Source organism: Halostella salina, assembly GCF_003675855.1.
GTDB classification, from domain to species: domain Archaea; phylum Halobacteriota; class Halobacteria; order Halobacteriales; family Natronoarchaeaceae; genus Halostella; species Halostella salina.
Map to the genome: position 1 here is coordinate 508,099 of NZ_RCIH01000002.1, position 51,162 is coordinate 559,260.

Consider the following 51,162-nt stretch of genomic DNA (forward strand, 5'->3'; position numbering starts at 1 on the left):
CGTCGGGCTGGTGCTCATCGGCGTGGCGAGCTTCTCCTACTCGCTGGCGACGACGTACTGGCATCTGCTCGGTCTGCGCGCCGTGCAGGGCGTCGCCGGCGCGCTGATCATCCCGACGACGGTCGCCCTGGTCAACGACCTCGCGTCGTCGGCCAACCGCGGCGGGAACATGGGGACGTACAACACGTTCCGGCTGGCGGGCTTCGGCGCGGGACCGATCGCCGCCGGCGCGATGGTCGCGGGCGGGCCGTACGCGTTCTCGCTCGGGAGCCTCGACGTGGCGATAAGCGGGTTCGACGCCGCGTTCTACTTCGCCACGACGACGGCCACGGTGAGTTTCGTCCTCGTGTCGGCGCTGATCCGCGACCCGGACACCGTGGAGGCCGACGACGAGGGGTTCGGCGGCATCGCGGTGTTCGACCGGTCCGGCCGGGGCGTGCTCGACCCCGTGTTCACGCTCGGCGTCGCCTCCTTCTTCATGGCCGTCGGCATCGCCCTGTTCGCGACGCTCGGGGACATCATCAACGCGCGGCTCGACCAGGGGCCGACCCTGTTCGGCCTGGAGTTCGCGGCGTTCATCCTCGCCCAGATCTTCCTGCAGGCGCCGATCGGACGGGCGACCGACCTGTACGGCCGCAAGCAGTTCATCGTGCTCGGGCTGGTCCTGCTCGTGCCGACGACGTTCGTCCAGGGGGTCATCCTCGACCCGTGGCTGATGATCGTCGCCCGGTTCGCGCAGGGCGTCGCCGGCGCGCTCGTGTTCGCGCCCGCGCTCGCGCTGGCCGGCGACCTCGCCCCGGACGGGCGCTCCGGCTCGACGCTGTCGGTGCTGACGATGGCCTTCGGCTTCGGCGTCGCCTTCGGCCCGCTCGCGTCGGGCTTTCTCGTCCAGCTCGGCTTCGTCGTCCCCTTCGCCTTCGGCGCGGCGCTGGCGGCGGTCGGCGTCGTCCTCGTGTGGACGCAGGTCGAGGAGACGGTCACGACGACCCGGTCGATCCTGCCGACGGACTGACGCCGACCGCGCCAGCCCGGTCGCCGTCGCGGGCGGTCACTGCACGATCCCCGCCAGCCACAGCGCCACGGCGTTTGCCGTGACGATCCGGTAGGCGGCGAACGCGAGGCCCGGCACCCACGCGGACCGCGTGCGCTCGTAGCCGACGGCGGCCGCGGCGGCGGTGACCGCCAGCGCGACCCCGTAGACCGCGAACAGGTCCGTCGTCGCCCGGACCGCGGTCGCGACGGCCAGCGGGAGCGCGACGACGAGCACGCCGACCGTCGCTGCACCGGCCGTCGGGAGGTCGCCGTCGAGCGCGGCTGCGAGCACGCGGGAGCCGTTGGCGGCGAGCAGCGCGCCGAGCAGCGCCAGCAGGACGACGGTCGCAGTGCTCGCTGCCGTCGGGACTGGCCCGGCGGCCGCCCCGACCCGGAGTTCGACGACGCTGATCCCGACCAGCGCCGTCGCCGCCGCGACTGCGCCCGCCGGGCCGACGTGTTCGCGCAGCCCCTCCTGGACCGCGCCGTTGTACAGGACTCCCATGCCGACCCCGACGAGCGCTCCCGGGACCGCGGCGTCCCACAGGAGCACCCCGGCCGACCGGCCCGGCCCGAACGTCACGCCGACCGGGCTGACGAACAGCGGGTTCCCGAGCGCCGCGAGCGCGACGACCCACCCCGTTCCGGCGAGCGCGGCCACCAGGGCCGTCAGGGCGGCGACCGGGAGCGCGTCGCGGTCCGGCGGCGCGAACCGCACGTCGACCCCCCGCGCTCTCGCGTACGCGACCGGCAACAGCCCCATCGCCACGCCGCCGACCAGCAGCGCGGGGACGACGCTGCCGGGGAACGCGGGGAGGGCCGCGACGCCGTGCAACTGGTACGTGACGGCGAACAGGACCAGCCCCGCGCCGCCGCCGGCCGAGACGACCCCGTCCGAGCCGAGTCCGTCCCACGACGTTCCCCGCCGGACGACCGCGTAGCCGGCGGCCAGCGCCGCGAGGCCGAGCGCCGTGTACACCGCCGCGCCGACGAGCTGTCCGCCGAGGGCGTCCGTGCTCCAGACCGACACCGCGTCGACGCCCCACCGCAGGACGCGCTGGAGGATCAGGGAGGCGAGCAGTAGCAGGCCGACCGCCACGAACTCGCGGCCCGCGGGACCGTCGCGGACCGGAAACAGCCGCCGGAGGGCACCGGTAACCATGGTTGCTTCCCGGTTCGAACGCCTCACAAATATCCCTTGTGCGCTCCGGCCTCCGATCGCACTCGTAACGCTTTTTCGGGAGCGAAGCCTATCTCTCGCCGATGAGAGCCGCTCCCGCGACCCGCCGCTGGCGCTGGCACCCCCCGGGAGCGGACAGTGTCGGCGGCGCGGTCGGCGCGGCGTAACCCGTCGCCCGGGCGGCCGACGCTCACTCGCTTTCTCGCGCGAACCGCCTCCGACCAGCCGCGACACCAGCCACACGATGCCAGAGGACACGACCACGACCGACGACGCACAGCCAGCCGACCAGCCGGCCGACGACTCGCCGAGCGAGAACGCCCCGCCGGCCGTCGCCGGGGTACGGCCCCGCGCGGTCGGCGACGAGGACTACGACCGCGTGATCGACGAGTTCGGGGCGACACCGCTCGCCCGCGAGCAGGTCGCCCGCTTCCCCGACCACCCGCTGGTTCGGCGGGGGGTGTTCTACGCGGGGCGGGACCTCGACCCGTTCCTGACGGCGGCCGAGCGGGGCGACCCCCACTCGATAGTGACGGGCGTCGGCCCGTCCGGGCCGCTCCACCTCGGCCACGTGTTCCCGCTCTACTTCGCGAAATCGGTTCAGGAGCGGACGGGTGCGCACGTGTACGTCCCCGTCTCGGACGACGAGAAGCTGTTCACGCGGGACCTGACCGCAGACGAGATCGAGGGGTACCTCCGCGAGAACCTGCGCGACCTGCTCGCCGTCGGCTTCGACCCCGAGCGGACGCGGATCCTGATCGACACGGCCGACGCCGACGCGCTGTACCCGCAGGCGGCCCGGTTCGCCGCCGAGATAACCCAGTCGACGGTGGCGGCGACGTACGGCGAGCCCCGGAACGCCGGCGAGTCGTTCTACCCGGCGATGCAGGCCGCGCACCTGCTGCTGCCCCAGCTCGTCCGTGGCGAGCACCCGACGCTGGTGCCGATCGCCGTCGACCAGGACCCGCACGTCCGCGTCGCCCGGGACGTCGCCGGGAAGGCGGCGCACGACGTGGACAAGCCCGGCGCGTTGCTGTCGACGTTCCTGCCCGGGCTCGACGGCCCGGGCAAGATGAGCAGCTCCGACGACGCGCCGGCGATCCGCCTGACGGACGACCGCGAGACCGTCGCCGAGAAGGTGAACGCCCACGCCTACTCCGGGGGCCGCGAGAGCGTCGCGGCGCACCGCGAGCACGGGGGCGACCCGGCGGTCGACGTGGCGTTCCGGTACCTCCACGCGTTCTTCGAGCCGGACGACGCCGAGATCGAGCGGCTGGCGCGCGAGTACCGCGCCGGCGACCTGCTGACCGGCGAACTGAAGCAGGCGGCGATCGATCGCATCGCCGACTTCCTCGACGCACACCAGCGCCGCCGCGCGGCGCTCGGCGACCTCCGCGAGGAACTCGCACCCTACCGGCTCCGCGAGGCGGAGCGCGACCGCCTGCGAGCCGACCCGCTGGGGTAAGCTTCAACTGCGGCCGCCGCGAGCCGTCACGCATGACCGACGCCGACGCCGCCCGGTCCCCCGAAGCGGCGTTCTCGCTGCTGTCGAACGAGACGCGCTTTGCGATCCTCCGGGCGCTGTACGACGCCGACGAACGGTCGCTCTCCTTCTCGGACCTCCGCGAGCGGACCGGCGTGCGAGACAGCGGCCAGTTCAACTACCACCTCGGCAAGCTCGTCGGCGTGTTCGTCCGGGAGGTCGACGACGGCTACGCGCTCCGCTACGCCGGGAAGCAGGTGATCGGCGCGGTGCTCTCGGGCGCGTACACCCGGGAGCTGACGGTCGACCCCGTCCCCGTCGACGCGAACTGCTTCGAGTGTGGCGCGTCGCTCGCGGCGACGTACCGCAACGAGCGCGCCAGGGTCGGCTGTACGGAGTGTGACCTGTCCGTGACGGAGTACGGCGTCCCGCCGGGGCTGGTCGAAGGGTACGACCGCGAGGACCTGCCCCACGTCTTCGACCGGTGGATCCGGACGCAGATGTCACAGCAGTTCGCGGGGTTCTGCGAGCGCTGTCTCGGACGGATACGGACCACGATGGACGACGACCCCGACCCGGAGCTCGGCGTGCCGGGGCTCTCCCACGAGTGCGACCGCTGTTCCTTTTCCTCGGTGTCGGTGGTCGGCGCTGCGGTCATCGACCACCCCGCGGTCGTGGCGTTTCACCACGACCACGGCGTCGACCTCCGGGAGACGCCGCTGTGGGACCTCGACTGGCTCGTCTCCGACCGCCACGAACTCCTGTCGACGGACCCGCCGCGCGTCCGGGTGGTGATCCCGCTCGGCGACGAGGAACTGCGCGTCGACGTCGACGCCGACGCGACCGTCGACGGGTACGAGCGGCGGTCGGCCTGACACCCGGACTGTGCGGTGCGCTCCGACGGCCCGACGAAGCCAGCGACGCGTCGACGCGGCGGCTCGGCCCGGTGCCGAACCCTTAAAACGGCGTACCGCCTACCACCGTTCATGCAGCACGTGAAGATTCCGCAGGACCGCATCGGCGTGCTCATCGGCGAGGGCGGTGAGACGATGCGCGAGATCGAAAACCGGGCGGAGGTGCGACTCGACATCGACTCCGAGAACGGTTCGGTCGGCATCGACAAGACCGGCGACCCCATCCGCGGCCTGAAAGGCCCCGACATCGTCAGAGCCATCGGCCGCGGCTTCAAGCCCGAGACCGCGCTGACGCTGCTCGACGACGAGATGATGATGTTCGACCTCGTCGACATCGACGCGGTCGCCCGGAACAAGAGCGACCTGAAGCGCAAGAAGGGCCGGCTCATCGGCGAGAACGGCCGGACCCGGGAGCTGATGGAGGAGCTCACCGGCGCGTCGGTCGTCATCTACGGCTCGACGCTCGGCGTCATCGGCGACCCCGAGCAGGTCGAGATCGTGCGCGAGGCCGCCGAGATGATCCTCGACGGTGCGCCTCACGGCTCCGTCTACGCGTTCCTCGAACGCAAGCACAACGAACTCAAGCGCCGCGGGATGGAGTACCACCAGTTCCCCGGGTAGCGGTCCGCGACACTGTACTTAAACCCCGTCTTTGTGACTTCCTCACACGCCGCCACGCGTCGCTCTGTGTGGCGTTTTGTCACGGGTCGTTAGCAAGTTTTATATAGAATGCCATTCAACCTGTAGCTTGATTATGGCGCAGCAGATGGGCAACCAGCCACTCATTGTACTTTCCGAGGACAGCCAGCGAACCTCCGGAAAGGACGCACAGTCGATGAACATCACGGCCGGGCAGGCCGTCTCCGAGGCCGTTCGGACCACACTCGGTCCGAAAGGGATGGACAAGATGCTCGTCGATTCGACGGGCGACGTGGTCGTCACGAACGACGGCGTCACCATCCTCAAGGAGATGGACATCGAGCACCCGGCGGCCAACATGATCGTCGAGGTCGCCGAGACCCAGGAGGACGAGGTCGGCGACGGCACCACGAGCGCCGTCGTCGTCGCCGGTGAGCTCCTGAGTCAGGCCGAGGACCTGCTGGACCAGGACATCCACGCCACCACGCTGGCCCAGGGGTACCGTCAGGCCGCCGAGGAGGCAAAGGAGATCCTCGAGGACGTCGCGATCGAGGTCGACGAGGACGACACCGAGATCCTCACCCAGATCGCCTCCACGGCGATGACCGGCAAGGGCGCGGAGAGCGCCCGCGACCTGCTGGCCGAACTCGTCGTCGACGCGGTCCGCGCGGTCGCCGACGAGGACGGCATCGACACGGACAACATCAAGGTCGAGAAGGTCGTCGGCGGCTCCATCGAGAACTCCGAGCTCGTCGAGGGCGTCATCGTCGACAAGGAGCGCGTCCACGAGAACATGCCTTACTTCGTCGAGGACGCCAACGTCGCCGTGCTCGACGACGCGCTGGAGGTCAAGGAGACCGAGATCGACGCCGAGGTCAACGTCACCGACCCCGACCAGCTCCAGCAGTTCCTCGACCAGGAGGAGGAGCAGCTCAAGGAGATGGTCGACACGCTCGCCGACGTCGGCGCGGACGTCGTGTTCGCCGAGGACGGCATCGACGACATGGCCCAGCACTACCTCGCGGAGGAGGGCATCATCGCCGCCCGCCGCGTGAAGTCCAGCGACGCCGACAAGCTCGCCCGCGCGACGGGCGCTCGCGTCGTCGGCAACCTCGACGACATCGAGGCGGACGACCTCGGCTTCGCCGGTAGCGTCGCCCAGAAGGACGTCGGCGGCGACCAGCGCCTCTTCGTCGAGGACGTCGAGGACGCCAAGTCCGTCAGCCTCATCCTGCGCGGCGGCACCGAGCACGTCGTCGACGAGGTCGAGCGCGCCATCGAGGACTCGCTCGGCGTCGTCCGCGTCACGCTCGAGGACGGGCAGGTGCTCCCCGGCGGCGGCGCGCCCGAGACGGAGCTCGCGCTCCAGCTGCGCCAGTTCGCCGACTCCGTCGGCGGCCGCGAGCAGCTCGCCGTCGAGGCGTTCGCCGACGCGCTGGAGGTCAACCCCCGTACCCTCGCCGAGAACGCGGGCCTCGACCCCATCGACTCCCTCGTCGACCTGCGGAGCCAGCACGACGGCGGCGACACCGCCGCCGGCCTCGACGCCTACTCCGGCGACATCATCGACATGGAGGAAGAGGGCGTCGTCGAGCCCCTCCGCGTGAAGACCCAGGCCATCGAGTCCGCCACCGAGGCGGCCGTGATGATCCTCCGCATCGACGACGTCATCGCGGCGGGCGACCTCTCCGGCGGACAGGTCGACCCCGACGACGGCGGCGACGACGGCGGCCCCGGTGCCGGCGGCCCCGGCGGCGGTATGGGCGGCGGCATGGGCGGCATGGGCGGTATGGGTGGCATGGGCGGCGCGATGTAAGACGACCTTTTACGCTGCACTCGGGCGCTCCGCGCCCTCGTTCGGTAAAAGGTCGATCAAAATCACGTCGTCACCCCCTCAGGGACGCCGGTGGCGTCCCTTCGAGGGTTCCTCGGACCGTCCCGAGAAGTGCGAAGCACTTCTCGTGGGCTGCGAAAATCGCTTCGCGATTTTCGAACGTTCGCTCGGGCCGAGGCCCTCGCTCACGGGTGCACCCGTTGCAGACTGCCTGCCCTTCCCCGGGTCCCGCGGCGCTCACACGTTCGCGCACGCGCTCCCGGCCACAGCAGGGTAGGTGTTCGACCTCGCTGTCCCGTACCGCTCGCCGACCGACGACTCGTTTTTTTATTGCCGAACCGATAGCGACAGCGCTGCCGGCCGGGAGTCCGCGAAACCGGCAGTTCCGGTTCAACTAAGTATTGCGCGCCTGGAGGTTCGCGCATGGAGACGCTGCTGCTGAACGGCGACGCGGTCGACGAGAACGCGCGGATGGGCGAGGTCATCCGTGCGGTGGAGTCCGCGTTCGCCGCCTACGAGCGCGGCGACGTACAGATGCCCGCGAAGTCCTACATCGAACTGCCGCGGTACAACGGCGACTTCCGGTCGATGCCGGCGTACATGGACGCGGGCGACTGGGACGCCGCCGGCGTCAAGTGGGTCAACGTCCACCCGGACAACCCCGCGGACCACGACCTGCCGACGGTGATGGGGACGATGATCTACTCCGACCCCGAGACGGCGTACCCCCTCGCGCTCATGGACGGTACCGAACTGACGATGAAGCGGACCGGCGCGGCCGCCGCCGTCGCGACCGACCACCTCGCCGTCGCGGACGCCACCACGCTCGGCATCGTCGGTGCGGGCGTCCAGTCGTACACGCAACTGGAGGCGATCGCGGAGGTTCGCCCCATCGAGGAGGTCGTCGTCGCCGACAAGGACCCCGACCGCGTCGACGCGTTCCGCGCCGAGTTCGCGGACCGCTTCACCGTCACCGAGGGATCGATCGCCGACGCCGCCGCCTGCGACGTGCTGTCGACGGTGACGCCGGTGCGGGACCCCATCGTCGCCGCCGAGGACCTCGGCGAGCACACCCACGTCAACGCGATGGGGGCCGACGCCGCGGGCAAGCAGGAACTGGAGACCGCCGTCCTCCAGTCCGCGAAAGTGGTCATCGACGACCACGAGCAGTGCACCCACTCCGGCGAGGTCAACGTCCCCTGGAGCGAGGGCGCGATCGGCGACGACGACATCTACGGCGAGATCGGCGAGATCGTCGTCGGCGACAAGGCCGGCCGCACCGCCGACGACGGCGTCACCGTCTTCGACTCGACGGGGCTGGCCATTCAGGACGTTGCGGCCGCCCACGTGGTCTATGCCGAGGCCGAGCAGGCGGGCAACGGCTACCCGTTCGAGCTGATCTGAGTCGGTCGCTCTCGCTTCTCGCCGTCCCCGCGCTACTCCTCTACCGCCCGGTCCAGCAGCTTCGTGAGGACCCACAGGATCAGGATAAAGGGCAGCAGCGGCACCAGCAGGACCACCATCCCGAGGAAGACGCTCCACCCGATGACGTTCATCTCGCGGTCCTCATGGCCGGCGTAGGGCGGCGTCGCCGTACGGAGGACCTTCCTCGGAAGCGCGGGGTCGTCGTCGGAGTCGCTCATACTCGTCCTACCACACCGAGCGGCTAAAGCGTCGACCGGCGCGTATCGGCGTCGTGGCGGGGGCCGGCGACGCGCTCGGGTCCCGGCCGCTGGCGTCGCTGTCGGATGGAAAGGTATAGGGCGACGACTCGCGGAACGATAGGTAAGCGAATGAGCGACGAGAGTTACGACCACGCGGCGGTGGAAGCCCGCTGGCAGGAGGCGTGGGACGACGCGGCGGTGTACCGGACGCCGGACGACGTCGAGGACCCCACCTACGTCCTCGGCATGTATCCCTACCCGTCCGGGAAGCTCCACATGGGGCACGTCCGGAACTACACGATCACGGACGCGTACGCCCGGTATCGACGGATGCGCGGCGACGACGTGCTCCACCCGATGGGGTGGGACGCATTCGGCCTCCCCGCCGAGAACGCCGCCAAGGAGCGTGACACGAACCCCCGCGACTGGACGTTCGACTGCATCGACACGATGAAGGGGCAGATGGAGTCGATGGGCTTCGGCTACGACTGGGACCGCGAGGTCGCCACCTGCACGCCCGACTACTACAAGTGGAACCAGTGGTTCTTCCGGCGGTTCCACGAGTCCGGGCTGGTCGACCAGCGGGACGCCGACGTGAACTGGTGTCCCTCCTGCGAGACGGTGCTGGCCGACGAGCAGGTCGAGGGCGAGGAGGAGCTGTGCTGGCGGTGTGACAACCCCGTCGAGCAGCGCGAGCTCTCCCAGTGGTTCCTGCAGATCACCGAGTACGCCGACGAGCTGGTCGACTACATCGACGAGCTGGAGGGGTGGCCCGACTCCGTCCGGCAGATGCAGCGCAACTGGATCGGCCGGCAGTACGGCACCCGCCTGCCGTTCGCGGTCGGCGACGCCGACGACCCCGAGCGACACGGCACCGTCGAGGCGTTCACGACGCGGGCCGACACCGTCTTCGGCGCGACGTTCTTCGCGCTGGCTCCCGACCACCCCATCGCCGAGGAACTCGCCGCCGAGGACGATGCCGTCCACCAGTTCGTCCACCACGAGGCCGACCCGGACGGCGACGAGCCCAACGGCGTCGAGACGGATCTGGTCGCCACCAACCCCGTGACGGGCGACGAACTGCCCGTCTTCGTCGCGGACTTCGTCCTCTCGGACGTCGGCACCGGCGCGCTGATGGGCGTGCCCGGTCACGACGACCGGGACCACGAGTTCGCGTCGAAGATGGGCGTCGACATCGACCCCGTCGTCGCGCCCGAGCCCGAGGACTGGGACGGCGAGTCGGTCCCGGACGCACCGGACGTCTCCGAGAGCGCGTTCACCGACGACGGCGTGCTCGTGAACTCCGGCAAGTATTCCGGACTGGACAGCGAGACCGCCCGCGAGCGCATCACCGCGGACACCGAGGGCGCGGAGGAAGCGACCCAGTACCGCCTGCGCGACTGGGGCATCTCCCGCCAGCGCTACTGGGGGACGCCGATCCCGGTCGTCCACTGCGACGACTGCGGCCCAGTGCTGGTCCCCGAGGACGACCTGCCGGTCGAACTGCCCGAGTTCGTCAACACGACGGGGAACCCGCTGGACGCCGCCGAGGAGTGGAAGCAGACGACCTGTCCGGACTGCGGCGGCGACGCCGTCCGCGAGACGGACACGATGGACACGTTCGTCGACTCCTCGTGGTACTTCCTGCGGTACGTCTCGCCGGATCTGGAGGACGCGCCGTTCGACCAGCCACAGGCCAACGACTGGATGCCGGTCGACCAGTACGTCGGCGGCATCGAGCACGCGGTGATGCACCTCCTGTACTCCCGCTTCTTCACGAAGGTTATCGCCGACGAGGAGGGGCTGGAGCACCGCGAGCCGTTCACGAACCTGCTGGCGCAGGGGATGGTTCAGCTGGAGGGCGAGGCGATGTCGAAGTCGAAGGGCAACACCGTCTCCCCCCAGCGCATCGTCGAGGAGTACGGCGCGGACACCGCCCGCCTGTTCATGATGCAGGCGGCCCAGCCCGAACGGGACTTCGACTGGACCGAGGAGGGCGTCCGCTCGACGTACCGCTTCCTGACGCGGCTGAAGAAGCTGGTCGAGGCGTTCGATAGCGAGGACGCCGACGGCGAGGCGCGGACCGCCTCGGAACGGTCGAGCGGCGACGAGCCGCGAGACGGCGACCGCGACGCCGTCGCCGAGTACGTCGCGAGCGAGACGGAGGCGGCCGTCGCCGTGGCGACCGAGGAGTACGACGACCTGACGTTCAACGTCGCGCTCCGCCAGGCCCAGGACCTGGTCGGCACGCTGCGGAGCTACCGCGACTACGCCGACGACGTGCACGCCGAGACGTTCGAGCGCGGGCTGAACGTCGCGGTGCGCCTGCTCGCGCCCGTCGTTCCCCACCTCGCGGAGGAACTGTACGACGAACTCGGCGGCGAGGGGTTCGTCGCGGAGGCCGACTGGCCCGGGGCCGAGGCGGACCGCGAGACGGTCCGGGAGCGCCGGAACCTCGTGGAGAACACCCGGGAGGACGTGCGCCAGATCGTCGACGTGGCGGGCATCGACGACCCCGAGCGGATCGACGTGGTCGTCACGCCCGAGTGGAAGTACGACGCCCTGTCCATCGCCGTCGAGAGCGACGCCGACAACCTGATCTCCGAACTGATGGGCGAGGCCCACATCCGCGAGCAGGGCGACGCCGCGGCGTCCTACGGGCAGGACCTGCAGGCAGAGCGCGAGGCGCTGTCGCTCACGCTCGACCCCGAGACGGAGTACGAGTCGCTCGTGGCCGCCGCGTGGCTGATCGAGCGCGAGTTCGACGCGCCGGTCCGCGTCGTCCGCGCCGCGGAGGCCGACGACGACGTGGCGACCAAGGCCGAACCCGGGCGTCCGGCCATCGACATCGTCGAGTAGCGCGGGCGGGGCGTACCGCCGTCGATTCGCTTTTGTCCCCCGCGGCCGACGGCCAGCTCGTGGGCAGCCACGCCGACCGCGTCGCCGACCGGCTCCTTGACCGCCTCGCAGCGGCGCAACCGGCGATGGACTGGACGACCGAGCGCCGCGTCGGAAGCACGCCGGTCGACGTCGGCGGCGTCGGCGACGACGCGCTCTGTCTCGTCGAACTGGAGTGGCGGCGCGCCGACCCCGCGGACAACGCCGCGAAGCTGTTCCGCCACCTCGCCGACGGCGCGCTCGACGGGAACCGCCGCGTCGTCGTCTGCCAGTTGTTCACCGCGTACTACGACCTGACGAGCGGCGGCGTCTCCTCGAAGCGGCTGAACGCCGAGTTCGTCGGCCGAACGGCCGCCGAGTCGTTCGAGCGCGTCGGCTACCGGCCGGTCGACCTGGCGATCAACCCGCCCAAGCGCGGCGGCGACCTGCCCGACGACTGGGGGGCCGCGGTCGACGAGGCGGCCGAGGCGGTCGACGCTACGCTCGCTTGAGGAGCCGGAGGGCGAGCGTCGCGCTCACCAGCGCCGCACAGCCGGCGAGCAGCGCGGTCCCGACCCGCGAGACGCCGTCGACCGGCGTCCGCAGCCACGAGGTGACCAGGACTGTCGACGCGACCGTCGCGAGCCCCGCAAGCTCCGTCGTGGTGAACTCGCGCGTGAGGTCCATGGTCCACACTCCCCCATGTCGCCGGTAAAAACTGCCGATATCAGCCGATGTCGATCCGGCGGCCGTCGGACGGTTCCTCGCGCTTCGGCAGCGTCACGGTGAGGACGCCGTTCTCGTGGGTCGCCGAGACGGCGTTCTCGTCGACCGCGTCGGGCAGTCGGACGGTTCGATTCGCCGACTGTCGGCGGCGCTCGCGGCGGTGGTAGCGCGCGCCGTCGTCCCCCTCGACCGCCCGTTCCTCGGACCGCTCCGCCGACAGGCGGAGGCGGTCGTCGGCGACGGTGAGGTCGATGTCGTCGGCCTCGTACCCCGGCAGGTCCGCGGTCACGACGAACTCGTCGTCGCGCTCGGCCACGTCGACCGCGACGCTCCGCAGGTCCGCGCCGGCCCCGCGGAGGATCCCCTCCTCGGCCTGCCGGCTCATCCGGTCGAGAAGCTCCTGAACGTCGTCGAACGGGTTGCGTTGCATGGTGTTCCCCCGGGCTTTCGCCCTCGGTAGATCCTACCACGCTTGAGGGCTTAAACGTCGCGTCGGGGGTGACCCGGTTCGCAGGCGTCGCCGGTCTCAGTCAGTACAGGACGTGTTCGCTGTCGTAGGAGCCGAGCCGGCGGACCCAGCCGTCCTCGGCGATCGCGTCGAGCACCTCAAGGGCGTCCTGGGTACGGTCCTCGTACAGCCCGGCGGCCACGTCGATGTGGAACACGTAGTCACCGAGCCGCTCGCCGCTGGGGCGGGACTCGACGCGCGTGAGGTTGATGTCGCGCTCGGCGAACGGTTCGAGCAGTTCCAGCAGCAGGCCGGGGTAGTTGGCGTTCGGGTAGACGATGACGGAGCTTTTCCCGCCCGCTTCCGACCGGTCCCCCGACGGCGCGAGGACGAAAAACCGAGTCGCGTTGGAGGTCCGGTCCTGGATGTCCTCGGCGAGCACCTGCAGGTCGCCCCCCGAGTTGTCGGGGTGGCCGATGGCGGCCACGTTCGGGTCCTCCCGGGCGCGCTGGATGCCCCGCGCCGTGCTGGCGGTCGCCTCCAGTTTCGCGGAGGGGTACTCCGCCTCCAGGTACTCCCGGCACTGGGCCAGCGCCTGCGAGTGGCTGGCGACGACGGAGAACTCCGGGCCCTGCGCGAGCAGGCCGTGCCGGATCGGCGTGACGATCTCCCGGACGACGGCGACCTCGTGGTCGGCCAGCGCGTCCAGCGTCTCGGTGACGCTCCCCTCGATGCTGTTCTCGATCGGCACGACGCCGCGGGGGAACTTCCCGCTGGCGACGGCCTCGACGATGCCCGCGACGGACTCGCGGAACTCCACCTCGTCGGCGACGGCGGTCGCCGCGCGGTGGGAGTACGTCCCCTCGGGACCGAGCGTGACTGCTTGCATTGCCCCACTTTCCCCGGCAGAACGACAAAAGCACACCGGTCGCGGCGGCCGACGCGGGCACCGTCGACGCACGGTTCGGCGACCCTTCCCGGCCGGCGGCGGGGATCGGTTTTTTGCCCGCAGCGTCCCTGCATGCGTTCGTTATGACCACCCCCGGCGGCCACGGGTCAGCATGAGCGGCGTCCGGTCGGCCCTCGGCCGGCGTCGCCGCCTGCTCGGGGCGCTTGCCGCGTCGGCGGTCGTCCCCGCCGGCGAGGCCCGGGCGCACGGGACCGCCACGGCGGGCGACGCTCCGGCGGTGGCGCTCCCCGTGGTCGTCGCCGTCGCTGCGCTTGCGGGGATCGGCGGCGGGCTGGCGGCCGTCGCGGCGAACGCGTCGATCCGGCGCGACGCGCTGGCCGTAGTCGACGGTGCCGTCGGCGCGCTGCTGGTCGTTCTGGGCGTCGCGTACGCCGCGTCCGTCGCGACCGCCGCCCCGGCGCTCGCCGCCGCCGGGGTCGCTGTGGGCCTCGTCGCCGCGTGGGGCGCGCACGGACACGACCGCGTGACCCGCGACCACGCGGCCGCGGCGGCCGTGGTGACCCACCGTACGGTCGAGGGGGCCGCGCTCGCCGCGGTGTACCTCGCCGGGTCGACGGTGGGCGTCGCCGGCGCGGTGTTACTCGCCGCACACGCGACCGTCGAGACCGTCGCTATCGGCGCGATGTACGCCTCGACCGACCGTCGCCGTGGCGTGACCGCCGTGCTCGCGGTACAGGCCGGCTTCCTCGGCGGCGCCGCGGCCGGCTACGCGCTCTCCGTCGCGGTGCCGGCGACGCCGCGGGTCGTCGTGGTCGCGGCGGGAGCCGGCGCGCTGCTCGCGGTCGGTGCCGGCGAGATCACCCACGCCCGCGGCGGGCGGTCGGCCCCGACCGGGTCGCCCTGACGCGCGCGGCGGTTCCCCGGATCCGGAGTTACAAGCCCGCTCGGCCGTACCTTCCGGTATGGGACCGGACCCCGACCCCGCCGGACTCCCCGACGGCCTCGACGCGGGGGGCTGGACCGAGCGCGACCGGACCGTCGAGTCACCGGTCGACCTGCCGACCGCGTCGGTTCGCGGCCACACCGCGGTGTACGAGGACGCCGCCCTGCGGGAGTCGGTCCGCGACGCGACCGCGGGGACGCTCGACCGGACGTGGCGGTTCTTCTTCGCCTCCCGCGTCGTCGTCTCGCCGCTGCCGCCCGGCGTCGGGACGGCAGCGCTGTTCCCGACCGTCGCCGCCGCGGCCCGGGAGTCGTTCGCCGACGACCTGCGGGACCGCGGCTTCGCGGACCTGAACCGCCGCCGAGTCGGCCGCGTCCGCGTCGGCACCGGCGACCGCGCGACGCTGACCCGGTACGACGGCGTCCTGCCGGTGGAACGGGGCGGCGACCGCCGCGACCTGCCCGTCGAAGCCCTGCTCGCGGTCTGGAGCCGCGACCGGAGCTTCCGGGTCGCCGGCGGCGGGTATCCGACCGACGGGTTCGCGTCGGTGCTCGACGGCGACGAGCGCGCGGCCGTCGACGCGCGTTCGGGCACCGAGTACCGCGAGGCGCTGCTCGACCTGGTGCGGGGCGTCGAATAGAGACGGCAGAAGGGGAGTCGCGTTACCGATTCAGCGCGTGGATCGCGTGCCCCAGCGCGTTCGCGCAGGCTTCCATCACGCCCTCGGCGAGCGTGGGGTGGGTGTGGACCGTCGACGCCACGTCCTCCAGCGTCGCGCCCATCTCGATGGCGAGGCCGAACTCGGCGATCAGCTCCGACGCCTCGGGGCCGACGACCTGCGCGCCGAGGATGAAGCCGCTGTCCTCGTCGGCGACGACGCGGACGAACCCCTCGTCCTCGCCGGTGGTCAGCGCCCGGCCGCTGGCGCGGAACGGGAACTGGCCGACGACGGGGGTGAAGCCGGCGTCCTCGGCCTCGGCCTCGGTGAGCCCGACGGTGCCGACCTCGGGGTCGGTAAAGACCGCGGCGGGGACCGCCTGATAGTCGAGCGCGGCGGGTTCGCCGGCGATCACCTCGGCGGCCACCTCGCCCTCCTTGCTACCCTTGTGGGCGAGCATCGGCTCGCCGGCCACGTCGCCGACCGCGAAGATGTGGTCCTGCTCGGTGCGGGCGCGGTCGTCCGTCTCGATGAAGCCGTCGTCGTTCGGCTCGATGCCCGCCGCTTCGAGGTTGAGCGTGTCGGTCACCGGCTGGCGGCCGACCGCGACGAGCACCTTGTCGGCGTCGAAGGTCTCGGCCGCGCCGCCGTCCGCTTCCGCAGCGGCCTCCTCGTCGACAGTCTCCGTCGACACGCGGATCCCGTCGTCGACTTCCTCCCAGCCGCTCGCGGTCCGGCCGAAGTGGAAGTCGATGCCGAGTGACTCGGCGCGGTCGCGGACGATCCGCTTGACGTCGTCCTCGTAGCCCGGCAGCACGTCGTCCAGCATCTCGACGACGGTCACGTCGGTGCCGAGCTTGGCGAACACCGTCGACAGCTCCATCCCGATGTAGCCCGCGCCGACGACGACCATGCTGTCCGGCAGCGAGTCCAGCGCGAGCGCGTCCCGCGAGGAGAGCACCGGCTCGTCCTCGTAGGAGAACCCGGGGATCTCGATGGGCCGGGAGCCGGTCGCGATGATCGCGTGCTCGAACTCGACGGTCTCGCTGCCCTGCCCCTCGCCGCCGTGGGCGACGCGGACGCTGTTCTCGTCGGCGAACTCCGCCCGCCCCTCGATGAGGTTGACGCCGTTCGCCTTGTTCAGCTTCTCGACGCCGCTCGTGAGCTGGTCGACCACGCCGTCCTTCCACTCGACCATCTTCGCCAGGTCGACCGCGGGGTCGGCGTGGACGCCCATCTCCTCGGCGTTGCCCGCCTCGTGGGCCACGTCCGCCGCCGTGATCATGGCCTTCGACGGGATGCAGCCGTGGTTCAGGCAGCTCCCGCCGTAGGCGTCTTTCTCGACGAGCGTCACGTCGAGGTCCAACTGACCGGCGCGGATGGCGGCCACGTAGCCGCCCGGTCCCGCGCCGATCACCAGTACGTCAGTTCCTGTTGCGATGTCTCCGACGACCATTACTCTAGTAGCAGTAGCTCCGGCTGTTTCAGGTATTCTTTCACGCGGTTCGTAAAGCGTGCGGCGTCAGCGCCGTCGACGATGCGGTGGTCGGCCGACAGCGACAGCGGCAGCGTGTGGCGCGCGACCACCTCGCCGTCCTCGACGACCGGGCGCTGCTCGATGGTGCCGAGCGCGAGGATCGCCACCTCGGGGTAGTTGATGATCGGCGTCGCGTACTCCCCGCCGATCCCGCCGATGTTCGTGATGGTGAACGTGCCGCCCTGCATCTCGTCGATGCTGATGGAGCGGTCCCGCGCCTTCTGGACCTTCTCGTTCATCTCGGAGGCGATCTGGAGCAGCCCCTTGCGGTCCACGTCGTCGACCACGGGCACCATCAGGCCGGCGTCGGTCGCCGTCGCCACGCCGACGTTGTAGTACTGCTTCTTGACGATCTCCTCGTTCTCCTCGTCGAGGCTGGCGTTGACCATCGGGAACTCCTTCAGCGCCGCCGTGACGGCCTTCATCACCAGCGGCATGTACGTCAGCCGGATCCCGCGGTCCTCGGCCTCGACCTTGAGGCGCTCGCGGGTCTCCACGAGGTTCGTCACGTCGACCGTGTCGTGGTGGGTGATGTGGGGTGCGGTGTACTTCGACTGCTCCATCTGGTCGCCGATGGACTTGCGGACGCCGCGGTACGGCTCGCGGACCTCGCGCTCGGCCGGCTCCTCGCGCCGGGCCAGCGCCTCGGTGTCGGCGCGCTGGGCCTCCTGCTGGGCCTGTGCGTACTCGCGCACCGCCTCGGGCGTGACGAAGGGCTCGCCGTCGCGCTCCTCGGTCGCGGGGACGGCGTTCAGGTCGACGCCCTCCTCCTCGGCGAGTTTGCGCGTCGCGGGCGCGGCCAGCGTGCGGTCGCGGTCGGCCGACTCGACCGATGCTGCGGTGCCGCCCGTCGCCCCGCCGGTTTGGGCGCTGTCGGCGGACACCGCGCCGGCGTCGGCCTCGGCGGTTGCGCCGTCGTCCGCGCCGCCCGTCGTCGTCTCGGCGGTCGCCGGCTCCGGTTCGGCCTCGTCGTCCTCGGCCGCGGCGCGCACGTCCTGTTCGGTCACGCGGCCGCTCGGGCCGCTGCCCTCGACGGCGGCGATGTCGACGCCGAGTTCGCGGGCCAGCCGTCGTGCGCTCGGCGCGGCGAACACGCGGCCCTCCGGCGTCTCGACCTCCTCGTCGGCGTCGACGGCCGTCTCGCTGCCCGCGTCGCCCGCCGGTTCGGATGCGGCGTCGTCGCCCGCCGGCTCGGCGGTCTCCTCGGCTGGTTCGTCGGCCTCGCCCTCCACGTCGAACGTGATGATCACCGTCCCGACGGGGACCATCTCGCCCTCCTCGGCGTTGATGTCGCGGACGGTGCCGTCGACCGGCGACGGCACCTCGACGATGGCCTTGTCGGTCTCGACCTCCGCGACCGGCTGGTCCTCCTCGACCGCGTCGCCCTCGTCGACGAGCCACTGGACGATCTCGCCCTCGCTGACGCCCTCGCCGACGTCGGGCAGCTTGAATTCGCGTACCATTGTTCAGAACTCCACGGCGTCGCGGATGCCCGTCTTGATCCGCGCCGGTTCGGGGAGATAGTAGTCCTCCAGCGCGTACAGCGGGAAAGGCGTATCGAAGCCGGTGATCCGTTCGACGGGAGCCTCCTGATACAGCATTGCCTCCTCCTGAATGATGCTCGTGATCTCCGCGCCGAGCCCGCCCGTCTTCGGAGCCTCGTGGACGACCGCCGCGCGGCCGGTCCGCTTGAACGACTCGACGATGGTGTCCTGGTCCAGCGGCGAGACGGTGCGGAGGTCGACGACTTCCACGTCGATCTCACCCTCGAGGTCCTCGGCCGCCTCCATCGTCGGCCGGGTCATCGCGCCCCAGGTGAACACCGAGATGTCGCTTCCCTCGCGGCGGACCGCGGCCTCGCCGATCGGCACCTCGTAGGACTCCTCGGGCACCTCGCCGCGGAACGCCCGGTAGATGAGCTTCGGTTCGAGGAAGACGACGGGGTCGGGGTCCCGGATCGCGCTGGTCAGCAGCCCCTTCGTGTCGTACGGCGTCGACGGGATGACGACCTTCAGGCCGGGCTGGTGGACGAAGAAGGCCTCCGTCGACTCCGAGTGGTGTTCCGGCGCGCGGATGCCGCCGCCGTACGGCGCGCGGATCGTCATCGGGCAGGTGAACCGGCCGCGGCTCCGCGTCCGGATGCGCGCCGCGTGGGAGACGATCTGGTCGAAGCCGGGGTAAATGAAGCCGAGGAACTGGATCTCCGGCACCGGCCGCAGGCCGTACGCGGCCATGCCGATCGCGGTGCCGATGATCCCGGACTCGGCCAGCGGCGTGTCGATCACGCGCCGGTCGCCGAACTCGTCGTACAGCCCCTCGGTGGCGCGGAACACGCCGCCGTTTTTCCCGACGTCCTCGCCCATCACGAGCACGTCGTCGTCCCGGTGCATCTCCGTCTCCAGTCCGTCTCTGACCGCCTGTACGAGCGTGAGGTCTTGGGTCTGTGATTCTGCTGCCATAGTCAGTCCTCCAGTAGCGCGTCGTCGCCGTGCGTCTCGCGGATCCGTTCGAACCACTCCAGCTGTTCCTGCAGTCGCTTGGGCATGTCTGCGTACACGTGCGCGAAGATCTCCTCGGGGTCCGGCCGGTCGACCGACTCCGCGGCGTCGATGGCGTCGGCCACGTCCTCCTCGATCCCGGCCTCGATGGCGTCGATGCGCTCGTCGTCGAGCCGGCCGGTCGACTTCAGGAACGTCTCCATGCGCGGGATCGGGTCCTTCTGCTTCCAGCGCTCGACCTCCTCCTCCTCGCGGTAGACGGAGGGATCGTCGGCGGTGGTGTGTGCGCCAAAGCGGTACTGCACCGCCTCGATGAGCGTGGGCCGGAGCTGGCCCTGCCCGGGGTCTTTCGTCTTCTCGACGGCCTCGCGTGTCACCTTGTACACCGCGAGGGGGTCCATCCCGTCGACCTGCACGCCCTCGAAGCCGTAGGCCGTCGCCTTCTGGGCGAGCGTCTCGCTGGCTGTCTGGCGCTCCCGGGGGACCGAGATGGCCCACTGGTTGTTGTTACAGAAAAACACCGTCGGCGTGTCGAACACGCCGGCGAAGTTCAGCCCCTCGTGGAAGTCGCCCTCGCTGGTCGCGCCGTCGCCGAAGTAACAGAGGAACGCCTTCTCCTCGCCTTTCAGCTTCGACGCCCACGACGCGCCCGTCGCGTGGGGGATCTGCGTGGCGATGGGCACCGCCGAGGTGAACACGTTCAGCTCCTCGGGGATCTCCATCCCCTCCTCGCTGCCCATCCAGTACAGCAGCGTCTGTTTCAGGGAGAGCCCCCGTGCGAGCGCCGCGCCGTGTTCGCGGTAGCTCGGGAACAGCCAGTCGTTCTCGTCTAACGCGTGAGCGCTGCCGATCTGTGCGCCCTCCTGCCCCGACAGCGGCGGGTACGTCCCCATCCGCCCCTGTCGCTGGAGGCTGACGGCCCGCTGGTCGAACCGGCGGGCCAGCCGCATCTCGCGGTACATCTCCACCAGCTCCTCGTCGGAGAGGTCGGGTACCTCCGCCTCGTCGAGTACCCGACCGGTGTCGTCCAGCACCTGTACGCGGTCCTGGGGATCGTGCTGTAACGTACTCACGGTCGGACCCTCCGTTCCATACCTGCACGGACGATCGCTCGGGTTATATGATTTTCGTAAATAATTTACTATCAACCCCATTCTTGCCAGCGGTTCGCATGGACGTGCGGGGAGCGCGGGCGAAAGTCGACGAAGATTCAAAACTCCCCCGAGAAGTTAGAAACCTTTTCCGCGAATCCGCCAGTCGCCGTGTTCGGTGACCGATCGGTCAGGAGCCGCGGCGACGCCGGCCCGTCCTGTACTGTCGCAACGCTGCCGGGGCCACGACGGCCGTCAGGCCGACGCCCGCGCCTCTTCGCGGGCCTGCTCGACGGATTTCCCCTCCCGCAGGACGGCGTCGACGAACAGTTCGCCGGCCTTGTACGAGGAGCGAACCATCGGCCCGGAGGCACAGTAGAGGAAGTCGAGTTCGTCCTCGGCGACGCGCCGCCACGTGTCGTACTTGTCCGGGTGGACGTACTTCCGGACGGGCAGGTGGTCCCGCGAGGGCCGGAGATACTGGCCGAGCGTCACCACGTCCACGTCGGCCGCCCGGAGGTCCGCGAGGGTGCGGTACACCTCGTGGTCGTACTCCCCGTGGCCGAGCATGATGGAGGTCTTCGTGTACGCGTCGGACTCGCGGGCCGCCTGTTCGAGCACGCGGAGGCTCTGTTCGTAGCCCGCTCGCGGGTCCCGCACCCGCCCCTGCAGGCGCTGGACCGTCTCGACGTTATGGGCGATCACGTCCGGGTCGGCGTCGATTATCTCCCGCACTAACCGTTCCTCGCCCTGGAAGTCGGGGATCAGCACCTCGACGAGGATCCCGGGGTCGCGACGCTTGATCTCCCGGATCGTCTCCGCGAAGTGGCCCGCGCCCTGCCCGTCCAGGTCGTCGCGGTCGACCGACGTGAGAACGACGTAGTCCAGCCCGATTTCAGCGACCGCGCTGGCGACGTTTTCGGGTTCGTCGGGGTCCAGCGGCTGGCCGCCGCCGGTGTCCACGTCGCAGAACCCGCAGTTCCGGGTACAGGAGTCGCCCATCAGCATGAACGTCGCCGTCCCGCCGCCGTCGCCGTCGGCGGCGTCGTCAGCCTCCCCGTTCGGCGACCCGCTGGTTCGCCCGCTCCAGCACTCCCCGAGGTTCGGGCAGTTGGCCTCCTCGCAGACCGTGGTCAGGTCGTGGTCCCGCAGCGTCTCCTTGATCCCGGTGAACTCCTCCCCCGCCGGCGGCTGGACCGCCAGCCAGTCGGGCTTTCGCGGGCGGCTCATGGTCGATCCTGACGGACCATCCGGTGAAAAGCGGTGGGGTTTGGCGACCGTTGCGCTCGCCGTCGAACCGGCGGCTATTTTTCCCCACCAATATCTAAAACTATTTGTAACATTAGATAACGATAGCAAAAACGATGTGGAACGCGGACGACGACCTCACCGAGGGGCCGATAGGCCGGACGCTGGTCGTGCTCGCCCTCCCGCTCGTCGCGCAGAACCTTGTGCAGGTCGTCCAGCAGGTCGTCGACACCTTCTGGGTCGGCCGCCTCGGCGAGGACGCCGTCGCCGCGGTGGGGCTGAACTACCCCGTGACGGCGATGCTGACCTCGGTGGCGGTCATGGCCCCGTTCGTCGGGACGCAGGTGATCGTCTCCCAGCGCGTCGGCGCGGAGGAGTACACCGGCGCACGACGGATCGCCGTTCACGGGCTCTCCTTCGGCGTCGCGCTCGCGGTCGTCGTCACGGGCGTCGCCGTGGTCGGAGCCGACCGGGTCGTCTCCTTGCTCGGTGCCGACCCGACGGTCGCGCCGCTCGCCGCGACGTATCTGGCGACGTGGGCGCTCGGCGTGCCCGCGATGGCGGCCAGCGACGTGCTGGAGGGCGGCTTCGTCGGGTGGGGTGACTCCCGGGCGGCGCTGTACGTCAACGCCACCGCCGTCCTCGTCAACGTCGCTCTGGACCCGATACTGATCTTCGGGTGGGGGCCGGTCGACGGGATGGGGATTCGCGGCGCGGCGCTGGCGACGGTGGCCGGCTACGGCGTCGGCTTCCTGCTCGCGCTGGCGATGGCGCTCGGCCTCCGGGACTCGTTTATACTCTCCCGCGACGCGGTGGCGTTCGACCTCGGGGAGTACCGCGAACTGGTCACCGTCGGCGCGCCCGCGGCGGGACGGCGGATCGCACAGGACGGCGTCCGGATCGTCGTCGTCGGCATCGTCGCGACTGTCGGCGGCGCGGCCGGCCTCGCCGCCTACACCGTCGGCGCGCGGGTCGCGAGCGTCGCCTTCATCCCGGCGAGCGGGCTGAGTCAGGCTGCCCAGAGCGTGATCGGCCAGAACATCGGGGCCGAACTCCCCGAGCGCGCGCGCCGGACGACGTGGGTCGGCGTGGCCATCGCCGCCGGCGCGCTGTCGCTCGTCGGCGCGCTCCAGTGGCTCGTCCCCGCCGGCCTGACCCGGCTGTTCGTCCCCGACGTGTCGCCGGCGGCGCTCGACCTGACCGTCGACTACCTCCGGATCCTCGCGTACGGGTACTGGGCGATCGGCGCGACGTACGTCCTTCGGGCGGGGTTCAACGGCGCGCGGCGGACCCGGACCAGCATGGTCGCCTCGCTGTGCCAGTACTGGGGCGTGCGCCTGCCGCTGGCGGTGGGCGGCGTCGTCCTCCTCGACGCGGGCGTCCACGCCGTGTTCTGGGCGGTGACGCTGTCGAACGTCGCCGTCGCCGTCGGCCTCGGCGCGTACTACTACTACAGCACGTCCTCGGGGATGCTCGACCGCGCCGTCTCGCAGGCCGTCGCCGACGACTGACGGCGGGGGACAGTCCGGTCCGCGCGACGTGCCGCGACGGAAACGCCTTTGCCCCCCGAACGCTCCCACCCACACGAGATGGAGGTCGCCGAGGTCGTCCCCGAGTTCGCCGACGCGTTCTCGTTCGACGAGTTCAACCGGATGCAGCGCGAGGCCCTGCCGGCGATCGTCGAGGGCGACGACAACGTCGTCGCCAGCGCGCCGACCGCCAGCGGCAAGACCGCGCTCGCCGAACTCGCGATCTGCAAGACGCTCGCCGAGGGTGGCACCGCGCTGTTTATCGCCCCGATGCGCGCGCTCACCAACGAGAAGGAGAGCGAGTGGGAACGCTTCGAGGACCTGGGCTACTCCGTGTACGTCGTCACCGGCGAGCGCGACCTGAACCCGCGGCGCGCCCGCCACGCCGACATCCTCGTGATGACGCCGGAGAAGGCCGATTCGGCGACCCGGAAACACGACACGCGCCGGTACGACTTCGTGACGGACGTGGACTGCTGTGTCATCGACGAGGTCCACCTGCTCGACTCGGACCGCCGCGGGAGCGTGCTGGAGGTGACGGTGTCGCGGCTCCGCCGGCTCTGTGACCCCCGGATCGTCGCGCTGTCGGCGACGATGCCGAACGCAGGGGACGTCGCCGCGTGGCTCGACGCCCCGCCCGAGTCGACGTTCGAGTTCGGCGAGGAGTACCGCCCGGTCGACCTCAACGCCGACGTGAAGACGTACACCCACGGCGAGAACTCCTTCGCCGACAAGTACCGGCGGCTCTACCGCACGCTGGACCTCGCCGAACCGCACGTCCGCGACGGCGGGCAGGCCCTGGTGTTCGTCTCCTCCCGGCAGGACACCGTGCAGGCGGCCAAGAAGACCCGGGACGAGATCGCCGAGCGCGACGTGCCCGTCGGCGCGCGCGGCGACTACGACTTCCACACCGAGACGAAGCGACTGGAGAACGAGACGCTCCGCAAGTCCGTGCTGGACGGCGTCGCCTTCCACCACGCCGGCCTCTCGAAGAACGACAAGGACCTCGTCGAGGAGTGGTTCAAGGAGGACAGGATCCAGTTCCTCTTCTCCACCTCGACGCTGGCGTGGGGCGTGAACCTCCCTGCCCGCTGCGTCGTCATCCGGGACACGAAGCTCCACGACCCGCTGGAGGGCGAGGTCGACATGAGTCCCCTGGACGTGCTCCAGATGCTCGGCCGCGCCGGGCGACCGGGGTACGACGACGTGGGCTACGGCTGGGTCGTCTGCGACCGCTCGGAGGCCGACAAGTACCGCCGCCTGCTACGGGAGGGCAAGGAGATCGAGTCCCGCCTCGCCGAGGACCTGGACGCCCACCTGAACGCCGAGATAGCGATGGGCACCATCGAGGACCTGGACGACGTGATGTCGTGGCTCGAAACCACGTTCTACTACGTCCGCGCCCAGAGCCAGCCGGCCGAGTACGACTTCTCGAACCTCCGGGACCGCGTCCGCGGCGAACTTGAGCGGCTGGTCGACCGCGGCTTCGTCGAGACGGACGCCGACCTCGGCGTCGCCGCGACGGGGCTGGGCGTGCTCGCGTCGAAGTTCTACCTCCGGCTGGCGACCGCCGAGCGGTTCCACGACCTCGCCACCGGCGACGACGTGACGACCGAGGGGATCCTCCGGACCGTCGCCGGCGCGACGGAGTTCGACAGCGTCAGCGCGCGCCAGTCCGAGCGCGACGCGGTGTCCGCGGTGCTCACGGGACAGGACGCGGGCGACCTCGAACCCGGACCGCGGAAGGTGCTCGCCATCCTCCGCTCGTCGATGACCGGCTCGACGCCCTCCGAACTGCGCAGCGACGCGTGGGTGATCCGGCAGAACGCCGTGCGCCTGCTGTCGGCGCTCCGGTCGTTCCTCGAACGCTTCGCCGACCCCCACGCCGCCGCCCTCGCCCGCCGCGTCGAGGCCCGCGTCGAGCACGGCGTGAGCGAGCGGGCGGTCGGGCTGACGGCCATCGACGGCGTCGGCTCGGGGAGGGCGAGCAAGCTCGCGTCGGAGGGGATCGAGACGCCCGCCGACGCCGTGGACGCCGGGGCCGACGGGCTCGCGGCCGCCGGCCTCTCCGACGGCGTCGCCGAGCGCGTGCTGAAGGCCGCCCGTGGCCTGCCGAGGGTCGTCGTCGAGTGGGGCGATTTCCCCGAGACGGTCGCCCGCGGCGAGAACGACCTGTGCGAGGTGACCGTCCGCAACGTCGGCGGCGCGGCGCAGGCGGGCGTCCGCGTCACGGTCAACGGCGTCGAGATGACCGCGACCGAGGGGTATCTGAACGACAGCATGACGGTCCCGGTCGGCGTGTTCGGCGGCGACGCCGACGAGATGTCGTTCACGGTCAGCGTGGCGTTTCCGGAGCTGCCGCTGCTGCCGGTCGAGGAGCGTCGGACGGTTCGCGTCGGGTAACCCCGTGTTGAAACCGCTCCGGTTCGGCACGGATTTTATTCCGCCACGGGATCAAGGGTAACCCAGTCATGGCGATCGATCGCCGGTCCCTGTGGGCACTCCTCCTCACGACAACTATCGCCGGTGGCGTCGGCTTCTGGGCCCTTTCGTTTTACTCCGACCCGTACACGAAAACGGTGGTCGGGATCCTTCTCGCCGTGATTCTCGCCCGTCTCGTCTTTCCGACGTTTCGCGACTACCGGTTCGACGACGCGGCCGTTGGCCGTGGTGTGCGAACGTTCCCGGTCGCGCTGCTGGTCGCCCTCATCGTGACCCAGTCGTTCGTGCCGGCGGACGCTATCGCCGCCGCGAAGGCGCTCCTCGCGGCGGTTGCGGTCGCCGCTGGTACGAGCTATCTGGTCGCAGCGTACGACGTTCGTGCGGCACTCGCCCGGCGGATCTAACGACGCCGCCCGCCGCCGAGCTCAGGCCGTCCGCGTCAGCAGTTCCTCGCGCAGTTCCGCCGCCCCGTCCGCGACCGCGTCCGCCTCCGAGAGGTCCATCTCGGCGTTGGTTTCGGTGCGGTAGCCCACGGCGACCATCCCGGCGCGCTTCGCGGAGCGGACGCCGTTTTTCGAGTCCTCGACCGCGACGCAGTCCTCGGGGGCGACGCCGACCCGCTCGGCGGCGTGTTCGAACACGTCCGGTTCGGGCTTGCTGTCGCCGTCGACGTGGTCCGCGCTCACGAGGTCGTCGAACAGGTCGTCCAGTTCGAAGCGGTCGACCACCAGGTCGATCCACTCGGGCGGCGACGAGGAGACGACGGCGACGCGCAGGCCGCGCTCGCGGAGCCGTTCGACGAGGTCGCGAAAGCCCGGCATGAGGCTGACCTGCTCGGTGTAGATCGCTTCGGCGGCGGACTCGTAGCGGTCGAGCCACGCCTCGCGGGCGATCGCCACGTCGTAGTTCGCGTCGAGGTAGTCGTAGATCTCGCGGTAGTTCATCCCGGTGATCTCCTGCTCCGTCACCCCGCCGTCGGGGACCGCGGCGGGGAGGATCTCCTCGGTCTCGAGTTCGACCCAGTAGTCCTCGGAGTCGACGATCACGCCGTCCATGTCGAAGCAGACGGCACGCATCAGCGGCCACCTCGGGCGGTCCCGGTGTCGGTCACGTCGTCACCGGTCCCGGTCGGTCCGTCGCGGCCGGCGTCGGTCGGTTCGTCGCCACGCAGCCAGCGTTCGGTCGATCCGTACACGCCCGGGACCACGACGGGCAGCGACTAAAGCCGTCGGATCGGTGTGAACCAACGGGCGATTTATGCCCTTTCAGTTTACAGATCCATGACAGATGGGTCGCGGGGGCGACCCCGTGGCTGCCATCCGGAGGCCACATGACCGACGACAGCCAGGGAACGGCGTCGGACGGTGACGGGAGCGTCACCGACCGGTCCGGCCCCGACAGGGAGCAGGTGACGCTCACCGTCCGCTCGGGGCTGCTGGAGACCTGGGAGCGCCAGGCCGAGATGGCAAAGCTCGACCTCGACGAGTTCGTCGAACGGATGGTCGAGGCGGGCCGGATGAGCGTCAACGTCCAGCCCGACACCGACAGCTCCCCCGCGATGACCGAGGAACACGTCACCGACGAGATCCGCAGCCAGCTCCGGCGCGAGGAGTACCGGTCGTGGGACGACCTCGTCGAGGCGATCACCGGGGAGCTGGAGCGCCACGTCGAGGACGCGCTCGCGGAGATGCAGGCGGACGGCGAGGTCCGCTACAGCGGACTCCACGGCGGTTACCAGCTCGTCGAGGAGGACGAGCGATGAAGCTACGCACCAAGTCGGCGCTGCTCTTGCTTGCGATCGTCGTCGTGCTCGGGGCGGTCAACGTCGGCGCACTGCTGTTCTACCAGAACCAGCTCGTCCAGCAGGAGCGGGCGAACGTCGAGGGGGCAGCCGGCGACGCCGCCGGCTCCATCGACGAGCAGATAGAGAGCCGCAAGGACGAGGTCCAGCTGTTCGCCGCGAAGCATCCGAATCCCGCCCGGCTCAACGAGTCCGACGCGTTCCTCGAACGCACGTTCGACACCAGCCGGTTCTGGGCGGCCCACGTCGTTGACGCCGACGGTACCGTGGTGTCGGTGTTCGGGCCGTACACCGAGGAGAACCGGTCGGCGCTGCTCGGGTCGAACGTCTCGGACGAGCGGTACATCAGGATCGCCCAGCGGACGGGCGCGCCGGCGGCCTCACAGCCCGAATCGGTGCCGACGCGGAACGCGCCGTCGATATCCTTCGCCGCCCCGGTCCGCAACGACGAGATGGAGATCGTCGGCGTCGTGGTCGCCCGGCTGGTCGTCAACGACCGGACGCTGTTCGGCATGTTGCCGGCGCTGCAGAACCAGGGCCAGCAGGCGGTCGAAGTCTCCGACGGCGAGGGGCACACTCTCGTGTCGCCGCTGTACGAGTTCGACCGGACGGTCGGCGCGTCCGCGACCGTCGAGGACCTCGGATGGACGGTGACGGTGACGCGCAACCAGGGGCCGCTCAACCGCACGCTCCGGGAACTCGCGCTCATCCAGGGACTCGGCCTGCTCGTCATCGTCGGCTCCGTCGTCGGCTTCGGTGCCTGGCAGTACCGCGCGAACCTCCGGCAGACGGAGCGGCTGCTGGACGGGTTCGACCGCATCCGCGACGGCGAGTACAGCTACCGGCTCGACATGGCGTCGGCCGAGGAGTGGGAACAGATAAGCGACGGGTTCAACCACCTCGCGCGGGGGCTGGCGGCCCGGGAGGCGGAACTCCGCGAGCGCGAGCAGCGCCTCGGCGTGCTCAACCGCGTGTTGCGTCACAACCTCCGCAACGAGATGACGGTCATCCTCAACTACGCGGAGCTGCTCCGGGAGACCGCCGACGACGGGCGCACGGAGCAGGCCGCCGCCACGATCGTCGAGACGGGCCGGGACCTGACCGACCTGAGCGAGAAGGCCAGACAGATCGAGGAGGCGCTCGACGACGAGGCGCTCGGACTCGAGGACCAGGAGGTGGTCGGGATCGTCGAAGGGATCGTCGCGGACCTCCGCGAGGAGTACCCCGACGCCGAAATCAATCTGTCGGCCCCCGAAACGCAGCAGGTCGCCGCCGTCGAGTCGCTGTGGATCGCGGTCCGGAACGTCTGTGAGAACGCGCTCGAACACACCGACGCCGACGAGCCACGCGTCGACGTGACGGTCGAGACCGAGGAGCGCGACGGCGAGACCCGCGTCCGCGTCACCGTCGCCGACAACGGCCCGGGGATCCCCGACCAGGAGAAGAACGTCCTCGTCGAGGGGGAGGAGACCTCGCTCCAGCACGGCAGCGGCCTCGGCCTGTGGCTGGTCTACTGGGTCGTCGACAAGTCCCGCGGCACCCTCGTCTTCGACGAGAACGACCCCCGCGGCTCGGTCGTCACGCTCGACCTCCCCGCGAGCAAACCCGACGACTACTCCCCGTCGGCTCCGACAGTCACGGCCGACGACGGCGCGACGGTCGTCGGCGACGACTGACCGGCGGTTCACGCCGGCCCTGTCCCCTGACCGACGCGATACTGACTCCCGGCGAGCGAACAGTGGCGGCGTTCGGTCGACGGATCAAAAATGTGCGCCGCCTTGATCCGTCGTCAGCCGCCGCCGCGCCGCCGCATCGCGGCGAACGCGAGCGCGACCAGCGCGACCAGTGCGGGCAGCGCGCCGAAGCCGTCGAGCGGCATCGACGACCCGCCGTCGCCGCCGTCACCTGCGTCGCCGGTGTCGCTGCCGCCGCCGCTGTCGTCGCCGTCACCGTCCGTCCCATCGGAGCCGGGATCGGTCACGTTGACCCGGCCCGCGGTGACGTTGTTGACCTCGACGGTGTAGGTGCCGGCCTCGTCGATCTCCTGCTGGAACACCAGCACCCGCCTGCTGCTGGCGGCGACGGTCACCGTCTTGCGGTCGACGACCGTGTCGTCGAGCAGCAGGTTCGCCGTGAACGCGCCGTCGGCCTTCCCGGTGTTGTCGATGGTCACCTCGACGCCGGCCGCCTCGCCGACGCGGACCTCGGAGATGGACACCGCGGCCTCGACCAGTTCGAACTGCGGCTGGTTGACCGCCGCGACGAAGTCGGACAGCCCCGGCGAGACGCCGCGGTAGCGGTAATGCGTCTCGGTTTCGCCGACCAGCGTGGTGTCGAGTTCGGTCCACTCGCCGTCGACCTTCCGATGCAACGTAACGTCCCCGGCGCTGACGTTGCGCGATTCGACCGAGTCCTTGCTGACGCGGAACGTAAAGGACACCTGTGAGATGTTCTCATCCGCGACGCTGTGGCTGACGTTGACGTAGCCGACCGGTGCCGTGTTGTTCGTCTCGTTCGGGGTGAACTCGCCGGTCGTGTCGAGCTCGTCGTCGTCGCTGGTGACGTTCAGCGAGAAGTCGCCGCCCTCTTCGACGCTCACGTTGATCTCGTCGACGCTCGCTCTGTCGTCGCGGGATTCGGGCGTCGAGACGTTCACTGCGACGCTGCTGTTGGCGCTCGCGTTGTTCACGTCGATCGCGACCTGTGAGGTGTCGTTCTCCTGGGTGGCGTTGATCTCGACCCTGGTGTTCGTGTTCGACAGCCAGACGCTCGTCACCGGCTGCTGGGGGTCGTTGGTCCGCAGCTTCAGAATGGCGGACTTCGACCCCGGGGTGGTCGGCTGGAACTCGATGGTTGCGGTCCGCTGCTCGCCCGGTTCGAGCGTGAGGGGTGCCGCCGGCTCCACCAGTCCGAACGAGCCGGGGTCGGCCCCGACGACCGCAGCGCTTCCGACCCGGAGCGGCTCGCTGCCGCGGTTAGACAGCGTCACCGTCGTCGTCACGCGCTCGTCGAGCGTGACGTTGCCGAAGTCGACCGAACTCCGGCTGACGCGCAGTTCCGGCCGCGTCGCCGTCCCGGACAGCGGCACGTTCAGGTCCTCGCCGGTGGCCGTGCCGATCCCGAGCTGGGCCGTCTTCGCGCCGGTCGCTCCGGGCGCGAACTCGACGGTGACGGTGCGGCTCTCGCCCGCGGAGAGGGACCCGCTCCCGCCGCCGCTGACGACGGCGAACGCGTCGCCGTCGTCGCCGGCCACGTCGACGCCGGTCAGGTTGGCCGAGGCGTTCCCGGTGTTCGAGACGGTGACCGACAGCGTCGTCGCGTTCCCGACGACGGTGTCGTTGAACGACAGCGACCCCGGCTCGACGCCGAGGTCGCTCTCGACGGCGGTCGCAGTCGCCGACACCGACACCGTCCCGCGGTCCGTGTCGTTGGTGTCGAACGCGACGGCCCCGTCGTACTCCCCGGCGTCGTCGGCGCTGAACGCGACCGTCGCGCGGGCGCTCTCGCTCGCCGCGAGCGTGTCCGGGGTGCCCTCGGCGAGGGTGAACGCCCCGCTGTCGCCCTCGGCCGTCTCCGACACCGACAGCGGGCCGGTGCCGGTGTTCCGAACGACGACCGTCGCTCGCACCTCGGTGCCGGTGCGGACGTTGCCGAACTCGATGCTCGTCGGCTCGACGGCGACTGCCGGCACGCCCTCGGCGGTGCCGGTCAGTCCGACCGTATCCCCGCCGGGACCGTCGGTGTTGACGACCAGCTGGCCGTCGAACGTTCCCGGCGCGCTCGGGTCGAACCGCACCCGCACGCTGGTGCTCCCGCCGGGGTCGAGCGTCCGGCTCCCGGCGCTGGTGACGAACGCGGCGTCGCCACCGGTCCCGACGCTGGTGACGGTGCCGGTCGCGTTGCCGGTGTTGGTGACGGTCACGCTCGCGGCCGTGGCGTTGCCGACCGTCGTGGTGCCGAAGTCGACGCTCGACTGGTCGGCGCTGATCGAGGGTGTTCCCGTGTCGGTTTCGTTGGTGTCGGTCGTGTTGCCGTCCGTGGTGTTGCCGTCGTCGGTGACGTTGCCGTCGTCGGCCGTGTCGTCGTCGGTCGGCTCGTCGGTGGTGTCAGTCGGCTCGTCGGTGTCGTCATCAGCCGAGTCGTCGCCGCCACCGCCGACCCCACCGCCGCCACCACCGCTTTCCTGCTCGCCGTCACCCGTCAGGGCGACGGTCAGGGGCGGGCCGAACGACGGGTCGACGTTCTCGAAGACGAGCGTGCCCTCGGCCGTCCCGGTCGAGGCGGGCGCGAACTCGACGGTGACGGTGCGGCTCTCGCCGGGTTCGATGGTGAACTCGCCGCCATCGACGATGGTGTACGCCGACGACCCCTCGATGGTGGTGCCGTCGACGGCCAGCGGAACGACGCCGTCGTTCGTGACCGTCACCGTCTCCGTCGCGGTGCTGTCGGTCGCCGTTCCGGGGAAGGTGACCTCGCCCGGCGAGACGGGCGTTCGGTTGAGCGTGAGCGTGTAGTTCGACGGCCCGGTGACGGTGTCGTTCACCACGTCCGCCGCGGGCGCGTAGGTGGTGCTGTTGAGCGGCGGTTCGGCCCCGAGCGTGACGTTGCCGGCGAGTTCGATGCCGTTGCCGGGTTCGGCGTCGGCCAGCGAGACGCCCGGTAGGTCGAAATCGTCGGTGAGCGTGAACGGCTGGAGCGTCCCGTTCGCATCGGTCTGGAACGGGATGCCGTCGCCGATGCCCGAGTCGGGCGTGTGGGCGACCGCGACCAGTGCGTTCTCGACCGGCGCGCCGGTGTCGTCCGCGACGGTCACGTCGACGACGTGGGCTTGCGGGAGCTGCTGGACACCGACTTCATCGGTATCGCCGGTGAGATTGAACGGTCCGGTGATGTAGAAGTCGGGGACGCCGTCAGGGCTTCCGATGGTGCCGTTCTGGAGCAGGCTCACCGCGTAGGTGCCTTCCTCGACGTCGTCGACGGTGAACTCGCCGTTGTCGTTCAGTTGGGTCGTGTAGGTCGGCACGTCGGGCCCGGCGAGGATGACGGTCCCGTTCGTGACGGGGTCACCGTCGGCGTCGAGCAGCGTCCCGGTGGCGTTGACGGTGGGGACGGTGCCGTTCCTGGACAGCGGGACCGTCAGCGCCGGCCCGAACGACGGTTCGGGGTTTTCGAAGACGAGTGTGCCGTTGAGCGTCCCGGTCTCCGCCGGATCGAAGCCGACGGTGACGGTGCGACTCTCGCCCGGTTCCAGCGTGAACGCGCCGCCCTCGACGACGGTGTACGCAGACGATCCCTCGATGACGGTGTCGTTGACCGACAGCGGCGCGACGCCGTCGTTCGTGATCGTGACCGTCTCCGTTACCCTGTCGTCGGTCGGCGTGTTCTCGAAGGTCACCTCGCGCGGCGTGACGGCTGTCCGGTTGAGCGTGAGCGTGTAGCTCGCCGGGCCGGTGATGGTGTCGCTCACCAGGTCGGGTGCGGGCGTGTAGGCGGTGCTGTTGAGCGGCGGTTCGGCCCCGAGCGTGACGTTGCCGGCGAGTTCGATGCCGTTGCCGGGTTCGGCGTCGGCCAGCGTGACGTTGTTGAGTTCGAAGTCGTCGCTGAGGGTAAATGGCTCCAGCGTCCCGTTCGCGTCGGTCTGGAACGGGATGCCGTCGCCGATGCCCGAGTCGGGCGTGTGGGCGACCGCGACCAGCGCGTTCTCGACCGGTGCGCCGCCCTCGTCCTCGACGGTCACGTCGACCACGTGGGCCTGCGGCAGCGACTGGGTCCCCAGGTCGGTGTTGTCGGTGCTGACGTAGTACGGTCCGGTGATGTAGAAGTCTGGGACGCCGTCGGGGCTCCCCATGGTGCCGTTCTGGAGCAGGCTGGCCGCGTAGGTACCCGGCTCAACGTCGGTGACTGCGTAGCCGCCGGTGTCGTTCAGTTGGGTCGTGTAGGTCGGCACGTCGGGCCCGGAGAGGATGACGGTCCCGTTCGCGACGGGCGAGCTGTCGTTCGCTTCGAGCGCTCCGGTGACGGTGTAGCCCGCACCGCTCCCGGACAGCGGGACGGTCAGCGGCTCGCCGTTCGACGGCTCGGGGTTGGCGAAGACGAGCGCGCCTTCGGCCGTCCCGGTCGTCTCCGGGCTGAACGCGACGGTGACGCTACGGCTCTGCCCGGGTTCGAGGACGAAGTTCCCGCCGCCCTCGACGACGGTGTAGGCCGGCGACTCGACGACGGTGTCGGTGACGGCCAGTGACTCGTCGCCGTTGTTCGTGACCGTCACCGTCTCGGTGGTTGTGTTCCCGATGTCCGTCTCGGGGAAGCTCACCGCCCGCGGCGACACGGCGGTCCGGTTGACGGTGAACGCGAAGTCACGCGGGCCGTCGAGTGTCGTGTTGACGACCTTCCGCTCGGGCGCGTAGGCCGTGCTGTTGGACGGCCGGGTCGCGCCGACGGTGACGTTGCCGGCGAGTTCGACCCCCGGTGTGCTCGCGTTCGGTGCCCGCAACACGCCGTTCTCGTTCGCCGGGATCGGGATGCCGTCGCCGACGCCGTCCGTGGACGTGTGGCCGACGACGACGGTCGCGCCGGGGACCGGTTCGCCGGCGTCGTCGGTGACGGTGACGTTGACGACGGACGCCGCCGGCACCGGCTGCTCGCCGAGGTCAGTGACGCTCCCGCTCGCGTCGAAGGCCCCGAAGAAGAACAGGTCCGGGACCCCGTCTTTCTCGACGCCGATCGTCTCGTCCTGGACCAGGCCGACAGCGTACGTTCCGGGTTCGACCCCGGACAGGTTGAACGCGCCGCTGTCGTCCAGTTGGACTTCGTAGTTCGGAGCGTCGGGGCCCTGGCTGGCGAACACGGTGCCGTCCGTCACCGGGTCGCCGTTTGCGTCGACCACCGACCCCGTGATGTTCGTTGGCTGTTCAAGCGTGACCGTGACGTCCGTGGGGGAGTCGACCCCCGCGAAGGAAGTCCGGTTTTCGACGTAGTCCGTGCCCGGCGGGGGCGACACGGTCGCGTAGATTGGGCCCGTGTTGGCGACCTCGATGCCCGGCTGCCCGTTCGGAACGTGGGTCATCCGCCCCTGTGAGTCCGTCGTCGGTCCAACCTCGGTGCGGTACTCGTAGAACGAAACCAGGGCCTCGCTGGCGGCGTCGTAGCTGTTGAACGACACCTGGGGCAATTGCTCGTGGACGAGTTTCACCCGAGCATCCTCGATCGGCGCGCCCGTCTCGTTCTCGACCGTGACGTCCAGAACGTTGCCGGCCGGGACGCTGAAGTCCCGCGTCGTGTCGCTCGCCGTCGTCACCGTCCCCAGCGCGGCGAAGTCGGCGACGCCGTCACGCGGGAACGCCGTCGTCACGCTCGGGTCGGGGTTGACTATCCCCTGCCAGTATTTCACCTCGTACGTTACGCCGGACCGGGCGGTGACGGAGTACCCGCCGGTCGCGTTCGTCGTGGTCCATCTCCGGTCCTCGGGGGTCGTCAGCGCGAGCGTGACGTTCGCCGCGCCCGTGCCGTTCGGATAGGTGACCTGTCCGCTGACCTGATTCCCCTGGTCGAGCGTGACGGCCGCCTCGGTGGGGCCGTCGACGGTGACGGTCGTCGCGTTCGACAGGTAGTTCGACCCGCCGGGTGGCTCGACGAACACCTCGACCTCGCCGTCGACCTCGACCCCGGCCTGACTCCCGTGTTCAGGAGTCCAGACGCCGTCGCCGTCGGTGGTCCCCTGCGCCACTGCAGGGGTCCCCCGGGTCTCGACGACGGTGACGCTCGCGCCCTCGATCGGGTTCCCGGCGTCGTCCTTGACGGCCACGGCCAGCACGTCCCCCGTCGGGACGGTGATATCCCGGACGGTGTCCTCGGTCACCGTTATCTCGCCCGCGCCGGCGATGTCGGCGACGCCGTCGCGCGGGTACGTGCTACCGCCGTCCGGCCCCCTCGATCGCTGCCGGTACGCAATCCGGTAGGTCACGCCGGGCTTTACACGGGCGGAGTACGCCCCGTTTCCATCCGTGGTCGCGGCGAAGTCCTCACCGGCCGTCCCGTTGACGAACCAGACCGTGACGTTTGCCGCGGCCGTGCCGTTGGGGTACGTCACCGTCCCGTTGACGGCCACACGCCTGTCGAGCGTGAGCGTCTCCGCGGTGTCGCCGGTGACGTCGAGGACGGCCCTGTCCTCGCCGTAGCTCGCGTTCGGCCCGTCGACGCGGAGTTCGGTCGCGCCGCTGAGTTCCAGCCCCGGTCGGGCGTTCGGCGGATGTGTCATCCGGCCGTCGGCGTTCGTCGGCAGGCCCCGGTCCTGGCGGTACGCGTAGATCCCCATCGGCTCGCCGGCGACCGACGTATCCACCGCGACGGACGCGCCCTCGAGGGCGGCACCGTTCACGTCTTCGACGGTGGCGTTCAGGACGTTGCCGGCCGGTACGGTGAACTGCGCGGTCGTTCCGGTGCCCGAGTCGACCGTGCCGAGCGCCGCGAAGTCGGCGACGCCGTCGCGCGGGAACGCGGCTATCGGGTCCTGCCAGACCGGAGCCTGCCAGTACGCGACGCGGTAGGTCGTGTTCGGCAGCACCGAGGTGGCGAAGTCGCCGGTCGCGTCCGTCGTCGCTTGCCTGTAATCGTCGGCGGTTCGGTTGAACAGCAACAGCGAGTCGTTCGCCGCCGCCGAGCCGTCGGGGTACGACACCGACCCCTCGAGCGTCACGGTGTCGGTCGTGCGCTCGGACAGCGTCAGGGTGACGCTCCGGTCGGCGTCGACGGTCAACTCCCTGCCGTTCGTCTCGTAGGCGTCGCTTCGGAGGCCTCCCACCACTTGTACGGTTCCATTGACCTCGATACCGGGCGTCGTGGCGTTCTCCGGCGTCCAGACGCCGTTCGCGTCCGTGGTCCCGGGGGACCCCGCCGTTGCGCCGTTCCGGCGGTGGATCACGTCCACGTTCACGCCCTCGATCGGATTGCCGGCCTCGTCCTCGACGGTGATATCCAGCTGATGGCCCGTCGGGACCGAGACGTTCTGGACGGCACCGTCGGTGTACGACCTGTTCTCGACCGCGTACACGTCGGCAACCCCGTCCTGCGGGAACAGACCGCCCGACCCGTTGGTCTGGTAGTACTGCACCTCGTAGGTGGTCCCCGCAGTCACCGACACCGAGTACTCTCCCGTATCCGTGGTCTGGTCGAACGCGGTGTCGTTCGGCTCCGCGAAAAAGGACACGCCGTCGCCGGACAGCGGCGTCCCGTCGGGACCGACGACGGTCCCGCTGACGTTTGCGGTCGCCGCCGCCTCGACGCTCTCGGCTGCTGGTGTGCTGTTCCCCTCGCCCACTGTGGTTGCCCCGGAGGCGACCGCCGGGGGCGCAAGCGCTGCCCCGACCATCAGCACCACCAGCACCACTGCGGTCACCGTGGTGCGTTCGAACCCGAACCGGGCCCCGTCCGAAGCCACCGGTTGCCGTGTTTCCCTGTTCATGGTGTTCCCGCGACGAACTGTCGCCACTCCTGTCAGACATCGAGTGGTTTGTGAACATCCCACAAAAAACATCTGGCCAATAACAAATCGTTTCACCGCTCTTGCGGTCGATTATAGCCGAACGAGACATTGCCGCGACGGCGTCGACCGCGGGGAGCAGAAAATTAAATAACGCAGACTGACTATCTCAACCGATGCGATCCGGCGCGTCCGGGCACGGCGTGCTGTCGTGTCACGAGGGGGTCGTCAGATGCGACGGCGGGGAGCCGACGGACGCGCTGTTCGATGCGCTGCCCGACCCCGCTCTGACCTACGCGGTCCGTGATGGGGCCCCGACCGTGACCGCGGCCAACCCGGCCTACCGCGAGCGGTTCGCCGACGTGTCGCCCGGGGAGACTCTTCCCGAGCGGCTGGCGGCCGACCTCGACGCGTCGCCCGACGGGACGCCGGTCGGCGAGGACGACCCGGTGGGGGCAGTGACGGACGCGGCGGCCGCCGGCGAGTCCGACCGGACGGTCGTCACCGTGGACCACGGCGGCACCGCCCGGGACTACGTGCTCCGGACGGTTCCGACCGACGCGACGGGCGGCTACGTCGTGCTGACGGAGGTCACCGAACTGCGCGACCGGATCCGGGACCTGACCGCCGAGCGCGACCGTCTCGACGAGTTCGCCTCGGTCGTCAGCCACGACCTGCGCAACCCGCTCGAAGTGGCGAACGTTCGGCTCGACGCCGCCGAGCGGACGGGCGAGTCGGTCCACTTCCGCAAGGTCGAGCGCGCTCACGACCGGATGGAGCGCATCGTCGAGGACGTGCTGACGCTGGCCCGGCAGGGGCAGGTCATCGACGACGTCGAGCCGGTCGACCTGGCTTCGGTCGCCCGGGACGCGTGGAACTCGGTCGCCACGGACGAGGCGACCCTCTCGCTGCGGACCGACAGCACGGTGGACGCCGACCCCGAACGGCTGCAGGAACTCCTCGAAAACCTGTTCCGCAACGCCGTCGTCCACGTCGGCGACGACGTGACGGTCAGGGTCGGCGACACGAACGGCGGGTTCTACGTCGCCGACGACGGGCCGGGGATAGCCGACGAGACGCGGGAGTCGGTGTTCGAGCCGGGGGTCTCGTCCCGCCGGGAGGGGACGGGTCTCGGACTCTCCATCGTCGAGCGCATCGCCGACGCGCACGGGTGGACGGTGTCGCTGGCCGACGGGGGAAGTTCGCTCGGGGGCGCTCGCTTCGAGTTCGACGGCGTCGGATAGGAAGCGAGCCGGCGACCATCGTGTTTGCTATCAGACGCGGTCGATGTCCTTGAACGCGAACGTCAGGTCGTCGAACTCGTCCAGCGAGTCGTCCATCCGGTCGCGGAGTTCGTCGGCACGGGCCTGTAGCTCCTGGTACTCATCGTTGCGCTCCAGCTCCGCCGGCGACTTCCCGTCCTCCAGAATGCTCTGTTTGGCGGTGATAGCGAAGTACTCCGAGACGGTCTCCTGGTACTCCGCGGCCTCCAGTTGCTGGTCGATGGCGTCGTAGAGCGCGTCCTGCTCGACGGGCTTGCAGAGGTAGTCGTCGAACGGCATCTCCAGCACGTCGAAGTCGGGCGTCACGGCCGTCACCATGATCACCCGGACCCCGAGGTCCTGTGCGCGAACCTCGTCGAGCACCTCGTCGCCGGACACCTCCGGCATGCGCCGGTCGAGCAGCAGCACGTCGATCGTCTCGTCGACCGTGTCGAGCGCCGCCTCGCCCCCGTAGGCCGTTTCCACGTCGTACTCCAGCTCGAGTCGCATGCCGTACGCGTCGGCGACATCCGGCTCGTCGTCGACGACGAGAACCGTCGGCTCGGACTCGCTTCCTGACATACGTTCACATACTGGTCAGCGGCGGCTTATTAACTTTTGTACACTTCGGGGTCGGGGGCGGCCGGGGTCCCGTGTCGGTCCCGACCCCGTCCGAGGGTTTATCCCCGGGAACGCGACCAACCCGGGCCATGTCCGCGACGGATGCCCCCGACGCCCCGATCCGCGTGCTGGCCGGCGACTGCACCGTGGTTTACGACGGCGACGGCCGCGAGGAGCACCGCGGCCGCGTCACCGTGGTCGTCAAACCCGACAACACCGTGCTCGTCCACGACGCCGACGGCTACCAGCCGGTCGCGTGGCTCACCCGGGCCGACGCCGTCGCCTGCTCGCGGGACGGCGACTTCGCAGTCGACGCCCGCGCCGGCGACCAGCGCCTCCGCGTCGTCGCCCACGCCGAGGACGGGTTCGCCCGCTACCCGGCCAGCGAAGCCGGAACCCCCGTCGGCGACTGCCCGGACTGCGGCGAACGCCTCGTCCGGACGGGCGGCGCGGTGACCTGTCTCGGCTGTGGCGACCGCCACGGCCTGCCGTCGGGTGCGACCGTCACCGACGAGCGCTGTGACTGCGGCCTCCCCCGGCTTCGGGTCGAGCGCGGTCAGCCCTTCGACGTGTGTCTGGACCGCGACTGCGACCCACTGGACGACGCCGTCACGGCGGCGTTCGACCGCGCGTGGAACTGCCCGGACTGCGGCGACGACCTGCGGATCCTCCGGCGCGGCGGGCTGCTGGCCGGCTGTGACGCCTACCCCGACTGCGACGCCAGTTTCTCCCTCCCGGCGGGCACCGTCGTCGGCGACTGCGACTGCGGGCTGCCGCTGTTCGAGACCGGCGGCGGCCGGCGCTGTCTCGACGGGACCTGCGAGGCGTGACGGGCACGATACAGCGACCCGCCCGCACCTCCGGTCGGCGACCGCAGTCCATTTCCCCCCGGGTGGCGGATCCACCCGCATGGACGGACAGATGCGGGACGGCGTCGTCCACGTCGGCGGCGACGCCCGCCAGCGGTTCTACGACTCGCGGGGGTACGGCCGACCCCTCGGCGGCAACGAGATCGCGCTCGCCCCCGTGGAAGCGGCGCATCTCCTCTTTCGCGGCGACCTCGACGCCGTGGACGGCGCGACGTTCCGCGAGTTCCTCGCCGCGGCGGACGACCCCGGCTTTGCCGTGCGGTTTCTCGTGTACGCCGACCTCCGGGAACGGGGGTTCTACCTCTCGCCCGCCCGCGAGGACTGGGTGCCGGACCCCGGCGACGCCGACTTCCACGTCTACGCCCGCGGGTCGGGACCGGGCGACGGCGACGTCGCCTACCGCGTCCGGGCGGTCGGGGAGCGCGACCCCGTCGCCGCGGCCGCCCTGGGCGACTGCGTGCTGGCTGTCGTCGACGAGGAGAGCGAGGTGTCGTACTTCGACACCGGCCGCCCCGACGTGGACGGGACGAGCGGCGTCGACCTGCCCGACGGCGTGCCGGCCGCCCTGCTCTCGGACCGGGTCGTCTGCTGGACGCCGCCCGCCGCACTCCACGAACGCGGCTTCTACGGCCAGCCGCTCACCGGGCGCGAGGACGACCGCGACGCCGTCCAGCTGTCGCTCGTCGAGGCGGCGTATCTCGCCGACTGCGGGGCGCTCGCCGTCGACCGGGATGCCCTCGTCGACAGGGGCCGGTCCGTCGAGGGCGACCGCTTCGACCGCCGCCTGCGGGCGTACGCCGACCTGCGCGAGCGCGGCGTCGTCCCCAAGACGGGCTTCAAGTTCGGTGCGGACTTCCGGACGTACGCCGACGTCGAGTCCGTCGACGACCTGGGCCACTCCGAGCGCCTGGTGCGGGTGCTGCCCCCGGCCCACGAGTTCGCGCCGCGGGACCTCGCGCTGGACGTGCGGCTGGCCGGCGGCGTCCGGAAGACGATGACGTTCGCGCTGGTCGGCGACGAGTCGGCCGGCGACGCGGTGCGGTGGCTCTCGGTCGAGCGGCTGACGCCGTGACGCCGCGCGCTTCCCCCTGCGGGTTCAGTCGCCGCCGTTCGTCTCCTCGGCCCTGGTCGCCACCGCCGTGTACGCCGTCCCCGCGCCGTAGGTTCGGACCGCCTCGACCCCGTCGAACGTCGCGCGGAGCGCGCCGGGCACGTCGTTCTCGGGGTTCCAGTTCGCGACCAGCCGCAGGCACAGCGAGAGCAGGGGGTTGACGACCCGGAGCGGCCCCGACGGGATGAGCCGAAGGTCGAAGACGACGAACCGGCCGCCCGGCCGGAGCAGCGAGGCGACGTTCCGGGCGGTCGCTCGCGCGTCGGGCATCACGCTCATCGACAGCGACGCTATCGCGCTGTCGAACGGCCCGCCGGACGGCTCTACGGTCGTCGCGTCCGCGCGGACCACCGCGACGTTCCCCCAGCCCCGGTCGTCGACCCGCGCGCGTGCCCTCTCGACCATGCCGGGGCTGTAGTCGACGCCGACGACGCGCCCCTCGGACCCCACCAGTTCGCGCAGTCGGTCGAAGTTCACGCCCGGACCGCACCCGATGTCGAGGACGGCGTCGCCACGGCCGACGCCGAGCCGGGCCATCGCGTCCTCGCGCATCGGCTCGAAGTCGCGTTCGCTCAGTCCGTAGTGGTCGCTCCAGCGGTCCCACACCCGTCGGTTCCGCTCGAGGTGTCGGCGGTCGGCGTCGTTTTCCGGCCCCCCGTCCGACCGGGGCATCGGCTCGCTCATGGGTGAACGTCGTGCGTCGCGGGCGACGGTTCCACTCCCGATAGGCTTCGGGGATTTAAGTTAGCGGACCGAGACATCGACCCGTGAAGTCGCTGGAACTGGTCGTCGAGCACACGGTGGAGACGATCCACCCGATGCACGCGTTCGTCTGCGAGTCCCCGGCGGTCGAGCGCGAGGTGTTGCTGGAGGGCAAGACGGTCGACGGCGCGCGGACGCTGCTGTTCTACGTCGAGGGCGACCACGAGGCGTACGAGGCGACGCTCGCGGCGCAGGACGCGGTCGCCGAGTACGACGTCCGTCCGGACGGCGACGGCGGGTTCTTCGCCTACGTCCGGTCGCCGAACGCCGACCGGGAAGCGTCGCTTATCGACGCGTTCGACGGGGATACAGTCGTGGTCGTCCCGCCGGTCGAGTTCCGGGCCGACCGGACGATGCGCCTGACCGTCGTCGGCCGCGGCCCGGACCTGCGGGACCTGCTCGACTCGCTCCCCGACGCGCTCGACGTGGACGTTCGCTCGGTCGGCCCGTTCACCCGCGGGATCGGGCCGTCGCTCACCGACAGACAGCGTGAGGCGCTGGCCGCCGCGTGGGGGGTCGGCTACTACGAGGTACCGCGGGAGGGCGGCGTCGAGGCCGTCGCGGCCGAACTCGATTGTGCCGTCTCGACGGCGTCGACGCTCCTCCGGCGCGCGGAGTCGCGGCTGGTCGCCGACGCGCTCGGCGACCGCCCGTAACGTCCGAAGCGAACGGTTTTTGCGCCCGCCGCCGCCTTTCTTCGACAATGACCGACGACGCTCCCGAGGACGACGTGCCCGACCCGCTCCCGGACGGCGGGACGGAGGCCGCCGGTGCTGATGACGTGGCGCTGGACCCGTGGGGGTCCTCGACGGTGGCGGACTACCGGAAGCTGTTCGAGGAGTTCGGCATCGAGGAGTTCGACGAGGTACTCCCAGAGGTGCCCGACCCCCACTACCTGATGCGCCGCGGCGTCATCTTCGGCCACCGCGACTACCGGCCCGTGGCCGACGCGATGCGAAACGACGAGCCGTTCGCTGCCCTCTCCGGGTTCATGCCGACGGGCGACCCGCACATCGGGCACAAACTGGTGTTCGACGAGATCATCTGGCATCAGGAGCAGGGCGGCGACGCCCACGCTCTGATCGCCGATCTGGAGGCCCACAGCGCCCGCGGGCTGACGTGGGACGAGATCGACGAGCACGCGCGGGACTACATCCTCTCCCTGCTGGCGCTGGGCTTCGACCCCGAGGACGGGACGCTGTACCGCCAGTCGGACAACCGCGAGGTGCAGGACCTGGCGTTCGAACTCGGCAGCGAGGCGCGGTTCTCGGAGTTCGAGGGGATCTACGGTTTCGACGGCGAGACCGACGTGTCCCACATGCAGAGCGTCGTCACGCAGATGGCCGACATCCTCTACCCCCAGCTCGACGAGCCGAAGCCGACCGTGATCCCCGTCGGCCCCGACCAGGACCCCCACGTCCGGCTGGCCCGGGACCTGGCCGCGCGGATGCGCTTCTTCAAGGTGACCGAGGCGTTCGCCAGCTTCGAGGCCGACGACGCCGAGCGCGTCCTGCTCCGCCGGGCGTACGACGCCCGCGACGAGCACGCCGAGGACCCCGACCGGCCCCGTTGCGGCGAGGCCGCCGACTGGCTCCGCGCCGAGGCCGAGCCCTCGGACGCCCGCACCTCCGTCGTCGAAAAGCTCGAATCCGCGGGGAAGGAGCCGATCCGACCACGAACCCGATTCCTCGACCGGCAGGCGACCGACGAGGCGTTCGACGCGCTGGTCGAGGCGGTCGACGGCGAGAAGCGAGTGTACGACGAGCACGTCGACGCGTTCGACCTCGACCGCGGGGCGGCCGACGAACTCGCCCGCGAGGTGGAACTCGACCACGGCGGCTACGGCTTCGTGCCGCCGTCGTCGATCTACCACCGGTTCATGACGGGGCTGACCGGCGGCAAGATGTCCTCCTCGGTGCCCGCGAGCCACATCTCGCTGCTGGACGACCCCGAGGACGGCTACGACAAGGTCAAGTCCGCGACCACCGGCGGCCGCGAGACCGCTGAGAAGCAGCGCGAACTCGGCGGGGAGGCCGACGAGTGCCCGGTGTACGAACTGTACGCCTACCTGCTCTCGGGCGACGACGACGAGTTCGCCAAGGAGGTGTACGACGAGTGCGTCGGGGGCGAGCGGCTCTGTGGCGGCTGCAAGGAGCAGGCCGCCGAACTGATGAAGGAGTTCCTCGAAGAACACCAGGAGAAGCGCGAGGAATGGGAGGCGAAACTGGACGAGGTCGACATCGACCTGGACTCCGACCGGAAGCGCACCTGAGGATCAGCCGTCGCCGTCCGGCTTCTCGACGTACACGACCGGCGACTCGGGAGTCTCCTCGATCACGTCGTCCGCGTCGACCGCCGCCCAGTAGTCCCGCGGCTCCGCGTCCAGCACCTCGCCGACGCGTTCGCACGTGATCAGGTTCTCGCCGTCGCGGACGAGGTGGAACGCCTCGCGTTTGCGCTCGTCGAATTCCTCGCGGACGACCTGCTGTAGCTCCGCAGTCGGGTAGTTGACGATGAGATGGCCGCCCGGGCGCACGCGGTCGTACAGCGCGCGCAGCGCCGGCTCCGGGTCGGCGACGAAGTACAGCGTGGCGACGCAGTACACCACGTCGAACCGGCGGTCGGTCGAGAGATCGGGCAGTTCGTCGACGGCGAAGGAGAGGTTGTCGAGGCCGCGCTCGTCGGCGAGCCGTCGGTTGTCCCGGACGACCGTCTCCGAGAGGTCGTACCCGTACACGTCGAGGTCGGGGTACCGCTCGGCCAGCGCGAACGGGACGACCGCGGGACCGCAGCCGAACGAGGCGAGGTCGGCCGGGAACTCGCCGCTCCCGCCCGTGTTCCCGCCAGCGCCTCCGCCGCCGGCGACGCGTTCGAGGAACCGCGCGAGCAGGTCGGCCATCTCCTCGCCGGCGAGGTACGCACAGCGGTCGTAGTCGGCCTCGCGGTAGAACTGCTCCCAGTCCATCGGCCGGCGGTTCGGGGTCGGCGGGGGTAAAGTTCGGGGTCCAACCGTCCGAGCCACGGCCTCGCAACGTTTTTAACCGGCCTGGGACGATCTACCACCATGGCATCCGAACCCCACAGCCGGTGTCCCGCCCGCAAGCAGCAGGACGGTCCGGGGTTCGGCTTCTTCTTCGCGGCCTGACCGGGCCGCGGACTCCGCGCCGGCGGCCGGACGGCCGCGGCGGACGAAACGCCCCGTTTCGAACCGGAATCGGTAACTGACGACCGCGAAGTAACTCTACCAAATGAAGCTCCCAGGACCACAGGCCGCGGTGTTGGACGCCGCGAGCGCGACGGAGGAACGGACGATCGAACGAGTGGCCGACGAGGCCGGGCTGGCCCCCGAGACGGCGACAGGTGCCGTCTTCGAACTCGAATCGGCGGGGCTGGTGGCCGTCGACGAGCGCGTCGACGAGCGCGCCGTACTCACCGACGAAGCCGAGACGTACGTCGAGGAGGGGTTGCCCGAGGTCCGCCTGTACGAGGCGGCCCGCGACGCCGGTGCCGACGAGGCCCCGGTCGAGATGGGGCAGGCGATCGGCGCGTCCGGTCTGGCCGGCGGCGAAGTCGACATCGCGCTGGCCAACTACGCCCGGAAGGGGTACGGGGCCGTCGAGAGCGGCGAGATCACGGCCGACCCGGACGCCGACCCGAACGCCGACCCCGAGGCGGCGGCGCTGGCGACGCTGGCCGACGACGGCGACGCGGACATCGACGCGGACGTGCTGGACCAGCTGGAGCGTCGGGATCTCGTCGAGCGCAGCGAGTCGACGACCCGGGCGTTGACGCTCACCGACGACGGCGTCACCGCGCTGATGGAGGGCGTCGACACCGACGACGGCGGGGCGGTCGGCCAGATCACGCCCGAACTGCTCACCAGCGGCGAGTGGAAGGAGGCCGAGTTCGCCGAGTACAACGTCGAGGCCGACGCCGCCGAGATCAACGGCGGAAAAGAGCACATCCTCCGGCAGACCGCCAACCGCGTGAAGGACACGCTCGTCGGGATGGGGTTCGAGGAGATGGAGGGGCCCCACGCGGACGCCGAGTTCTGGATCAACGACTGCCTGTTCATGCCCCAGGACCACCCGGCGCGGACCCACTGGGACCAGTTCGCGCTGGAGAACCCCTCCGAGATCGACGAGCTACCCGCCGACCTCGTCGAGCGCGTCCGTGACGCGCATCGCAACGGCGTCGGCGAGGACGGCGAGGGGTACCACTCCCCGTGGACCGAGGAGGTGGCGAAGGGGATCGACCTGCGCGGCCACACCACGTCGCTGTCGATGCGCTACCTCTCCGGGCACGCGCAGGGCGACCTCGAACCGCCGAAGCGCTTCTTCAGCGTCGAGAAGGTGTACCGCAACGACACGCTCGACCCGACTCACCTGCTGGAGTTCTTCCAGATCGAGGGGTGGGTGATGGCCGACGACCTCTCGGTGCGGGACCTGATGGGGACGTTCACGGAGTTCTACGAGCAGTTCGGCATCACCGACCTGGAGTTCAAGCCCCACTACAACCCCTACACGGAGCCGAGCTTCGAGCTGTTCGGCACCCACCCCACGACGGGCGAACTCGTCGAGGTGGGCAACAGCGGGATGTTCCGCGAGGAGGTGCTCCGGCCGCTCGGCGTCGACTGCGACGTGATGGCCTGGGGGCTCTCGCTGGAGCGCCTGCTCATGCTGATGTACGGCTTCGAGGACATCCGCGACGTGCACGGCACGCTCGCGGACCTTGAACTGCTGCGGGACACGGAGGTGATCCACTGATGCCAGTCGTCGACGTCGACCCCGAGGAACTGCGCGACCTGACCGGCCACGAGGAGAAGGACGACGAGGAACTGAAGGAGGACCTGTTCGCCCTCGGCCTGGAGTTCGAGGGCTGGACCGAGGACGACGAGTTCCAGCTGGAGTTCGCCCCGGACCGCCTCGACCGCCTCTCGGTCGAGGGCGTCGCCCGGTCGCTGCGCTATCAGTACGGCGACGACCGCGGCGTGTACGTCCCGAACACGAACGACGCCGACTGGACGATCCAGGTCGAAGAGAGCGTTCCCGAGGAGCGCCCGTACGTCACCGGCGCGGTGATCCGCGGCGTCGACCTGGACGAGGCGGCGCTGGAGTCGCTCATCCAGTTGCAGGAGAAGCTCCACGCGACGATGGGCCGCAAGCGCGCGAAGGGGGCCATCGGCATCCACGACCTGACGATGCTGAAGGGCGGATCCCCCCAGGAGGAGGGCGGCAAGTCGATCCGTTACACCGGGATCGAACCCGACGGCGACCGCTTCGTCCCGCTGGACAGCAACGACGAGATGACCCCCGCCGACGTGCTCACCGACCACCCGACCGGCGAGACGTACGCCGACCTGGTCGGCGAGTACGACCGCTACCCGGCGATCTACGACGACATCGGGCTGTTCTCGTTCCCGCCGGTGATCAACGGGAAGCGGACCGAGGTGACGACCGACTCCCGGGAGCTGTTCGTCGAGATGACCGGCACCGACCAGTGGACGGTCGACCGGATGCTCGCCATCGTCTGCTACGCGCTCGACGCCCGCGGGGCCAGGGTCGAGGAGGTGAACGTCGAGTACCCCGACCGCGACCTGGTCCGCCCCGACCTCTCGACCCGGGAGAAGTCGGTCGCCCACGAGCGGATCGAGAGCATCATCGGCGTCGACTTCGACCCCGAGGAGGTCGTCGACCTGTTCGAGCGCTCCGGGCTGGACGCCGAGACCGACGAAGACGGCGACAGCCTCGTCTACGAGGTCGACGTGCCGTCCTACCGCGTCGACGTGCTCCACCCGCTGGACCTCGTCGACGACGTGGGCCGGGCGTACGGCTTCAACGACCTCGACCCGACGTACCCCGACGTGGGCACGGTCGGCGGCCGCCACGACCGCTCGCGGCTGGAGGACGCCGCGCGGAACCAGCTCGTCGGGCTCGGCTTCGAGGACCTGCTGAACTTCCACATGATAAACGAGGCCGAGAACTTCGACCGGATGGAGCTCGCGCCGGCCGACGACGCCGTCGGCGCGGCCCAGCCGGCGACCATCCGGGAGCCGTACAGCGAGGACTACACGATGCTGCGCACGTGGGCGCTCCCCTCGCTGCTGATGGTACTGGAGAACAACACCCACCGCTCGTACCCGCAGGACCTCGCGGAGATCGGCTTCGCGGCCCGCGTCGACGACGCGGAGAACACTGGCGTCGCCGAGCGCCGCACGGTCGCCGCCGTGCTCGCGCGACACGACGCGTCGTACGAGGACGCGAAGGCGCGGCTACAGGCGATCGCGCGGAACTTCGGCGTGGACCTGGAAACCCCGGCGGCGGACCACCCGACGTTCGTCGACGGTCGGACCGCCGACGTGGTGATCGACGGCGAGACGGTCGGCGTCGTCGGCGAGGTCCACCCCGCCGTGCTGGTCGAACACGACCTCGAACTGCCGGTCGCGGCGTTCGAGTTCGAACTGGACGCCCTGGAGTGAGGACGCTTCCCGGCGGCTGCTTTCCCGAGGTTCGCCGCTTACAGGTCCGCGCCGATCGCGTCCGCGACGGAGTCGAAGCCGTCGCGGTCGAGCAGGTCGAGTAGCCCCGCGTTGATCTCGCGGGCCAGCGACGGCCCCTCGTAGACGAGTCCGGTGTACAGCTGGACGAGCGACGCGCCGGCGCGGATCTTCCGGTAGGCCCCCTCGGCGCTGGAGACGCCGCCGACGCCGACGACCGGCACGTCGACGCGCTCGGCGACGAACCGGACCATCCCGGTCGCGTCGTTCTCGATCGGCTTCCCCGAGAGGCCGCCCTCCTCGGCGCGGTTGGGGCTTCGGAGGCTCGCCGGCCGGTCGGTCGTCGTGTTCGTCGCGACGACGCCGTCCAGATTCAGGTCGTCGACGATCTCCAGCGCGTCCTCGACGGCCGGCGTCGGGAGGTCGGGCGAGAGCTTCACCAGCAGCGGGGCAGCGCCGGCGTCGACGAGTTCGCCGAGGATCGCCGCCATCGAGTCGCGGTTCTGGAGCTCCCGGAACCCCTCCGAGTTCGGGCAGGAAACGTTGACGACGAAAAAGTCCGCTCCGTCGGCGACCTGCTCGTAGGTGTAGCGGTAGTCCGCCGGCGCGTCGTCGCTTTCCACGTGTTCGGTCTTCGCGATGTTGACGCCGACGGGTACGTCGACGGGCGCGGCGGCCAGCCGGTCGCCGACGGCGTCGGCCCCCTCGTTGTTCAGGCCCATGCGGTTGACGAGCGCCTCGTCCTCCCGCAGGCGGAACAGACGGGGGCGCGGGTTGCCGGCCTGCGGCTCGGCGGTGACGCCGCCGACCTCGACGTGGCCGAAACCGAGGCTCGCGAGCGCGCTCGGCACCGCCGCGTTCTTGTCGAACCCCGCGGCCACCCCGACGGGGTTCGGAAAGCGCTGGCCGAACGCCTCGACGGTCAGCCGGTCGTCGTCCGGCGCGGCGTACCGCGACGCGAGGAGGCGTTCCACTGGCGTTCCCTGTACCAGTTCAAGGCCGCCGTGGACGGCCCCGTGGGCGGTTTCGGCCGGGAGTCGAAACAGGAGGGGTCTCGCCACGTCGTAGGGATCCATCTGGGGTGATCAGGGCGGAGTAGCGGTATAAAGGCCGCGGAGCGGTCGCTCCGCGCTCGAAAACCCGCGACGGTACGGAGCTAGAACTCGTGTTCGACTTCGTCCTTGTCGGCCTTCTGAATGATGATCTTGTCCTCGCGGACGCGGACGAACACCTCGTCCCCGATGTCCATGCCCGCCACCGCAAGCTCGTCCTCGTGCAGATTGATGTGGACGTTGTGGTACTCGCCGTTTTCGTCTTTCGCACCACTCGGGCTGAGCTTCTTTTTCCGTACCATCGCGGTATCCTATCCCGACAGTCGCCACACGACGTACTTAAGTGTTTTCTACGGTGTCGCACGCCGCTACGGCGTTCCGACCCCGTCGTTCGGTTCCGCGCGCGATGTCACAACACCCTGATATGGGTGGCCTGGTCGCCGCTTTCCCCCCGTTTTCGGGCGTCCACCGGCTTCCGTTTATAAACTAACACGGCCGATCCCCCTCCTGTCGGGGATATATTTATATTGGGGCATGGGCTGAGTTGACATGGAGGCAAAACCATGGTACGTGAAGACGGTAAGCGCAATTTCGCGCTACGAGACAGCGGTGACGAACCGAGCGTGTTTTCCGGGAACACTCCACGCCAGGCAGCACTGAAAGCGGCCCGCCGACTCGACCCCGCGTCCAGCGAGGACGCGGCCGACGAGACCGAACTCCGTCTCCGCGAGAAGGGGACGGACAAGGTCCACATCTACGAGGGCTGGGCCTGGGAGGAGGAGGCCCCCGACGACAAACCCGACTGGATGCCCCAGGAGATCACCGAGGCGAACGTCTCCAAGCAGGGCATCGAACACCTCGACGAGTGAAGTCGGTCGTCACCGAAACCACCTACGTCTTTTGACGTGCGTCGCGCGCATGCGCGAGTCGCAACTCCTATGCGGGTCGGCACCTCCAGCGTCGAGTGCGCGGTGACACCCGGTCCGACCGAACGCACGAGCGCGGGATGAGCGGCCGGCCTCCTGCCGTGCGACATCTCTCGCCTGTTAGCCTCTTGGCCGTCCCCGGCAGGACCCGTTTGCCACACGAGGTAACGCCACTCGACCGATAGTCTCTACTGCGGCCTGCGACCCAGTGAAAACCCGTCGCATGGTAGCGGCTATCGGTGGCGGATCGCTTCGACGGCCTTTTCAGTACCCCGGCCATCCGAATGGAATGCGAACGCGGCGGGCGGTCGACGACCGCCGGCCGCACTCACGCCACATCGGTGGCCCCCTTCGGCCGTTCCCCGGCTCGAAGGCAGGTACGTCGACCACTCGACGCCCGGCGTCGACTTGTCGCGGAACGACGAACCGACGCCCTTAAGTACAATAGGGTCGTTCGATGTGGTGTACACGTCCGGAACACCCCGGCGTCGTCGTTCGGTTCGCCGCGCAAATCGCGCGGCGACCGACTTCCGATGCCCTTAAGTGTGTAAGGGTGCTCGGATGTGATGCGAACAAAGCACAACGCGATCGACGGGACGTTCAACTCGTCCCGTCACCCGGACTTCGAACGCGTCCGAAGGGCTTATATGGTCTTCGGGCGCTACACTGAAGTCCGAAGGAGATGAGGATTCCACCCCTGCGGTCCGCCGTACACGATGGGATCTGATGTTAGCCTTGGTAGTTCGGTGCCACCCGGCCGGTCAGCGGCTCGGTGGGCACCGAGCACGGACCACGCAATATGGTGTGTACTCTGACGAGTACACCCGCCAAGCCCCCCAGTCCACCACGGACTGGGAACATTCCGGTTGATCCTGCCGGAGGCCATTGCTATCGGGGTCCGATTTAGCCATGCTAGTCGCACGGGTTCAGACCCGTGGCGAATAGCTCCGTAACACGTGGCCAAACTACCCTACGGAGGAGGATAACCTCGGGAAACTGAGGCTAATACTCCATACAGCTCTCCCCCTGGAACGGGCTGAGCTGGAAACGCTCCGGCGCCGTAGGATGTGGCTGCGGCCGATTAGGTAGACGGTGGGGTAACGGCCCACCGTGCCGATAATCGGTACGGGT

The 51,162-nt window shown here is 70.1% G+C and carries 40 protein-coding genes and 1 rRNA gene (1 of these 41 only partly in view); 24 read left to right on the forward strand and 17 right to left on the reverse strand.

Going from position 1 to position 51,162, the window contains the following annotated elements:
- Positions 1-1,012, forward strand: partial view of an MFS transporter gene (locus tag D8896_RS05865; protein WP_121821149.1) — the 3' portion only. Its footprint begins 266 nt before the window's first position; the window shows 1,012 of its 1,278 coding nt (coding positions 267-1,278); the start codon falls outside the window, past its left edge; it ends in the stop codon at positions 1,010-1,012.
- Between the two features lie 36 nt (positions 1,013-1,048).
- Here the strand turns inward: D8896_RS05865 and D8896_RS05870 are convergent, their stop codons facing one another.
- Positions 1,049-2,194 (reverse strand): hypothetical protein, encoded by a 1,146-nt coding sequence (locus tag D8896_RS05870; protein WP_121821150.1) that lies wholly within the window; start codon positions 2,192-2,194, stop codon positions 1,049-1,051.
- Between the two features lie 262 nt (positions 2,195-2,456).
- On the opposite strand from D8896_RS05870, the gene D8896_RS05875 reads away from it, so the two are divergent.
- The 5 genes from D8896_RS05875 to D8896_RS05895 all read left to right on the forward strand — a co-directional run bounded on the left by D8896_RS05875 (position 2,457) and on the right by D8896_RS05895 (position 8,486).
- Positions 2,457-3,677 (forward strand): tryptophan--tRNA ligase, encoded by a 1,221-nt coding sequence (locus D8896_RS05875; protein WP_121821151.1) that lies wholly within the window; start codon positions 2,457-2,459, stop codon positions 3,675-3,677.
- 32 nt (positions 3,678-3,709) lie between these two features.
- Positions 3,710-4,570 (forward strand): winged helix-turn-helix domain-containing protein, encoded by an 861-nt coding sequence (locus D8896_RS05880; protein WP_121821152.1) that lies wholly within the window; start codon positions 3,710-3,712, stop codon positions 4,568-4,570.
- A gap of 111 nt (positions 4,571-4,681) precedes the next feature.
- Positions 4,682-5,230, forward strand: a complete 549-nt coding sequence (locus D8896_RS05885; protein ID WP_121821153.1) for a KH domain-containing protein — start codon at positions 4,682-4,684, stop codon at positions 5,228-5,230.
- 145 nt (positions 5,231-5,375) lie between these two features.
- The gene (gene thsA, locus D8896_RS05890; protein WP_121821205.1) at positions 5,376-7,064 is read left to right on the forward strand and encodes a thermosome subunit alpha; all 1,689 of its coding nucleotides are present in this window, start codon (positions 5,376-5,378) and stop codon (positions 7,062-7,064) included.
- A 441-nt stretch (positions 7,065-7,505) separates the two neighbouring features.
- On the forward strand, positions 7,506-8,486 hold the full coding sequence (locus D8896_RS05895; RefSeq protein ID WP_121821154.1) for an ornithine cyclodeaminase family protein: 981 nt from the start codon (positions 7,506-7,508) through the stop codon (positions 8,484-8,486).
- Between the two features lie 32 nt (positions 8,487-8,518).
- Here the strand turns inward: D8896_RS05895 and D8896_RS05900 are convergent, their stop codons facing one another.
- On the reverse strand, positions 8,519-8,725 hold the full coding sequence (locus D8896_RS05900) for a DUF7535 family protein (protein WP_121821155.1): 207 nt from the start codon (positions 8,723-8,725) through the stop codon (positions 8,519-8,521).
- Between the two features lie 150 nt (positions 8,726-8,875).
- Here D8896_RS05900 and leuS point away from each other — a divergent pair, with 150 nt between their 5' ends.
- Together leuS and D8896_RS05910 are read left to right on the forward strand one after the other, a co-directional pair.
- Positions 8,876-11,605: a leucine--tRNA ligase gene (leuS, locus tag D8896_RS05905; RefSeq protein ID WP_121821156.1), complete on the forward strand. Its 2,730-nt coding sequence runs from the start codon at positions 8,876-8,878 to the stop codon at positions 11,603-11,605.
- Positions 11,606-11,664: 59 nt separating this feature from the next.
- Positions 11,665-12,135, forward strand: coding sequence for a hypothetical protein (locus D8896_RS05910; RefSeq protein ID WP_121821157.1), 471 nt, complete (start codon positions 11,665-11,667; stop codon positions 12,133-12,135).
- On the opposite strand, the gene D8896_RS05915 is transcribed toward D8896_RS05910, so the two are convergent.
- From D8896_RS05915 to pheA, 3 genes are all read right to left on the reverse strand, one after another.
- The gene (locus D8896_RS05915; protein ID WP_121821158.1) at positions 12,122-12,310 is read right to left on the reverse strand and encodes a hypothetical protein; all 189 of its coding nucleotides are present in this window, start codon (positions 12,308-12,310) and stop codon (positions 12,122-12,124) included. The two genes, D8896_RS05910 and D8896_RS05915, sit on opposite strands and share 14 nt — an antisense overlap.
- Before the next feature lie 40 nt (positions 12,311-12,350).
- Positions 12,351-12,779 carry an Hsp20/alpha crystallin family protein gene (locus tag D8896_RS05920; protein WP_121821159.1) on the reverse strand — a complete coding sequence of 143 codons (429 nt, stop codon included), beginning with the start codon at positions 12,777-12,779 and terminating at the stop codon, positions 12,351-12,353.
- A gap of 100 nt (positions 12,780-12,879) precedes the next feature.
- Entirely contained in the window at positions 12,880-13,686 is an 807-nt protein-coding gene (gene pheA, locus D8896_RS05925) for a prephenate dehydratase (protein ID WP_121821160.1), read from the reverse strand.
- Positions 13,687-13,858: 172 nt separating this feature from the next.
- Between pheA and D8896_RS05930 the strand changes: the two genes are divergently transcribed.
- Together D8896_RS05930 and D8896_RS05935 are read left to right on the forward strand one after the other, a co-directional pair.
- A complete protein-coding gene (locus tag D8896_RS05930) occupies positions 13,859-14,611 on the forward strand; it encodes a hypothetical protein (RefSeq protein WP_121821161.1) in 753 nt (250 codons plus the stop codon).
- A 58-nt stretch (positions 14,612-14,669) separates the two neighbouring features.
- Positions 14,670-15,290, forward strand: coding sequence for a hypothetical protein (locus tag D8896_RS05935; protein WP_121821162.1), 621 nt, complete (start codon positions 14,670-14,672; stop codon positions 15,288-15,290).
- A 22-nt stretch (positions 15,291-15,312) separates the two neighbouring features.
- Here the strand turns inward: D8896_RS05935 and lpdA are convergent, their stop codons facing one another.
- The 5 genes from lpdA to lipA all read right to left on the reverse strand — a co-directional run bounded on the left by lpdA (position 15,313) and on the right by lipA (position 21,664).
- The gene (gene lpdA, locus D8896_RS05940; protein WP_121821163.1) at positions 15,313-16,764 is read right to left on the reverse strand and encodes a dihydrolipoyl dehydrogenase; all 1,452 of its coding nucleotides are present in this window, start codon (positions 16,762-16,764) and stop codon (positions 15,313-15,315) included.
- A complete protein-coding gene (locus D8896_RS05945; protein ID WP_121821164.1) occupies positions 16,764-18,308 on the reverse strand; it encodes a 2-oxo acid dehydrogenase subunit E2 in 1,545 nt (514 codons plus the stop codon). Before D8896_RS05945 ends, lpdA begins: the two co-directional genes overlap by 1 nt.
- A 3-nt stretch (positions 18,309-18,311) precedes the next feature.
- Complete coding sequence (locus D8896_RS05950; RefSeq protein ID WP_121821165.1) at positions 18,312-19,304, reverse strand: alpha-ketoacid dehydrogenase subunit beta; 993 nt, start codon at positions 19,302-19,304, stop codon at positions 18,312-18,314.
- A 2-nt stretch (positions 19,305-19,306) separates the two neighbouring features.
- Complete coding sequence (gene pdhA, locus D8896_RS05955) at positions 19,307-20,416, reverse strand: pyruvate dehydrogenase (acetyl-transferring) E1 component subunit alpha (protein WP_121821166.1); 1,110 nt, start codon at positions 20,414-20,416, stop codon at positions 19,307-19,309.
- Positions 20,417-20,689: 273 nt separating this feature from the next.
- On the reverse strand, positions 20,690-21,664 hold the full coding sequence (gene lipA, locus D8896_RS05960) for a lipoyl synthase (RefSeq protein WP_121821167.1): 975 nt from the start codon (positions 21,662-21,664) through the stop codon (positions 20,690-20,692).
- 134 nt (positions 21,665-21,798) lie between these two features.
- Here lipA and D8896_RS05965 point away from each other — a divergent pair, with 134 nt between their 5' ends.
- The 3 genes from D8896_RS05965 (at position 21,799) to D8896_RS05975 (ending at position 26,057) form a co-directional block, all read left to right on the forward strand.
- Positions 21,799-23,193, forward strand: coding sequence for an MATE family efflux transporter (locus D8896_RS05965; RefSeq protein WP_121821168.1), 1,395 nt, complete (start codon positions 21,799-21,801; stop codon positions 23,191-23,193).
- 78 nt (positions 23,194-23,271) lie between these two features.
- Positions 23,272-25,614 carry a DEAD/DEAH box helicase gene (locus D8896_RS05970; protein ID WP_121821169.1) on the forward strand — a complete coding sequence of 781 codons (2,343 nt, stop codon included), beginning with the start codon at positions 23,272-23,274 and terminating at the stop codon, positions 25,612-25,614.
- A 68-nt stretch (positions 25,615-25,682) separates the two neighbouring features.
- Complete coding sequence (locus D8896_RS05975) at positions 25,683-26,057, forward strand: hypothetical protein (RefSeq protein ID WP_121821170.1); 375 nt, start codon at positions 25,683-25,685, stop codon at positions 26,055-26,057.
- A gap of 21 nt (positions 26,058-26,078) precedes the next feature.
- Here D8896_RS05975 and D8896_RS05980 read toward each other — a convergent pair whose 3' ends face one another.
- A complete protein-coding gene (locus tag D8896_RS05980) occupies positions 26,079-26,729 on the reverse strand; it encodes an HAD family hydrolase (protein WP_121821171.1) in 651 nt (216 codons plus the stop codon).
- A gap of 254 nt (positions 26,730-26,983) precedes the next feature.
- On the opposite strand from D8896_RS05980, the gene D8896_RS05985 reads away from it, so the two are divergent.
- Together D8896_RS05985 and D8896_RS05990 are read left to right on the forward strand one after the other, a co-directional pair.
- Positions 26,984-27,415 (forward strand): DUF5805 domain-containing protein, encoded by a 432-nt coding sequence (locus D8896_RS05985; RefSeq protein WP_121821172.1) that lies wholly within the window; start codon positions 26,984-26,986, stop codon positions 27,413-27,415.
- A complete protein-coding gene (locus D8896_RS05990) occupies positions 27,412-29,130 on the forward strand; it encodes a sensor histidine kinase (RefSeq protein WP_121821173.1) in 1,719 nt (572 codons plus the stop codon). Before D8896_RS05985 ends, D8896_RS05990 begins: the two co-directional genes overlap by 4 nt.
- A gap of 113 nt (positions 29,131-29,243) precedes the next feature.
- Here D8896_RS05990 and D8896_RS05995 read toward each other — a convergent pair whose 3' ends face one another.
- Entirely contained in the window at positions 29,244-36,914 is a 7,671-nt protein-coding gene (locus D8896_RS05995) for a choice-of-anchor D domain-containing protein (protein ID WP_162991480.1), read from the reverse strand.
- Positions 36,915-37,108: 194 nt separating this feature from the next.
- On the opposite strand from D8896_RS05995, the gene D8896_RS06000 reads away from it, so the two are divergent.
- Entirely contained in the window at positions 37,109-38,176 is a 1,068-nt protein-coding gene (locus tag D8896_RS06000; protein ID WP_121821175.1) for a sensor histidine kinase, read from the forward strand.
- Between the two features lie 30 nt (positions 38,177-38,206).
- Here the strand turns inward: D8896_RS06000 and D8896_RS06005 are convergent, their stop codons facing one another.
- Positions 38,207-38,776: a HalX domain-containing protein gene (locus D8896_RS06005; RefSeq protein ID WP_121821176.1), complete on the reverse strand. Its 570-nt coding sequence runs from the start codon at positions 38,774-38,776 to the stop codon at positions 38,207-38,209.
- A 128-nt stretch (positions 38,777-38,904) separates the two neighbouring features.
- Between D8896_RS06005 and D8896_RS06010 the strand changes: the two genes are divergently transcribed.
- Both D8896_RS06010 and endA read left to right on the forward strand, forming a co-directional pair.
- Positions 38,905-39,645: a PDDEXK family nuclease gene (locus D8896_RS06010; protein WP_121821177.1), complete on the forward strand. Its 741-nt coding sequence runs from the start codon at positions 38,905-38,907 to the stop codon at positions 39,643-39,645.
- A 79-nt stretch (positions 39,646-39,724) separates the two neighbouring features.
- Positions 39,725-40,756: a tRNA-intron lyase gene (gene endA / locus D8896_RS06015; protein WP_121821178.1), complete on the forward strand. Its 1,032-nt coding sequence runs from the start codon at positions 39,725-39,727 to the stop codon at positions 40,754-40,756.
- Positions 40,757-40,780: 24 nt separating this feature from the next.
- Here endA and D8896_RS06020 read toward each other — a convergent pair whose 3' ends face one another.
- Positions 40,781-41,479, reverse strand: coding sequence for a class I SAM-dependent methyltransferase (locus D8896_RS06020; protein WP_121821179.1), 699 nt, complete (start codon positions 41,477-41,479; stop codon positions 40,781-40,783).
- An 83-nt stretch (positions 41,480-41,562) separates the two neighbouring features.
- Between D8896_RS06020 and D8896_RS06025 the strand changes: the two genes are divergently transcribed.
- Both D8896_RS06025 and D8896_RS06030 read left to right on the forward strand, forming a co-directional pair.
- The gene (locus D8896_RS06025; RefSeq protein ID WP_121821180.1) at positions 41,563-42,213 is read left to right on the forward strand and encodes a helix-turn-helix domain-containing protein; all 651 of its coding nucleotides are present in this window, start codon (positions 41,563-41,565) and stop codon (positions 42,211-42,213) included.
- Positions 42,214-42,260: 47 nt separating this feature from the next.
- Positions 42,261-43,829, forward strand: coding sequence for a tryptophan--tRNA ligase (locus D8896_RS06030; RefSeq protein WP_121821181.1), 1,569 nt, complete (start codon positions 42,261-42,263; stop codon positions 43,827-43,829).
- A 3-nt stretch (positions 43,830-43,832) separates the two neighbouring features.
- On the opposite strand, the gene D8896_RS06035 is transcribed toward D8896_RS06030, so the two are convergent.
- A complete protein-coding gene (locus D8896_RS06035) occupies positions 43,833-44,522 on the reverse strand; it encodes a class I SAM-dependent methyltransferase (RefSeq protein ID WP_121821182.1) in 690 nt (229 codons plus the stop codon).
- A 283-nt stretch (positions 44,523-44,805) separates the two neighbouring features.
- On the opposite strand from D8896_RS06035, the gene pheS reads away from it, so the two are divergent.
- Positions 44,806-46,323, forward strand: coding sequence for a phenylalanine--tRNA ligase subunit alpha (gene pheS, locus D8896_RS06040; protein ID WP_121821183.1), 1,518 nt, complete (start codon positions 44,806-44,808; stop codon positions 46,321-46,323).
- The gene (pheT, locus tag D8896_RS06045; RefSeq protein WP_121821184.1) at positions 46,323-48,035 is read left to right on the forward strand and encodes a phenylalanine--tRNA ligase subunit beta; all 1,713 of its coding nucleotides are present in this window, start codon (positions 46,323-46,325) and stop codon (positions 48,033-48,035) included. The genes pheS and pheT overlap by 1 nt, the downstream gene beginning before the upstream one ends.
- A 38-nt stretch (positions 48,036-48,073) precedes the next feature.
- Here pheT and D8896_RS06050 read toward each other — a convergent pair whose 3' ends face one another.
- Entirely contained in the window at positions 48,074-49,129 is a 1,056-nt protein-coding gene (locus tag D8896_RS06050) for a quinone-dependent dihydroorotate dehydrogenase (protein ID WP_121821185.1), read from the reverse strand.
- An 80-nt stretch (positions 49,130-49,209) separates the two neighbouring features.
- Positions 49,210-49,407 carry a hypothetical protein gene (locus tag D8896_RS06055; RefSeq protein ID WP_121821186.1) on the reverse strand — a complete coding sequence of 66 codons (198 nt, stop codon included), beginning with the start codon at positions 49,405-49,407 and terminating at the stop codon, positions 49,210-49,212.
- Between the two features lie 261 nt (positions 49,408-49,668).
- Here D8896_RS06055 and D8896_RS06060 point away from each other — a divergent pair, with 261 nt between their 5' ends.
- A complete protein-coding gene (locus D8896_RS06060) occupies positions 49,669-49,974 on the forward strand; it encodes a non-histone chromosomal MC1 family protein (RefSeq protein ID WP_121821187.1) in 306 nt (101 codons plus the stop codon).
- Positions 49,975-50,890: 916 nt separating this feature from the next.
- A 16S ribosomal RNA gene (locus D8896_RS06065) occupies positions 50,891-51,162 on the forward strand; the annotation flags it as partial.

Bases quoted from the DNA above. Each gene is read 5' to 3' on its own strand.
- D8896_RS05870 (WP_121821150.1), bottom strand. From the start codon at position 2,194: ATGGTTACCGGTGCCCTCCGGCGGCTGTTTCCGGTCCGCGACGGTCCC.
- D8896_RS05875 (WP_121821151.1), top strand. From the start codon at position 2,457: ATGCCAGAGGACACGACCACGACCGACGACGCACAGCCAGCCGACCAG.
- D8896_RS05880 (WP_121821152.1), top strand. From the start codon at position 3,710: ATGACCGACGCCGACGCCGCCCGGTCCCCCGAAGCGGCGTTCTCGCTG.
- D8896_RS05885 (WP_121821153.1), top strand. From the start codon at position 4,682: ATGCAGCACGTGAAGATTCCGCAGGACCGCATCGGCGTGCTCATCGGC.
- thsA (WP_121821205.1), top strand. From the start codon at position 5,376: ATGGGCAACCAGCCACTCATTGTACTTTCCGAGGACAGCCAGCGAACC.
- D8896_RS05895 (WP_121821154.1), top strand. From the start codon at position 7,506: ATGGAGACGCTGCTGCTGAACGGCGACGCGGTCGACGAGAACGCGCGG.
- D8896_RS05900 (WP_121821155.1), bottom strand. From the start codon at position 8,725: ATGAGCGACTCCGACGACGACCCCGCGCTTCCGAGGAAGGTCCTCCGT.
- leuS (WP_121821156.1), top strand. From the start codon at position 8,876: ATGAGCGACGAGAGTTACGACCACGCGGCGGTGGAAGCCCGCTGGCAG.
- D8896_RS05915 (WP_121821158.1), bottom strand. From the start codon at position 12,310: ATGGACCTCACGCGCGAGTTCACCACGACGGAGCTTGCGGGGCTCGCG.
- D8896_RS05920 (WP_121821159.1), bottom strand. From the start codon at position 12,779: ATGCAACGCAACCCGTTCGACGACGTTCAGGAGCTTCTCGACCGGATG.
- pheA (WP_121821160.1), bottom strand. From the start codon at position 13,686: ATGCAAGCAGTCACGCTCGGTCCCGAGGGGACGTACTCCCACCGCGCG.
- D8896_RS05930 (WP_121821161.1), top strand. From the start codon at position 13,859: ATGAGCGGCGTCCGGTCGGCCCTCGGCCGGCGTCGCCGCCTGCTCGGG.
- D8896_RS05935 (WP_121821162.1), top strand. From the start codon at position 14,670: ATGGGACCGGACCCCGACCCCGCCGGACTCCCCGACGGCCTCGACGCG.
- lpdA (WP_121821163.1), bottom strand. From the start codon at position 16,764: ATGGTCGTCGGAGACATCGCAACAGGAACTGACGTACTGGTGATCGGC.
- D8896_RS05945 (WP_121821164.1), bottom strand. From the start codon at position 18,308: ATGGTACGCGAATTCAAGCTGCCCGACGTCGGCGAGGGCGTCAGCGAG.
- D8896_RS05950 (WP_121821165.1), bottom strand. From the start codon at position 19,304: ATGGCAGCAGAATCACAGACCCAAGACCTCACGCTCGTACAGGCGGTC.
- lipA (WP_121821167.1), bottom strand. From the start codon at position 21,664: ATGAGCCGCCCGCGAAAGCCCGACTGGCTGGCGGTCCAGCCGCCGGCG.
- D8896_RS05965 (WP_121821168.1), top strand. From the start codon at position 21,799: ATGTGGAACGCGGACGACGACCTCACCGAGGGGCCGATAGGCCGGACG.
- D8896_RS05970 (WP_121821169.1), top strand. From the start codon at position 23,272: ATGGAGGTCGCCGAGGTCGTCCCCGAGTTCGCCGACGCGTTCTCGTTC.
- D8896_RS05975 (WP_121821170.1), top strand. From the start codon at position 25,683: ATGGCGATCGATCGCCGGTCCCTGTGGGCACTCCTCCTCACGACAACT.
- D8896_RS05980 (WP_121821171.1), bottom strand. From the start codon at position 26,729: ATGCGTGCCGTCTGCTTCGACATGGACGGCGTGATCGTCGACTCCGAG.
- D8896_RS05985 (WP_121821172.1), top strand. From the start codon at position 26,984: ATGACCGACGACAGCCAGGGAACGGCGTCGGACGGTGACGGGAGCGTC.
- D8896_RS05990 (WP_121821173.1), top strand. From the start codon at position 27,412: ATGAAGCTACGCACCAAGTCGGCGCTGCTCTTGCTTGCGATCGTCGTC.
- D8896_RS05995 (WP_162991480.1), bottom strand. From the start codon at position 36,914: ATGAACAGGGAAACACGGCAACCGGTGGCTTCGGACGGGGCCCGGTTC.
- D8896_RS06000 (WP_121821175.1), top strand. From the start codon at position 37,109: ATGCGATCCGGCGCGTCCGGGCACGGCGTGCTGTCGTGTCACGAGGGG.
- D8896_RS06005 (WP_121821176.1), bottom strand. From the start codon at position 38,776: ATGTCAGGAAGCGAGTCCGAGCCGACGGTTCTCGTCGTCGACGACGAG.
- D8896_RS06010 (WP_121821177.1), top strand. From the start codon at position 38,905: ATGTCCGCGACGGATGCCCCCGACGCCCCGATCCGCGTGCTGGCCGGC.
- endA (WP_121821178.1), top strand. From the start codon at position 39,725: ATGGACGGACAGATGCGGGACGGCGTCGTCCACGTCGGCGGCGACGCC.
- D8896_RS06020 (WP_121821179.1), bottom strand. From the start codon at position 41,479: ATGAGCGAGCCGATGCCCCGGTCGGACGGGGGGCCGGAAAACGACGCC.
- D8896_RS06030 (WP_121821181.1), top strand. From the start codon at position 42,261: ATGACCGACGACGCTCCCGAGGACGACGTGCCCGACCCGCTCCCGGAC.
- D8896_RS06035 (WP_121821182.1), bottom strand. From the start codon at position 44,522: ATGGACTGGGAGCAGTTCTACCGCGAGGCCGACTACGACCGCTGTGCG.
- pheS (WP_121821183.1), top strand. From the start codon at position 44,806: ATGAAGCTCCCAGGACCACAGGCCGCGGTGTTGGACGCCGCGAGCGCG.
- pheT (WP_121821184.1), top strand. From the start codon at position 46,323: ATGCCAGTCGTCGACGTCGACCCCGAGGAACTGCGCGACCTGACCGGC.
- D8896_RS06050 (WP_121821185.1), bottom strand. From the start codon at position 49,129: ATGGATCCCTACGACGTGGCGAGACCCCTCCTGTTTCGACTCCCGGCC.
- D8896_RS06055 (WP_121821186.1), bottom strand. From the start codon at position 49,407: ATGGTACGGAAAAAGAAGCTCAGCCCGAGTGGTGCGAAAGACGAAAAC.
- D8896_RS06060 (WP_121821187.1), top strand. From the start codon at position 49,669: ATGGTACGTGAAGACGGTAAGCGCAATTTCGCGCTACGAGACAGCGGT.